Source organism: Arthrobacter sp. CC3, assembly GCF_039907775.1.
Classification (GTDB): Bacteria; Actinomycetota; Actinomycetes; order Actinomycetales; family Micrococcaceae; genus Arthrobacter.
The window spans coordinates 166,417-223,915 of the sequence record NZ_JARCCY010000004.1 but is presented as its reverse complement, the minus strand read 5'-3'; the positions used below and the strand labels follow the sequence as shown (position 1 = coordinate 223,915).

The window sequence follows — 57,499 nt, the reverse complement described above, 5'->3', positions numbered from 1 at the left end:
GGATCACCGACCCGGCCCTGCTGGCCGTGACGACCAAGGCCGGACTGATGGCCCATTTCGATGACTGGGTGACAGACCCTGCCGTGACATTGGAGGGAACGCAGTCGTTCGTCGCGGACCCGTCGCTGGTGGGTGAGAAATTCCTCAACCGCTATACGGTGGCGACGACGTCCGGGACGACCGGCACCCGGGGAGTGTTCCTGCTCGACACCAGATCCCTGGCCGCGGCCAAGGCCCTGACGTTCCGCATGCTCAGTTCCTGGCTCAGCCCGGCCGACATCTTAGGGATAATCCGCGGGCGCGGGCGGATAGCCATGGTCATCGCCACCGGCGGCCACTTTGCCTCAGCAACGGCCGCGGCCGCGCTCCGAAAGGGACGAGGCCGGCGGAACGTGGGCGTGTTCCCGGTCCAGACGCCGATGCCGGACCTCGTCGCCGGGCTGAACAGCTTCCGCCCGGCCCTTCTTGCCCCCTACGCCTCCACCGGCCGGTTGCTGGCATCCGAGCAGGAAGCAGGACGACTGAACATCCAGCCGACCGCCGTCATTCTCTCCGCCGAGGGACTGACTGCGGGAGAGTACGCCAGGATCAGCGCAGCGTTCGGAGCCACGGTCCGCCAAGGCTACGCAGCAACCGAATGCCCCTTCCTGAGCTACAGCTGCCGGGAAGGCTGGCTCCACGTCAACAGCGACTGGGCCATCCTGGAACCGGTGGATGCAAACCATGAACCCGTCCCTCCCGGGCAGTCCTCGCACACCGTGCTGCTAAGCAACCTGGCCAACCGCGTACAACCCATCCTGCGCTACGACCTCGGCGACAGCATCACCGCAAGGGCCGATCCCTGCACGTGCGGGGACCCGACACCGGCCATCCACGTGCAGGGACGAACCGCCGAGCTGCTGACCCTCCAAGGCAATGACCGGCTCCCCGTCCCAGTGACACCCATTACGCTGAGTACCGCCCTCGACAGGGTGCAGGGCCTCAGTAAGGGCCAGATTGTCCAGACAGGACGCGAAAGCCTCAGCCTCCGACTGCAGCCCGCCGCTGGCGCGGACCCCGAGAGCGTCTGGGAAGCCGCCCGCTCGGAAATCGTCGCCGTGCTGACCAGCCAGGGACTGGGCAACGTAACCCTGAAAAGGGATCCCGGGCCGCCGCGCCTCACCCAGGGCGGCAAGCACCGCACAGTCGTCCCGCTGCCCCCGTAAAAGGGCAGACAGGGCCTGTCCTTTCCACGGATCTGCGGCCCTCCGGACCCGGCGGGATCCCTGATCAACGACGGCAACGTCACTATTGCCGGTTTGCCCGTACACGGTGCTGCTGTGCACGGTCTGTTCCAACGGCCACCGAATCTCGGGCGGCTACACCTTCACCATCCAGGACCCCGGTCAGGTGACCGCCGTCGCGGCGTCCTGATCTCCGGCGGCCAGCGGAGGCCGCTTCCTCTGCTGCAGACGTACCGGCCGAACGACGCAGATGATCGCTCCCCGGGGGCGGTGAACAGCAGAACTTCATTAGGCACGACCCCGGTTCGGTGGCTGCTCTAGGATGCCAGGGAAGTTTGAGCCCGTCCGGCAGCATAAAGTCCGCGCGTATCGGTGAACGTCCGGATAGCATCGAGCGTTCACCTCCCGGTTGCCAGCCGGTCACCGGGCAGTCCGGACCTGTGAAGGTCGCGCCCCTAGGGTTCAACCCGGGCCCCCGCCCTTTATTCACCCGCCCGCACTTTTCTTTGGGAGATCCCTGATGCGTCGCACCCTATCCATGCTTACTTCAACGGCGGCTGTTGCCGCAGTGCTGGCAGTTGTTGCTGTCAGCGGCCCGGCCACCGCCGCCCCGGAGGGGAACAATGGCCGGACCAAGAATGTCATTTACCTGCTTGGTGACGGCATGGGCCGCACCCAAGTCACTGCGGCCAGGGAGCGCTTCTACGGTGCCGAGGGCAAACTGGTGATGGAAACCCTCCCGGCCCAGGGCTCCGTCAGCACTTACGCCGTGGAGAAGAACTCCGGCCAGCCGGGGCAGGCTGACTTCAAGCCGAACCTGGTCACCGATTCCGCCTCCGCAGCCACGGCCTGGGCCTCCGGGGTGAAAACCTACAACGCTGCCCTCGGGGTGGACGCCAAGGGTGCTGTGGTGCCGACAATGATGGAGTTGGCCAAGCAGGCCGGCTACCGCACCGGCAATGTCTCCACTTCTGAAATTACCGACGCGTCGCCGGCCGGGCAGATGAGCCACGCCCTCGCCCGCGGCTGCCAGGGCCCGGCCTACTCCGCCGCCGCATGCCAGGACACCGCCATCACCGGCACCGCACTTCCCACCAGCGACGTCCGGGTCACCCCGATCGCGGACCAGATCGCCCGCAACGGCACCGCAGATGTCATCCTCGGCGGGGGAATGAGCCGTTTCGACGCCTCGGATGAAACCGCGCTGAAGGAGCAGGGCTACTCGGTCCTGGGTTCGGTCTCCAGCCAGATCCCCGCCACCCGCGCGGACCTGAACGGGGCCGCAGGGGAGAAGGTCTTTGGCCTATTCAACAAGGGCAACCTGACCATCGAGAAAGCCAAACAGGACAACCCCGCCGCTCCCCAGGCCCAGGAGCCCTCCCTGCCGGAGATGACCAAGAAAGCCATCGAACTGCTGGACCAGAAAAAGAAAGCCGGCGGCAACGGTTTCTACCTGCAGATCGAAGGCGCCTTGATCGACAAGCGCTCCCACGCCAACGACGCGGCCCAGACACTGGAGGAAACCAAGGCCTTCGACGACTCCGTCGCCGCAGCCCTGGACTTCGCCAAAAAGGACGGCAACACCCTGGTCATCGTCACCGCAGACCACGAAACCGGCGGGTTCAACGTCATCGAAAAGGGCTCCTTCACCAACGCCGAAGCAGCCTCACCCCCGGGTAACGTCGATTCCGGCAACACCGCCAATAACTCCACCCCCACACGGCCCGGCGGAAATGTCAAGGACCCGGCACGCTCTACCGGTATTATCAACGGCGCTGGCGCCACGGACCCGAAGAACTTCGGCCCGGCCACCTTCCGGACCCCGAACGACCCGGCCGAAGTCAAGGACGGTTCGAAGGAGGCCAGTCTCTGGCTGACCTACGCCTCCGGCAATCACACCGGCGCCGACGTGCCCGTTTACGCCTACGGCTCAGGCTCGGAACAGTTGCAGGGCAGCGTGGACAACACCGATCTGTTTGACATCGTGGGTAACGCATTGCGCGTCCTGCGCTGACCTTCGCGGAGAACCGATACTGTAAGACCGGCCGTGGCCAGGGGGACGAGAACGCCCCCCGAGCCACGGCACCTCCAAAGGAACACCATGAAGCGCAAATCCCGGATTCTGATGATGGCAGCCCTCGTTGCTGCATCCCTTGCAGTACTTGCCTTCGTCGTACTGGGCGGACAGGCTTCTACCTCTCCGGCCGGCGACAACGTCCCGCTGGTCGCGGCCGCCAAAACTTCCTTCCCTGGCCTGGCCGCTGCCGAGGGTGAACCGGACCTGTCCGGACTCCAGGCAGCCCGGCCGTCCCCGGGCCAGATCCTCCAGGTCCAGGGCCCCTTTGATGACAGGCTGGCGATCGAAAGCCTGGCCTTCGACGGGCAGGCGGCCACCGGGGCAGTCAGGATCACCAGTGATGTCAGCGACCTGCTCGAACTCCAGGTACTCGCAGGTTTCTACGATGGCCACGGCAACTTCCTTGGCACTGCCCGCTTCGTGCACCATCTCGGCAGCGAAGGCCATAAGCACCCGGGACCGTCTGAAGAACGTGAAGAGTTCAGCATCCCGGTACCGGCCGAGCTAAAAGCCAAAGCCGTCTCAGCGGCAGTAGGCATACCCGTCCTCGTCAACGAATAGCACGCTGCACCGATAGGCGAGCGGTTGCGCGATCAGTCCGGAAGACCGGAAAGCTTTTAGGCGCTGAGCGTACATGGGCCGGCCTCGCCTCATTCAGCCGCTGCCCTGATCGGCCAGGGCCCTTCGGGGAGGATTCGCGAGGCTGACCCCGGAAAAGGGCGTCCGCCAAGTGCAGTCGGAGCTGGTTGCGCCATACGGTGTAGCCCATCCCAACCTCGTCGCGGAACAGCCGGGAGAGCGTGCGCTCGTCCCGACCCGGCGGCCGAGCTCGGCCAGGCCGGGGGAGACGGTGCGAGGATCCATTCCAGGTCGACCAGATTCAGCGCGACATTGCGGAGCTGGCGACTCCGTCGCAGTACCGGAGATCGCCCGACACATGAGCATGTGGTGGCGAGGGCGATATTGGTGTGCCACCTCTGGACTCCCTGATGATCGAGATTCCGGTACGTCTCTGGCCGCGCATCGACGGTGTTTGCTTTAGAAGGGAACCAGGACCGTGCTGGGAAGCGGCCACGAACCTAAACACTTGGAGAACTCGGCGGTGCCGGCCAATCCCAAGTCTCGCCGCACCAGCAGCGGCCATTCTCGTGCTCCTGGATGACGAGAACCCGTTCCTCTCCGAGCAGGATGATGTCTTCATAGCTGAGCATGCCTTCACTGCAGCATCGGCGAACGGTTGCCGGTAGAAGCGCTTGGTCTATGTGGAAAACCGCAGGTAACCGCATCGGAGCGCTCTGCCCGTAAGCCTCCTGTGACCACAACCGAAATCCGAGCGGCGGCGAACTAAGGACGAGCCTCCAGTTCCGGGAACCTACGCGGATGCACCACCAACTCTTTCGTTCACCCTCGACGGCGAGTTTGGCCAGCGTGTGCTGTCGGAACTCGACAGTTAGTGAACATGTGGTGATCGCAGTGGGAGGGGGCCGTTTGTGCTGATTTAGCAGGGATCTTTTCCCCTAGTTTATGAGCACACCAACACACCGCTGCGCGGACCCCCGGGGGTATGGCCCTAAGTGATAATGTGTGCGTGCGGTGCTGACCTGCTGTCTGTTAGGCGCTGATGCGTCCGGAATCGGCTGTCGGCACCTCATTCACGAGCGTCGCTCATATCCCTGACCTGCGTAACCTGCTGCTCCGACATCGAAAATGTCAGTGGCTGCCGATAGTCTCACTGTGAGTTCCGATGCGACTGATAATGTTGCAGCTCGAACATTTGGGGAGGCCGCAGTTGGCTGAGAAGAAGACTGTTTTCGTGGCGTTTGCTATCGAGGACCAGCGTCAGCGGGACCTGTTGAAGGGGCAGACGCTGCACTCCCGGGCACCGTACGAGTTCATCGACATGTCGGTGAAGGAGCCCTATGACTCCGGCTGGAAGGAAAAGGTCCGCACGCGTATCCGCCGCTCCCACGGGGTGATTGCGCTGGTGAGCAAGAACTCGCTGACGTCCTCCGGGCAGAATTGGGAGATCCAATGCGCCAAGGAGGAAGGCAAGCCTCTCCTCGGCGTCTGGGCGTACTCCACCGACCGCACGGCGTTGAATGGGTTCCGCACGGTCACCTGGAGCGACGTGAACATTGCCAGCTTCATTGACTCGCTCTGAGGCGCGGCATCATGCGTAAGGCTCTTGTTGTCGGCATCGACCATTACGATCGGATCGGATCGCTCAGCGGTGCTGTGAACGATGCCTACAGCGTCAAGACCGCGCTTGAGCGGCATGCGGATGGCACTCTGAACTTCACACAGCCGAAGCTGATGACGGGTACCGGGCCAACCTCGACCGTCACGCGTTCGGAACTGCGGGAAGCCGTCGAGGAGCTCTTCCGGGACGACGCGGAGATCTCGCTGTTCTACTTCTCCGGACACGGTTACATCGACGGGGCCGGCGGTTTCCTGTGCGCAAGCGACTGCGAAGCCGGGCATGACGGGCTCTCGCTGTATGACGTGATGACCTTCGCGAGCAAGTCGCCCGCGAAAAACAAGGTGATCATTCTGGACAGCTGTCACAGCGGTGTTGTCGGCAGCAACCCTGTTGCCGCGCAGGTCGCTGAGATCAAGGAGGGCGTCACGATCCTCACAGCGTCGACCGCGGACCAGTATGCGATGGAAACCGGCGGCTCGGGTGTTTTTACGAGCCTTCTGGTCGACGCGCTGAACGGTGCTGCTGCCAACCTGGTGGGGGACGTAACGCCTGGCAGTGTCTATGCGCACATCGACCAGTCGCTTGGGCCGTGGGCGCAGCGGCCCGTGTTCAAGACGAACATCAAGAAGTTCGTCTCGCTCAGGAAGGCGGACGCCGCGGTCGAGCTGGCTGATTTGCAGAAGCTCACGGTCCTCTTCGACGAGCCGACAATGCTATTGCAGCTCGACCCGAGCTACGAGCCGGAGCGCTTTGGAACAGAGGATAAGTCTGTTCCGTTGCCGGACCCAGCCAAGAACGCTGACTTTGCCGTGCTACAGGCGCTGGTGAAGGTGAACCTGGTCCGGCCCGTCGGAGCGCCTCACATGTGGCACGCTGCCATGGAGTCGAAGGCGTGCGAGCTGACCGTCCTTGGCCAGCACTACTGGAAGCTCGTGAACCAGGACCTGATCTGATGCCCTCGCCTGACCGGATCCGCGAAGTCCTTGAAAACGTGCAGACCGTCGAACGGCTTGCGGCCATCGAGCACGAGCGCTGGGCGCACTGGCAACAGTACGTCCACGACCGGTGTCAGCGCCGGGACGATGGCTCCTTGGTGGTACCTGCGGAGCTGGCGGCGCGCTGGCAGGCTCAGATCGAGACCCCGTACGCGGAGCTCACCGAGGAGGAACGGGAAAGCGATCGGGAGCAGGTGCGCAGGTACCTGCCTACGGTTATCGACGCGCTGAACAGCTGACGCCCCTCCATCGTCGGTGGACGACTTACGTTCATAGCGAGAAGGAGAGCCGAACGCGGACCTCGACGCTGCAGTGAAGGTCAGCACGCTCAGCCACCTCACCGCGGTCTCTGGCGAAAGTTGTGAGATGGGTGTCGCAGCCCTGCCGAGCCGCGTGCCTAAGCAAAGCGGTCGTTCTGAGGGAAGTTTCGCCACCCACCCCTGAGTTAAGAGTTGGTGCGGACTCTGACGATCTTCAGCCGTGCCTATGCATCACGGGCGAGATGGGTTCACGACTCCAGGCCCGGCCGGGTCACGAGGTCGAGGCTATGCAAGATGTCCGTCTACGACGTCGCGCTTGCCGTTGGCCCCTCATGATCTGTTGCAGCGGGTTGCCGTGGCAGGTCGGCGGCAGCTTTGCTGCGGTCGGTGCCAGGCCCGCTGCGTCGGAGAGTTCATGCAGCAGATTGCGAAGACTCTCCGGAGCCTGGGCCGGCCGCGCTGGCAGGCCGGGGCGGGTTGGTGCGTCGGTAGTGCCGGTTCCTGGGCAGCAGGACTGCAGCGGCCAGCAGTGAGGCGATGAGGGACGCCGCCAGGATCCCTGTCGTCGCCTGGTCACTGTAGTTGTTGCCGTGGCCGAAGCTGAGTTCCGAGACCAGTAGGGAAACCGTGAAGCCGATCCCGCCGAGGAGCGAAACCCCGAAAATATCGATCCATTTGATGGAGCGGTCCAGTCTTGCCCTGGTGGCCTTGGTAAGGAGCCAGACCGTTCCGAGAATTCCGACTGGCTTGCCCACCACCAGGGCGATGATGATCCCGAGGGTTACCGGGTTCGCGAACAGGGATCCGATCCCGTCCCGGCCGCCCACCTGGACACCGGCGGCAAAGAAGGCAAACACCGGCACGGCGATACCAGCTGAAACGGGGCGGAGCCGGTGCTCCAGGATCTCGGCTAACCCGCCACCGGGCTGCGGTCCGCACTGGGAGCTCGCGAGCGGGACGGCGAAGCCCAGGATGACTCCTGCAACAGTTGCGTGAATGCCTGAATTGTGGACCAGCACCCAGGCTGCAGCGCCCAGGGGAAGCAGGATCAGCCAGGCCGCTGCCCGTGTAGTAAAGAACCGCCGGTACCTGTGCGCAAGAAGGGTGTAGGAGCCCAAGGCGAGAAGCACCAGCAGCAGCGGTGCCGGACGAATGTCCTGCGAGTAGAAGAGCGCGATGATGCCAATGGCGATCAGGTCATCAACCACGGCGAGTGTCAGGAGGAAAATCCGCAACGCGCCCGGCAGGTGCGACCCGATCAGGGCCAGAACTGCGACGGCGAAGGCGATGTCCGTCGCTGTTGGGATTGCCCATCCCCTCAGCGTTTCGGGACTGGTCAGGTTGACCATGGAATAGATGATGGCGGGAACAGTGACCCCACCGGCGGCAGCGGCAACGGGCACGACCGACTTGCTGGGCTCGCGCAGATCCCCGATCAGGAACTCCCGCTTAAGTTCAAGGCCGACGAGGAAAAAGAAGATGGCCAGCAGACCGTCCGACGCCCACTCGCCCAGGCTGAGCTCCAGATGCCACGGTTCGTATCCGACCCGGAAGTCCCTCAGCTGGAAGTAGCCGGCAGACAGCGAGGAGTTTGCCCAGATCAGCGCGATGATCGCAGCTGCCACGAGCAGCGCGCCACCGACAGTCTCTTTGCGCAGGATAGAACCGATGCGCAGCAACTCAGAAGAACTTCCCCCTCCGAGCAGGAAGAAGCGGGGGCGGGCATCCGGGGAGTTCTGGTCCATTCGGTGCGTCCTCGAGTAGTCCCGACAAGACAATGTCCATCGCCGACGTAGCGGTCAGCGCAGCCGGGTGAATGTCAGGTTAGTTCCTCCATGAGCCGGGCGAGGATGTCATTCATGGCGAGCAGCCCGACGAGCTGGTTGCCCTCCACCACCACCAACCGGCTGAGGCGGTAGCGGCTCATCAGGGCCGCCGCCTGACGCACCGACAGCTGCTGGTTTACGGTGATCGCGGGGATGGTGGCGGCGTCATAGACGTTCAGGAGGTCCACATCCCCTTCCTGGGCAACGACGGTGTCCAGGAGTTCTCTGTAGCTCAGCATGCCGTAGGCGTCGTGGGCGTGCTGCCGTTCCACCACCAGGCTCTTCACCTGGCGCTCCTTCATCGTCGACAGTGCCTCCCGCAGTGTGCTGTAAGGGGAGATCGTGACGACCTCGGGGACCATGACATCTTTGACAGTGAGCATTTCTTTCCTCCTCGTAACGAGCCCGGTCCGGCTTCAGGCGCCGTCGCGGCGCAGATGCTCCTCGAACCTGACCACCTGGCGCATGTCGATCCCGGTCAGGTGCTCGATCGGGATCGCGAAGGCCAGGCCGCGTGACTCGGTTCCCTTGACTAAAACCTGGTGCAGTTCCTTGAGGATCGGCGCGGTCAGGTGTTTTCCCACCACCATCAGCAGTACAGACTGCGTGCCTTCAAAGGTCAATCCGAAGAACGTCTTCCTGGATTCGCCCCCGATGCCCTTGCCCGGCAAAATGGTCACACCCGTGGCCCCGGCCTGCTGGGCGTGTTCAATCACCTTGTCTTCAAGCTCGTCGGGGGCTATAACGACGATGGCGGTGAATTTCACGGCGCTTCCTTCCGAAGCCGGGGAAATCTTTCCATCACCATGGCATACGCCATGACGGATATCACGGGGAAGATGGACGCGTAGGCAATAAGTCCGAAGCCGTCAATCAGCGGGTCGCGTCCTTCGACCGCTGTTGCCAGGCCGATGCCAAGTGCGGTGACCAGTGGCACGGTGACCTCCGACGTCGTCACCCCACCGAGGTCAAAGGCCAAGGCAATGATGTACTTCGGGGCGAAAAACACCAGCACAATAGCGACCGCGTAGGCGGCCATGATGAAGTAGTGGAACGGCCCTCCCACCAGAATCCGGTAAACGCCGAAACCGATCCCGAGCGCGACGCCCACGGCGACAATGACCCTGACCGCGAACGCGCTGATCTTCCCCGGCGACGCCTCCTGCGCCTGCTCTCCGATGGCCACGAGGGCTGGCTCGGCCATGGTGACCGCAAAGCCAATCAGCAGCGCGAAGAGCAGGATCAGGGCCGGGGCTCCCTGCTCGATCAGTTGCTCCGCCATCAGGGTCCCGAGCGGGAACAGCCCGAGTTTGAGTCCCACGACAAAGGCATACAGTCCCACCAGGACCATGATGAACCCGACCACGACCCGCAACGGGTGGGGCAGCCTGCGCCGCAGGGCGACCCATTGGAAGAAGAGGACAACGGCCACAATAGGCAGGACCTCCCGGACCATCTCAGCCAGGCCCAGGATCATGCCAACCACCCAGTCACCTGGGTCCTCTCCCGGTAAAGGGCCCGGAATCGCCCCGGCGTCGCCGAAGGTGTAAACCCAGATCCCATACAGCTGGACCCCGATCATGGGAACCATCACGCACAGCGCCACCAGACCAAAGCCGTCTGCCAGCAGGCTACGTCCCCGGATGGAGTTGGCCAGGCCAAGGCCTATCGCGGCAATCAGCGGGACGCTCACGATGTTCGTCGTAACGCCGCCGGAATCGTAGGCAAGGCCGATGATCTCGGCCGGGGCCACGAAGCTGAGGCCCAGCGCCACGGCGTAACCGGCGATCAGCAGCTTGTACACCGCCCAGCCCCGCAAAACCCGCAGGACACCCAGGACCAGGACAAGCCCCACCGACACAGCGATAACAAAGCGCAGCACCAGCGCATTAATCCTGCCCTCGCTGACCAGCTGGGCCTGCTGCGCGACAGCGATCACCGCCGGCTCCGCAATAGAGGCGGCAAAGCCAATGGCAAACCCAAACGGCAGCAGCAGCCCCAACGCCCCGCGCCGGACAAACTGGTTAGCCAGGTTTTTACCCACCGGGAAGATACTCAGGTCCAGGCCAAACAGGAACAAGGCGATACCCACCGCCACAATCAGGAGCCCCGCCACCAGCTCCAAGGGATCATCGGGCATGGAACGGAACACCAGCAGTTGGAACAGAACAACCACGATAACGATGGGGAGAAGGTTCCTGAGCGCCTTAAGAAATTCGCGGGCAAATCGGCTGAGGTGCTCCATCGGGTCCTCTCCCGGAATGATCCTGCGAGTACCTGGCTTTTCAGTCTGCCGGGCCAGCCCATTCGCATCTACCAACCGAGGCTCCGGTGTGAGTCAACGACACGCGCGGGTCCACAATCGTCATCGCCCGCTCCCCGCGATCTGGGCGACCCGGCGTTCGAGTTCGGCTAATCGATCGGTGATCGGCTGGCTGTGCAGGAGCTCGGCGACCTGATCGGCCTCGTCCTCCTCGAGCACGATCCTTGCCACGACCCGATCAGGGTCCGCCGGGTCGTAAACGAAGATTTCGCGTCCGCCGGGACGCGCGACGAGGATCCGGAATTGCTGGCCGTCGCGGGTCTGGCAGTCGTGCAGCACGCCGGAGCCGGGCACGGTGGAGTGGGTGATCTCCATTGGGCCCTCCGTTCCGTCGGTTCTAGGGATAAATCCAGTCTCCCCTCGCGGGTAAAGAGGTGCCATTGGGGCTGACACCCATTTTCGGTGCGCCGTGGGCCCGGGACTCCGCCGCCCGTGGGTGCCAGCCCTCATGGACAAAGGACGCGGGCCGCGCAAGGCTAGTACGCATGCGGACTCCGCTCGAAACCAGGGCCGCCGGAACGGCACTCGGCGTGCCTCCGAAAGGACCGGCACAGTTGCTGTTCTGGCGACTGTTCATCATCAACGGACTGCTCTTCGCGATCGGCACGCTCGTATTGGCACTCTCGCCGGCGACGGTGTCCTCGCCCGTCCTGCTCACCGAGGTACCGGTCCTCCTCATTGGTCTGGCTCTCATCCTCGCCGCGAACGCAGCCCTGGTGCGGGCCAGCCTCGCGCCGCTCGACGCGCTGACGACCGTGATGCGCCGGGTGGGCCTGCTGCGACGCGGTGGCGACCGGGCGATCGAAGCCGGCAACGGCGACCTTGGGCATCTCATCCGCACCTTCAATGAGATGCTTGACCGGCTGGAGGCGGAGAACAGTGCGAGCAGCGCCCTCGCGCTGGCCGCGCAGGAGGGCGAACGTCAGCGGATCTCGCGGGAACTGCACGACCAGATCGGCCAGAGCCTGACCGTCGCCCTCCTTAGTCTCAAGCGGGTCGTCGACCGGTCTCCCGACGATCTGCGCGAGGAGAGCCTCGTCGCGCAGGAGGCGGTCCGCGCGAGCCTGGAGGAGGTCCGCCAGGTGGCGCAGCGTCTGCGCCCGGGCGTGCTCGCGGACCTCGGCCTGCGGAGCGCGCTGAGTTCGCTGGGCTCGGAGTTCTCGCGCTCGAGCGGGATCCCCGTGAGTTGGGAGCTCGATGACGACCTCCCCGAGCTCAGCGGGGACGTCGAGCTCGTGCTTTACCGCGTCGCGCAGGAGGCGCTCACCAATGTCGCCCGGCACGCGCACGCAACACGAGTCGATTTCGCGCTCACCTCGACGACGAAGGGGCTGACCCTGCGGATTCGCGACGACGGGCAGGGCGGTGACCTCCGCGAGGGCGCGGGCATCCGCGGGATGCGCGAACGTGCCCTGCTCATTGGTGCCGAGCTGACGGTCGCCGCTCGGCAGAGCGGGGGGACCGATGTTTGCCTCGTCGTTCCCGGCGTCGCGGCGGGGAGCTGATCCGATGGGCGGACCCACGCGCATCCTGCTCGCAGACGACCACGCCCTGGTCCGCCGCGGCCTTCGCCTGATCCTCGACGCGGAACCCGACCTCACCGTCGTGGCCGAGGCCGCCAACGGCACAGAGGCCGTCACCGCCGCGACAGCGGGCGGGGTGGACCTCGCTGTCCTCGACATCGCCATGCCCCAGATGACCGGCATCCAGGCGGCGCGGCAGATATCGCGAAGCGCACCCGACGTCCGGATCCTCATCCTCTCGATGTACGACAACGAGCAGTATTTTTTCGAGGCGCTACGCGCCGGGGCCTCGGGTTATGTGCTCAAGTCGGTCGCCGACCGCGACCTCATCGAGGCGTGCCGCGCAGCGATGCGCGGGGAGTCGTTCCTCTACCCCGGCGCGGTCACCGCGCTCATCCGCGACTATCTGGAGCGCGACCGCCGTGGCGACCGGATGCCGGACAGCATCCTCACGTCCCGCGAGGAGCAGATCACGAAGCTCATCGCAGAGGGGAACTCCTCAAAGGAGATCGCCGAGATCCTCAGGATCAGCGTGAAGACCGTCGACCGCCACCGGGCCAACGTCCTGCAGAAGCTGGGGTTACGCGACCGGCTGGATCTCACAAGGTTCGCCATCCGGACCGGGCTCATCGAGCCGTAAGCGGTCCGACCTGAGGAGCGGACGGCTCATGACTGCACCACCACAACCTGTCGTTGAAACTCTCGGCCTTGTCGAAGATTTCGGCAGGAGACGTGCTCCGTGCAGCCCTTACCCGAGAGTCGCCGGAGGTGAATTCCACGATTTTCTGGGCCCCTACAGTGCAGGCAAATCCACCACGCTGAGGATTCTCCTGGGCCTCATCGGCCCCGCCCCCGGTACAGCCAGGTTGTTTGGCCTGGGCTCCTGGACCGATCCTGTCGGACCGCGCCGGGACGTTGCAGTCCTCCGGCTCACGGTTGGACGCAGGAGGGCGGGAAGCGGTCATGGCTCTGTCAGATGAAGAGCGCAGACGCCTTGAAAAGCTCGAACAGGAACTGGCCCTATCCGACCCGGGTCTGGACAGGCAGCTGCAATCGGGCCGGAACCCGGCTTCCCCTCGTACTATCTACGGTGTCCTGGCCGTTCTGGCCGGCTTCGCCTTGGTCATCGCCGGCATCATCACACAGCTTGCGGTCATCGGCGTCGCTGGCTTCCTGCTGATGGTCGCAGGAGCCAGCTGGTTCCTTAGGGGCCTCCGCGTAGGGGACGTGCCCGGGCGGCAGCCAGAACGCCGGGCGGACGGCGGACCCTGGCCCCTTTGACCGTATCCTGTTTTGCAGCGATGGCCAGGTGGTACCTGACCGTGGTTTCAGCGACGCCGACAGTGAGGTCATGGTGACTGCGAGACTCAGGTTTGAAGTAGGCGACCCACGACCTGATCAGACACAATTAGGTGGTCCGGGCTGCCGCGGGGGGCCTCGTTGACTGTATCCGCACTGTCCCAAGGAGTTCTATGAACGAGGAGCGCCGCGACGAGCGCGATGCAAAGGCGATTGTCGAAAAGACTTTGGAGATCGAACTCGAGCACGCGGACAAGGAAGGTGGTGTCGATTACCGATCGACAGATGGACGTCATGCTGTCGAGGTAACTCGCATCACCGATGGACGTAAGCGAGCCGGTCGTGATGCGCTGAATGTTTCGCGGAGGACAGATACTCCCGAAGGGGAGCTTCAGACCTGCTGGATAGCGTTTGCACCTGATACGCAGCGGGGGCTCAAAACCTTCCAGAAGACCGTGCATCCGGCTTTGGTGGAGCTTGAACTGAACGGTGAATGGTTCTTCGAGCGCCAGGACGCCGCGGAGCATGTCATCCAGCAGGGACCGTTGTCTCTCATTTATCAACCGCTGCTCGCGGCCGGTGTCGAAAGGGCATCTGCGGTGCCGAACCACGCACATCGACGCCACACACATAAGGTAGTCACGGCACTCGGTAGCGGCGGGTCATCCAGCGGCAGCGACGAGGCACTGGGCCTGCTCACCGATGCACTCGACAAAAAGAACGACAACCCCAAGAAGTTGAAAGCCTCCGGAGCCGAACAGCGACATTTGTTCGTCTGGCTCGATGGCGATACTCGATTCGACATCGCACGTCCGCTTAGCCGCGAAGCGCCGGCGTGGGGCAACGAAGGATTTGGTACGCCGTCGAAGGCACCAGTGTTGGATGCCGCGATCACACATCTGTGGGTAGTCCATCAAGAATCACGATTCGGGTGGCTTTGGGATGGCGTAACCTGGCGGGAACTCCGCGACCTGTAGGAGCCGGGAGCCACATAGAACTGCATGGATGGTTGATCCATAGAAGACATGCATAGCGGCGGACAGTAGCAAATATGCGCACCGCTTACTTGAGCACCACTATTCGCCTTGCGTCCTCGTGTAGCGCCTCGGTGACCATTCGAGTCTGACGACTCGGACTCCCGGGGCAATAGTCTTGTCAGCACCAGATCTCTCCACACCAGCAGTGGCCATTCTCGTGCTCCTGGATGACCAGCAAGCGTTCCTCACCGAGCAGGATCATGTCTTCGTAGCTAAGCATGGAGCCAGTCCAACATCGGCGAACGGCTGCCGGTAGAAGCGTCTTGGTCTATGTGGAAAACCGCAGGTAACGGCATCGGAGCGCTCTGCCCGTGAGCCTCCTGTGACCACCACCGAAATCCAAGCGGCGGCGAACCAGGGACGAGCCTCCAGTTCCGGGAACCTACGCGGATGCACCACCAACTCTTTCCTTCACCCTCGACGGCGAGTTTGGCCGGCGTGTGCTGTCGGAACTCGAGAGTTAGTGACGATGTGGTGATCGCAGTGGGATGGGGCTGTTTGTGCTGATTTAGCAGGGATATTATCCCCTCGTCTAAGAGCGAAAAACATACCCCTCACATAGACCACCAGGGGTATGACCTTAACCATGTATGCGTGAAGACAGCGCCTGCCGAGCCTGGCCGAGCTGCTGCGCGGGCTCGCCGTAGTCCCAGGCGCGACTGGCACTCGGCGGCGTGCATCGCAGAAGTGGTTTCCCGCTTCGACGTCGTTGGTCTGCAGGTGGAAAAGGCGGTGCATGAGGGGCTCAGAGCGCTGTGCGAGTCGATTATCCAGGCACCGTCCGCCGAGATCGAGCAAATGCAGACCTGGCTGCGGGACTGGTACGGCATTTCCTATGAGCCACAGCTGAGTACCGGGCAGATGCAGCCCATGCAGCGCCTGGAGAAGTTCACCGGAGCGAAATTCGAGATCGAGTTCATGCGTTCGATGATCCACCATCACTGGAAGGCGCTACGTGAAGCTGAAACTGCCTGGACCGTGCCGAACACGACGAACTTCTGAATATGTGCCAGGACATCAAGGAAGCCCAGCTGCAGGAAATCAGCCAGATGCAATCCTGGCTTGAGGAGTGGTACGACCGGGCCGGCAGTCGCCCTGCCGGAAGAGCCTGACCTGACTGACACCTGTCCCGGAACCGGAACGCCTGGACCTCCGGTCCCGGCGGGCTCGTCATCGCGGCATACATTTCTCGACGGCCATGAGGGAGCCGCTGCCGACAGGTGGCGTGGCGGCAGAATGGTTGGGCGAGGATTGATTTTGGCTCGTCCACGGGGTTTCTTCGATCCGCCTGAAAACGACCCGCCGAATGCCTTCGCCGGGCGCTTCTGCCACATGGGGACGCCCGTTGTCGGATTCCGCAAAGCCCGGAGTTCCTGAGGGGCAGCGTCACAGCTGAATGTGAGACGATCGCATATGACTTCGTGGAGCACGGCTGCATCGTCCAGAACAGCGAAAGGACCTGCATCCGGTAGCCGCCTCACAGGCATTGACGCGGCCCGCGGGATCGCTTTGCTGGGCATGATGGCCACTCACATAATGGCAATCTTTGAGTCAAACGCCAGCATGACCCCGACGTGGGTCGGGCTGGCGTTTTCCGGGCGCGCGGCGGCCCTCTTCGCCGTCTTGGCGGGAGTGGGGCTGGCGCTCTCCACCGGCAAGCAACGACCCCTGGGAGGTGCAGCCCTTTCGGCTGCCCGGCGCGGGATAGCCCTGCGCGCCCTGGTGATCGCCGTGGTCGGCCTGTCCCTTGGCAGCTTCGAGGTCGACATCGCGGTGATCCTGGTGCACTACGCGGTGCTCTTCCTGTGCATCCTGCCGTTCCTGGGTCTGCGGCTGAAGGCCCTTTGCGCCTGGGCCGCTGGCTGGATCCTCGGCTCGCCGGTGCTGGCCTTCCTGCTGCGGCCGTGGCTGATGGCCGCCGATCCTCCCCTGCAGCTCAGTCACAACCCGGGGTGGGGGGATCTGTCCACGCCGGGCGAGTTGCTCGGCGAGCTGTTCCTGACGGGCTATTACCCGGTCTTCCAGTGGCTGTCGTATCTGCTGGTTGGGCTCGTTATCGGCAGGCTGGCACTGACGACGGCGGTCCTCCCGGTGCTGCTGATGGCTGGCGGTACCGCTGTGGCCATCTTCGCCAAGGTCCTGGGCACCGCGGCAATGGAGGAATGGGGCGGCCGCGCCGCCTTGCAGGGGATCCTCTCGGATCCCAGCTATCCGCTGGATAGCCTTCTACAGGTCAATCTCGCCGGGGTCCGGCAGGAAGGGTCGTGGTGGTGGCTGGCGTCCAGCGCTCCGCATTCAGGGACCGCCCTGGACCTGCTGCACACCAGCGGGGTGGCTGCAGCGGTCATCGGGCTGTGCCTGCTGATAGGGAGGCTGGGGGGCCGGTTGGGTCTGGATCTGCTGCTGCCGCTTCGCGGAGCCGGAGCGATGACCCTGACGCTGTATACGGTGCACGTGGCCGTGGTGGCGTCGTTTCATCCCCAGCCGCTGCCGCCGGGATGGACCGAGGAGGCCATGTATTACACCCAGGCTGTGGTGGCCGTGCTGATCGGGATGGCCTTCGCGCTCCTGAGGCAGCGCGGTCCGCTCGAATGGCTGGGCCATGCAGCCAACCAAGTGGGACGCAACGAGCCGGACAGGCTCCGCTAGAAATGACCAGGAGATTCGTTGCGGGAGGAGACCCGGCAACCTGAGAGAACCCCGGCCTGGGTCTGCGCCCGTGCAGTTCGGCGCGAGCCGGCAGGGGAATCCCAGGCCAACCGCAGTAAACGCTTTTTGACCAGCACGTGCAGCAATTCGCGAATTACAAATTATGAGGAATCAAAGAAACATGACAGACCAGAATCACACTCTCCCGGGCCCGCAGCCTTCTTCTGCACTGCCTTCAGCGGCACGCATGCCGCTTGCTGCCCGGAGACTGGTGCTGATCGCTGCCGTTTGCATCTTTGTCGGGATTCTGGCGGGCCGGTTCCTGTTTGCCGGCCTGGTTCTGACCGCAGCAGGAATAACCGTTCTCGCGGTGGCCCTTTCGTACAGGACCGGCGGTAGATGGTTCTCACCTCTGTTACTGCGAACAGTCAGTCGCAGGACATCATCTCCCTCCGCCCCTGAGTAAAACCACAGCGGATACTTGATATCCGCCCTTGTCTTTTACATCGGCCTGGTTCACTTGGATTTCCCGTCTCGTCCTCGCCGGGCTCGCCGGACCGGGATGCCTCTTGCTGTGTGTGGGGCCCGCTTCAAGGCCGACCCAGCCAGGTAGCCCCAGGCGATATGACCTGACAGGACAGGGAAGATCATCTCGATCCAAACTCTGGTGCTGCGCGCGGCTCGGCACTCATCCGCCAGATAGGAGCGGGACGGCCTCTCAGTGGGGTTCCTGTTGTCGGCCGCCCTCGTTAGGCTCTTCCTGTTACCGCTCGTGCAAGGACGGCCGCGCACAGGAGGGGCTGATCCATCATGACCATCTACTTCCCAGAGAGCTCGGTCGCTTTTCTGCGTGAAGGCTACACGTTCATCTCCAGGCGGTGTGACAGATTCGACACTGATATTTTCCGGACCCGGCTGATGCTGCGCCCGGTTGTCTGCCTCCGGGGTGCTGAGGCTGCGGAGTTCTTCTATGACGGAGGGCGGTTCAGTCGTGCCTGGGCGATGCCCCGATCGGCTAAGCACCTTCTCCAGGACGCAGGCAGTGTGCAGTCCCTCGCGGGAGCAGCGCACCATCACCGCAAACAGCTTTCTCGCACTGATGGACAGGGACTCGGTGGAACGGCTTGGGCGGGCTTTCAACACTGAATGGCGTGCGGCCCTGTCGATACCTCAGGCTAAGCCTCAGCTGTGCTTGCAGCCGCCCATCTTTGCAAGACGCAGGGGCAGCTGAACGATTCCAGCCGTCCGTCGCGAACGTGGCGCGTCAGGCAGCACGTTCACCGCCAGGACGGTGAATGATCGTCCTGGGTGGCAGGAGGGTAGCTTGATTTAAACGCCGCCAGTCTAGGCCCCATCCTCGCCGCGGGAGCCTTATCATCCTCGCCGCGGGCCCTTATCATCTGACGTATGCGTAAACACCTGGTCGCCCTTGGGGTAGCGGCAATCTTCCTGGCCGGCTGCTCGGCCCCTTCACCTCAACCGGCAGAAACGACGCCGGCGCCGGCCGCCACATCAGCATCAGCCACGCCGACGCCTACTACGCCAACGCCAGGCTCGGCCGCGACAAATGCGGCGTCCGGTACTACTACACCGACGCCACCACCGCCTCCGTCATCCGGCGACTCGTTTGAGTTCGCTGCTGTCGGGGACATAAACCCGTCAGGCAACACATCCACATCATCGGCAAGCGGTAAGAACGCGGCCAGCATCATCGCCGGTCTCAACGACGGCTCGCTGGACAACTTCCTTGTGCTGGGCGATTTCCAGTTCGACCGCGGCACATGCTCCGCGCTAGGGGCTTACAACCAGTTGTGGGGCGCGGCCAAGGCAAAGACATACTGGGCGGCTGGTCCGACCCATGATATTGAACCCGGCGTGAATGACGACCTTGACAGGTATATGGACGGGCAGTGCGTGTCCACAACCAAGAGCGCAACGTCCACCACTCTCGGCCGGTTCCAAGACGCGCTGGAATGGTACTCATTCGACAAGGGTAACTGGCGCATCGTCTCCATCCCTACCGCCGCATGGCGTTACAGTCCAGCTAGGGCAAAGGCCATGACTGCGGAGATAGATGCAGACATGAAAGCTGCGAAAGCCGCTGGCAAGTATCTGGCTGTCATCTCACATGACCCTTACTTCACCAGCAACACGTCAGCCCATACCTCCCTTACACAGATGAAGCCATGGATTGATGTGTTCTGGGCGAACCGCGTTAAAATCATTCTGTCCGGTGCGCAACATAATTATGAGCGGACCTGCCCGGTTAACAACGCGGGCCAGTGCGTCGCGGACGGCATGCAGCAATTTCAGGCATCCACCGGCGGAATCGGCCTGCGGACGTTCACCAGTAATCCCGCATATTCGGAGCGGAAGTTCACTGACACATGGGGTCACCTACGGATGAGCCTCAAGGCTGACGGCTCTTATACGTGGGAATTCCGTCCCGTTTCTGGCGGAATGCAGACTGACAGCGGGTCTCGAAGCCAGGGCTAATTCCTCGGTTCCGATCACCGCCGGTTCGGGCACTACCAATGATACCGTCACCATGCCCGGCGGCGACCACAGGCAGGTTGTCGTGCTGGGCAATCACGGTGGGAATGAGGGACGTACCGCCACGGAATTTTTCAAGCTGAGCGACATGAGGCGCTACGCTCCCTTCCCAAGGAATGCCGGCGGACACCCGGACGGGAGCCGCTCAGCGGGCAGTTGGGATGCGCCGATCCGCCCGGAGTGCGGGCCTGTTCATTTTCCGGCCGTGCGGCAGTGTCCCGGACCCCGGGGATGTGTTGAATGAGTGCGGGGGGTGTTGCGTGCGTCACAGTTCATGCCTAGGCTTGCGTGGGCGGTCGCAGCGTCGCGGCCGTCCCCCATAGGGGCAGGAGCACCGTGACAGACAAGCTCAGCGTCCTGGTCCGTGTGGACATCGTTAAGGCCGGGATGCCGCAGGGCAGGCCTTCCCGCGGGTGCCGGAAGGCGTTGGATCTCCGGTCACCGTTGGGCAGGGCCTTGGGGCAGGGTCAGCCGAGCGAGCTGAGAAGCTCGTTGCATGCCTTTTCGCAACGGCGGCAGGCCTCGGCACAGAGCCGGCAGTGTTCATGCATGCCTGCGTGTTGTTCGCATTCCTCGGCGCAGGCCTTGCAGATGGCGGCGCAGGCCTGCAGCACCGCGCGGGTGACGTTGGCGTCATAGCCGGTGTGGCGGGAGAGTACGTTTGCCGTGGCCGCGCAGACGTCCGCACAGTCAAGATCGGTGCGGATGCATTTGGTCAACTCGGCGACCATGTCTTCGCCGAGGCAGGCATCAGCGCAGGCGGTACAGGCCTGTGAGCAGTCAAAGCACGCTGCGATGCATTCGGCGAGCTTGTGCTGATCGATGCCGCCCAGATCCTTCGGGTACGCATCGAGCATCTTGTGGGTGCTTCCGTGTGTCATTTCTGTCTCTCTTTCCAATACTGAATGGGAGGAACCTGGTGCGGAGACCGGCTGATGTTTTCTGATGCGCCGGCTGTTTGGCTGATGTTCTTTCTCGGGCCTCCTTCTGATCGCTGAAGGCAGGACCCAAAGGGCGGCCCGCACGCGGTGTTTACGCCCGCCTGGTCGAACGGTGCCACTTGCAGGCCTATGGCCTGGCGTTCGCGCGGCCGGACGGGGAGAACGTGCCCTTCTACGTCCGACTGACAGACAGCTGAGTTAGGGTTAGCGCCTGCCGGCTCAGCGGTGCTTGGGGCCTGTTGGCGATGTGGGACGCCGGGGGCAGGGCGCGCGGATCCGCGGAATCAGGGATGAGCGTTCCGGGCCTTGGCTGCGCCGCGTCGGTCACAGCAACGGGCCACGACCGTGGACTGAGTGCACGGGTGTCTCCGATCTCGTGGCACCCGTTGCGCGGGACCCCGTGGAGCACGTCGGCGGCGGATTGGGCTCCGACCGGCGTCACTCTGTTCGAATGTCCCCGAGGGTTCTCCTGTCCCCCGGGGATCGCAGTCTGGCGCTGTGCCGCGGCGTAAGGGTCGGACACCCCCACCACGTGGACCTGTCCATTACAGAAGGCAACTGGCCCGGCCGCCAGGAGGACGATCACGACGCAGGAAAGGACAGCCCGCAGCGCCGCAAGCCTGCGGACCAGCAGTGGAAGCGTCGAACGTTTAAGGGCCATCTCGTCTTCTCCTGAGGGCAAGTCCCGCCCAGCGTAACCTTCCGGTGCCCCGCCAGTCACCATCCCTGTCCTCTTAAGCGCTTTTGATAACGGATTTGTAACTTAAGCCGAGGCTTCGCTAAAGTTAGATAAACACATACCCCCCCAACGGGTATGGATGTGACCGCTTCGCCAAACCCCGCCGGCGGTCCGTGAACCTGATCTTCTCAGGCGGGGGCGGAGGACCCACTTTTGGTGCGTAATGATGCACCTTGGGGTGAAGCCGACCCTGTGACTGCGCGTCCTGATCGCGTCCTGCAGGGCAGCCGGACAGTCCACTCGTCCGAATCCGACAGCTAACTTCGCCGGCGCCGAGAGGACCACTATCTTGCCTGCCCAGCCACAACACGGCCGTCGCCGTGCCCTTCCGGCCGCTGCCTCACCACGCCGCCGTCCGTTTTTCCAGGAACCAACGTTCCGGCTACGCGGCCAGCAGTTCGGGGTGACGGCCGCCGTAACGGGAATGATCGCCCTCACAGCTCTGTCCGCGGCGCAGGCTGACTCCGGCAGCCGCGTTGCGGCCCAGGACCGGCCAGCGGCCGTGGCAGCCCCGGCTCCGGAAGCGGCGGTCACGGCCGCAGCTGACACTGTTCTCACCTTTGACCGCCCGGAGGTGACCTCCCAGCCTGCGCCCGCGCCGGTACAGCCTGCAGGGGCGGTCAAGGCGCTTGAGGCTGGCCCCGCGCCTGAGGCGGCATCCACGGGGTTGCGTGCCCCGCTCGCGTCGATGAGCGTCAGTTCCCCGTTCGGTTTCAGGGTCAGCCCGATCACCGGGGCGGCAGCTGAAATGCACACCGGGGTTGATCTGACGGGGGCGTGCTCGACGGCGGTCTTCGCCGCCGGTTCCGGCACCGTCACCGAGGCCGGCTGGAGCCCGTACGGCAGCGGCAACCGGATCGTCGTCGATCACGGCAACGGCCTGAAGACCACCTACAACCACCTGGCCAGCATCGGTGTCTCCGCCGGACAGTCCGTGGCTCAGGGCCAGCAGATTGCAGGGGTAGGCACAACCGGTGCCTCCACCGGCTGCCACCTTCACTTCGAGGTCATGGTCAACGGCCAGACCGTCGACCCGGCTGCCTTCATCTGACGCCCGGCCCCCGGCCGCTTAGCCTTGATCCACCGATGAGGTTTGGGTCGTCTTCGGCGTTTTAAGAACGAGATGCTCGCCTTTTCAGGGAAAATTGGACTTGCGACAGAACAATTTTGCTGAAGAAGAGGAGCATCTCGCAGATGCAAGTTTTCTATAAGCCGGCCGCGGTGTCAGCTTCCTTCGACGAGGCGAATCTCGTGTCCTCGGCCGGGCTGCTCCCGGTGATGACATTGGCGCGGGACGCCGGACTGCAGGAACTGGCCCATGAACGGCTGACGGTGCCCACGGACAAGGGCGCGAACGCCGGACTGAAGGTCGCTTCCCTGGTCGCGGGGATGGTCGCCGGCGCGGACAGCATCGATGACATGGCCCTGCTGCGCCACGGCGGAATGAAGCGACTCTTCACCACCTGCTACGCGCCCTCAACACTGGGCTCGTTCCTGCGGGCCTTCACGTTCGGTCACGTGCGCCAGCTCGATGCAGTCGCGGCCCGCTTCCTGGGAAACCTCGCCTGTCGGGCACGTTTGCTGGGATCACCCGCGGCCGGTGACTTTGTGTTCGTGGACGTGGACGACACGATCATCGAGGTCCACGGCTACGCCAAGCAGGGCTCCGGCTACGGATACTCCGGGGTCCGCGGGCTGAACGCCCTGCTGGCCGCGGTCTCCACCAAGGACACCGCCCCGGTCATCGCCGCCCAACGGCTGCGCAAGGGCGCGGCGAACTCGGCCCGGGGAGCCAAGCGTCTGATTATTGATGCCCTGTCCACGCTCAAGCGTCCGCAGACCGACGGGCAGGTGCTGTGCCGTTTCGATTCGGCCTTCTACGGCCATGCCGCGGTGGCCGCCGCCCTGGCCGGCGGGGCGGACGTGTCGGTGACCGTGCGCATGGACCCGGCCGTCAAACGCGCCATCGCCGGGATCCCTGAAACGGCGTGGGAAACCATCGAATACACCGACGCGGTCTTCGACGAGACCACCAACACCTGGGTCTCGAAGGCTGAGGTCGCCGAGACCGTGTTCACCGCGTTCAGCTCCCGCAAAAAGGCCGAGCAGATCACCGGCCGGCTGGTGGTGCGCCGCATCCCGGAACTGAACCCGAAAGCCAGCGACGGACAACCCACCCTGTTTGAAACCCACCGGCACCACGCATTCTTCACCACCGTGGACGCCGAACTCCTGGACGCCGTCAGGGCCGACAAAACCCACCGGAAACACGCCATCATCGAGCAGGTCAATGCCGACCTGAAGGACAGCGCCCTGGCCCATATGCCCTCGGTGCTTTCGCCGCGAACTCGGCATGGCTGGTCGCCGCGGTCATGGCATACAACCTCACCCGCGCCGCCGGGCTCCTCGCCGCCGGGCCCTTCGGCAAAGCCCGGACCGGCACGATCCGCCGCAAACTCATCCACGTCCCGGCCCGCATCGCCACCAGCGCCCGACGCATCCGACTTCACCTGCCCGAAGCCTGGCCCTGGAAAGCCGCCTGGCAGGCCTTGTTCGAGGTTCTTTACCCGCCGCCGCAACCTGCCTGAACCCCGTCAACCCAGCCACATGGCGCAAACAGGACCACCAGTGGAACACCAAGGGCAGCGAGGCCCAGCGCCCGGGCATGCCCTCAGCCCGCAAACCGTCAAAACCCCGGACTCAGATCATCAGCCCAGGCGGATCGGTGGATCAAGGCTTAGGCGGCTGCGCTGACTGCTTGCGCGTCAAAAGCGGCAGCCGCCCGATGAAGCGGTACAGTTGCGGGTGCGTCCTGCCCTGTTTCTCTGCGGTCCTGACGGACCGCGCTCAGTGCCAGTCATGGTTCCGGGCTCGGGCGGATTAGGCACGAGGGCCATCTGCGGGCGCCCGCAACGAGCCGGACAAAGGACTATACGGTGCAAATCCCAATGGCTGCAGCGGGTCTTTACGCCCTCGCCACGTCGCCGGCACCGGGTCCAGGCAACGAAGGTCTGAGGCCAGGGCTGGACGCGGATCAGGTAACTCCCGGATTCCTGGGTTTCGCGATGACGGCGTTCATGGTCACCGCAGTTGTCCTGCTCATGGTTTCCATGACCAGACGAATCCGACGCGTGCGTTACCGGGCGCAGTTCGAGCAAGGAAGCGAACCCGTTTCGGAAGAAACGGATGATGCCCGCAGCCAGCCTGGGGTCAACAAAACCGAGGCGACCAACGGAAGCGGACCGGGGGACGAGGGCCCCGGACGGGCATGAGCCCGCGGCGCCTGCGGCAGGCCGTGCCGTCCAGGTCCACCGTTGGGTGGTTCCCGCCCAGCACCTGGCCGAGAAGGCCACGGCGGACATAGCCCCGGCCGTGGGACAATAAGGGGCGATTTCTGTCGGCCGTCATTGTGCACGGGAGCCACCGGGTGGCGTTCGTTAGTAAGCCGTGCGTCCAGTACCCGCCCCACTCGCCCGGATCCTGAAGGACTACCTGGCAAACCGCCCCAACCAAACCACCGCAACCAACCCCGGATCCGAGTGGCTATTCCCCGGTCAACGCGCCGGACAGCCCATGCACCCAGTGACCCTCCGCGGTTTCCTGCGCAAACTCGGCATACCGCCCCAAAGGGCATGAAGCTCCGCAATGCGACAGCTGGTACTCCAAGCCCCGGCGCCCGTCCTCGCCCAGGCACTCGGCTACCACCACACCAGCACCACCAAAATCGCCACCGAAGCCGGATCACCCTGGGCAAGCTACGCGCCAGGCCACCACGACCAACCAACCACTGGAGGGAATCAAAAGCCGCACGAATACAGACCACTTGAATAACGGCCGCTACCAGTAAGTCCCCCATAAGGGATGACAGACCCGTTCGCAGTCATGGTGGCAACGGCCCGTCAGCTTTTTTAGCGCACGATGCAGGCGTCTGTTTTTTGGCCTTACCCGGGTTGGACGACGGTGAACTGGCCCATCATGCCTTGGTCGGCGTGCCTTACGAGGTGGCAGTGGTACATATAGGCCGTCTCCGGGTCGGCGTGGCGGCCGAACTTCAAGGCGATCCGCGCCGAGGTCCGCACCGGCAGGAACACGGTGTCCTTCCACCCGGAGAATTCGGGGCCGGGATCGGCACCGTTGAGGTCCAGGATCCGGAACTGTGCCCCGTGGACGTGGAAGCTGTGCGGCTGGTTATCGGTGTTGCTGACCATCCATATTTCCACCGTCCCGGCGCCGACGGTTGCGTCGATCCGGGACATGTCCATCATGCGCCCGTTGATGTACATGCCTTTGAGAATAAAGCTGCGCCTTGCCGCCGACGTTTCCGGATCAACGGGCTCCAGCTCGGCCAGGCGTTCGGGCAGTTGCGGTGAGCCGGCCAGCTTTGCGGCGGCCCTGAACTGCAGTAGGTCCAGCACGTCGTTGCCGCCGGCGCCGTCGTTGAATTCCCTGCTCATCCCCAGTTCCTGGGGAAAGGACCGGAGCACGGGCTGTTCCCCGGGCTTGAACCGGACCACGATTTCGGCCCGTTCCCCCGGTGAGAGCAGCAGCCTCCCAACGCCAACGGGTGCCGGCAGAAGGCCGCCGTCGCTGCCCACCACCTGAAACTGCCGGTTATCAGCGAAACCGACGTTGAAGATGCGGGCGGTCGCAGCGTTGAGGAGCCGCAGCCGCACAGCCTCCGTAGTGACGGCCAGGTGCGGGTTGAAGGTCCCGTTGACCAGGACCGTGTCGCCCAGCAGCCCGGTCTGGGCGGGCGGGACCGGCCGGAAGGATCCGTCATCGCCAAAGGTGCGGTCCTGGACGATGACGGGAACATCATCCACCCCGTACTCGAACGGCAGGCCCTGAACCGGCTCTTCGCCGTCGAGGATGAACATGCCGGCCAAGCCGCGGGTCATCTGCGCTTCGGTCTGCCCATGGGGGTGCGGGTGGTACCACAAGGTGGCCGCTGGCTGGTCCACGGTCCACTCAGGGGCCCAGACAGCGCCGGGATCGATGACCTGGTGGGGACCGCCGTCGAAGACGGCGGGCAGGTGCATGCCGTGCCAGTGCACGGTCGTTGACTCCTCCAGGGCGTTCGCCACGGTGACGCGGACCTTCTCGCCGCGGCGTGCCCTGAGGGTGGGGCCCAGAAACCCTCCGTTATACCCCCAGGTAGGGGTGGTCCTGTCCGGCAGGAAACGGCTGCTTCCGGCCTTCGCGGTTAACTGGAAGACCCGGGTTCCGTCTTCTGCCGTCATCGAGGCAGCCAGCGGCGGAATGCCGAGAGGATTGGCGAAGTCCAGGGTCCCGACGGTGGAAAATGCCCCGCGTGTGTCGCCGTTCCTGCAACCGGTCACGGTCAGGGTTGCGGCGCCTGCCGTTCCGAGCAGGAACGTGCGCCGCGAAATAGGAGGATTCACAGCTTCAGCCCAACGTGCAAGCAGGGTAGGCCGGGGCGCGGCAAGCGGAGGGACCGTTCATCGAACCCAAGCTCGCGAGGCAGCATCGGCATCCTGGGCGTCCGGGTTCTTCGCCGACTTTAGCGCCTCCAGCGAATCATTCTGCGATTCCTTGACGTCTGTGCGGAGCTCGTCGTAATCAGTTGCCACTAGGTACTACTCTTTCTTGCTAACGGATATGTCGGACATGCAACGTACACCGTGGCGCCGTTGTTCCTTGGCAACGCATGCCGTCGGATCTCTGACCTGCACATCCGCTGCCTGTACTGCGGCGAGCTAACGAAAACCGGCGAGAGAATAGGACGTTTCGCCCGATGGTCCGCATCGCATCGTGCCGAGCAGCCTGTCAACAGTACCCTGGGCCGAATACGTTTCCCGGCTGAGGCCTGTCGGGGACCGACTTGCCTGGCGGACTACGGGACGGGTACGGGGACCCTTCGAGCCCCCAGATCCGTTCGTCGGGCAACCCAAAAGCCGCCCGTCGGCAGCACCGAATCAACGAGAACAACCGCCAGCGCCCGGCCGGTCCACTGGTTTTTCCGCCACAGGAACAGGGCCAGAAGTACGTAGGCGACGAACAAGGCGCCGTGCACCGGGCCCAAAAGTTGAACTCCGCCCGCCTGCCCTGTCCCGTATTTCACGATCGTTGCCGGAATGAGCAGCAGCCATGACACGGATTCAGCCATGGCCAGCACCCGGAATACACGCAGAAAGTCCATGGGACCAAAAGTTAGCAGCCTTGGCTGGGAGAATGCCGGGGGAGCGTTCTCACCCGATCCGGGAAGCTCATCTCCGTCCAGCTTGCCGACGGCGTGCTGGCCTTCACCGGAACAGCCCTCTCAACCTGAGGCGGTACGCTTAACATCGCAAAGAAGGAGGAAGACCATGACCAACCATTTACGCGGCCGTGCCTTGGCCTTCCTTCGCCATGTCGGTGTATTGGCGGGGGTTCTGGCAGTCATTGCCGGGATCCTCGGCATGCACGTCATGACCGGAACCCACGACATGCCCCAGGCCTCTGCTGCGCCAGGAACGGACATCCCCGGTGTCCTTCGACCGGCGGCGCCGCCGCAGGAACCTGCCACTGCCGACACCGGCCCTGCCACAGCAGCCAGTGCCCTTTCCCGGATGGTTTCGACACCAGCCACGGCATGCGTCACCCCGGATCCATGCACGGAAATGTCGGCCATGGACGCAGTCTGCGTCCCCTCCGCGGCCAGCACCGCACTGGCGGCGCCGCTGCCGGGCAGCGTCCCCTTCGCACCACGGGCATCAGCAGATGCGGCCGCCCCGGCCACCGAGTGTTCATATGTCCCGGGAAGTCCTTCCCCGGGCGAACTCTGCATCAGCCGCACGTAAAGCGGCTTCGCCGCACCCGGCTACGCCCGCGGTGCACACGACTTCCACCCTGACGCGCCGTTGCCGCCCCTGTGTGGCGCCTTAACGTGTGCGCGTCCCCCTTACAGCCGTGCCCTGCGCCGGTTGATGTTTTGAAGGACCCCGAATTCCATGAAGAAAATTCTGACTATTTCCGTTACCGTCCTCGCCGCGACCGTCGCCCTCGCCGGCTGTTCCGGCGGCGGCAGCATGCCCGGCATGGACATGGGCAGCTCCACCAAGTCGTCCAGCTCCGCTCCGGTTACCGCCGGGGACCACAACGCGGCCGACACGATGTTTGCCCAGATGATGATTCCCCACCACGCCCAGGCGGTGGAAATGAGCGACATGCTGCTCAAGAAGCAGAACATCCCCGCCGCCGTGACCGCCCTGGCCACCAAAATCAAGGCAGCGCAGGCTCCGGAGATCGAGACGATGACCGGTTGGCTCAAGGACTGGAACGAATCAGCAACGATGTCCGGCAGCATGTCCGGAATGACGGGCGACGAGGACATGAAGAAGCTCGAAGCCGCACAAGGCGCGGAAGCAGCCAAGCTGTTCCTGACCCAGATGATCGCCCACCACGAAGGTGCCGTCATGATGGCCAAAACCGAAGGGAAGGACGGCAAGAACCCGGACGCCGTCGCACTCAGCAAGGACATCGTGAAGACCCAGGAAGCGGAAATCAAGGAAATGAAGGACCTGCTGGGCACCCTCTAAAACCACTCACGGTGCCGGTCCGCCCTGGTATCACCCATGCCGGACCGGCACAGCACCCCCGGCGATTCCGATGACACCGCGGAGGGCACGGCATGCCGGGCCGGGATCCGCGGTGGTGAGCTCTCCTCATTCACCCATGACCGGATTCACGGTGAACGTGTCGAGGTGAAGCTCTTCAACGACCACCGCCGTGTGGTACCAGATGCAAGTCCGAGGCAACACTCTTCCAGTTCGGCGCCGATGGTGCCCCTCAGGACACCGTGATCATACGCCCGAAACGGGGCACCCCGTGCTCCTCGACGCCGACAACCCCGGGCACCGCCTCGCCCGCTGGAAGTAGTGCTGGATCCGAGCGGTCAGGGACTCGCGGCGGGCCGACGTGGCCGATTGCGGACGTGTGGCCCAGTGATAGAAACCGGAAGTCGAGACGGCCAGCCAGCGGCACATTTTCACCACCGAATTCAGATTGGCAGGCTCGGCTTTTTGGGAATCGATGAATTCATACTTGCGCACTACCGCTGCTCCCGCGCGAAGTAAGCGCTGGCTTTTTTCAAGAACGCAGTCTCCGCCCGCAGCTCTTGAACTTCACGCTCAAGCTCCATCAGCCGGGCCCGTTCTGTCACCGTCAGATCTGCCTCCGTGCCGCTGTTGGCCTCGCGGTACTTGATCAGCCAGTTGCGGAGCGTCTCGGGCCGACACCATACGCGGTGGCCACGTCCTTGATCGGCTTGGAAGTGTTGATCACCTCGCGGCACAGCTCGTCCTTGAACTCTTGGGTAAATCGTCTGCGTGATGCGGTCATGCTGATATCTACTTCCCGTAGGCCCTCATTTTAAGGGGGCCCACTCTCCGAGATCTCCACGGCAGCTCAAGTACTGGTCGGAGACAGTACCGAGCGCTGGGTCAATTACCGAGTCCGACGACCCTCCCAAAGAGGCTGAAGCCGACGAACGCCACGATATTCAAGAGTGCGTGGGCGATGACAAGTGGCATCACGCGACGGCGCCGGGTATAAATCCACGCAAAGACCACACCCATCACCGCATTGCCAATAAACGGCCCGAAACCCTGATACAGGTGGTAGCTGCCCCTCAGCATGGAACTGGCAAAAATGGACAGCGGCACCGACCAGCCGAACTTCCCAAAACGGTCCAGCAGATAACCCACCACGATGACTTCCTCGACGATCGCGTGCCGCACCGCAGACAGAACCAACACGGGAACAGTCCACCAGTAAGGGTCCAGAGCGCTGGGGATGATCGCTGTCGTAATGCCAAGAGACCGCCCCACTGCATAGAGGCCGAGTGAGGGGACCCCGATCACGACGGCAAGTCCGAACCCCTGAAGCATGTCCCTTCCCGGACGGGCAAAATTAAAACCGAGCTTTCCGAACGCCGAAACACTGCCGTAGCCGGTACCGGTGTTCGTTCTGCGCTGCTCAGTCAGGAAATAGAACACGAGAATGACAGGCACCAGCGCGAAGAAGACCTCCAGTAGCTGATATGCCAGGTTAAAATATTCGCGCGTGCTTTGCGAGCGGTTGAGAGTGGAAGTGCCCTGCGCCAGGGGCGCACGGGTCATCTTGTCCAGGAGCTGCACCACGGAGTACACGGCTGACTGCCCTAACGACAGTCCCAGAACTATCAAGACTTCGATCCGCAGGCGACTGCGGGAAGGAACCAACATGTTCCTATCTTGCCTGCAGTAGCTGGTTCTCATCTTGGTTGTGACAGGAAACGCCGGTGGCCCGTGCAGGGATTCTCGCCGCCGCAAGGCCCCAGCCAGACTGTCCCTGTGCACCTTCACCCCAATGCCGGAGCAGCTGAGCCTCAGCCCGGGGTCCCTGTGTTGGCACCTTGGTGTACCCTCCCGCAGGGCTGAAGGTTCCGCCGCCGTCGTTGGACACTCCAGTTTACTTCTGTGGTGGCAGCCCGGATCCGGGGTGTCCCGTCCGGGCCCTCCTTGGCGCTACAGCACCCGAAGATGCTTCCCTGAATGGGGACGCGTGACGGAGGTCATGATCTGACCGGCTCCCATCTGCCGTCCCAATCGGTTAGGTGCCTTTCCTTTTGGACATAACTGCAGCGGCGGCGCCGATGAGGCCGGTAAGGAAGAACAGAATTCCGACAGCCCGATCTGTGTCGTCGGTCGCTGTCGCTGCTGCGATGAATACCACCCCAACCAGACCCAACAGTGCCATGGCGATGAAGAAGAAAAGTCTCATTCATTTCCTTCGGGGGGCAGGGAATTCTTATGGCCGGTGTCCCAGCGGACGCTGGAATTATTCAATATACTGCCTGCGGGCAGGAATCACAGCGTAGGATGGCCTGCCGCACACGCGGCTGCTCACCTTCGGACCTGGACTTGCTTCCTGCACCAGTTGGACTGCATTGACCCGTCGCGGTAAAGCGAAGTCCGCAGTAAAGCGAAGTCGGTCTGTTTGATCCGGCAGGGCCGGTGGCCCTCTCAGGCCTGCTCTCCGCTGCCAAGGCCGCGGGGAGTCCCGGCCGAGTTCGTCACTCCGCTCGAGGAGATTGCTAGGCCGGCGACCAGGTTCCGGCAGCCTCGGGCAGGGCCCTGCTCAAGGCGTGCGGCCTCACACACCGAGCCCGACACCCCGCAGCAAACATCAGACCGCGTGCCGGTTGCTCCACACGCATCGGCCGCGAGCAAGTTCCGATGCGGCCGCATGCGGATGCCGGGCCGGCCGTGATCGGTCCCGATGAACTCATAAGACGTTCAGCAAGAACCTTGCGGGGGTCACCCAGCTCTGGTATTGCTTTCGCTTGGACCTTCGGCCTACTGCCGCCTTTCCCGGTAAACCGTAAGGTTCAGGCAGGCATAATAGACTCGAAGCTCCGTATGTCCCCGTCATGTTTGCCGAACCTCCACCGGGCGATAAGGACCGAGCCAACGTGGCACATGGGCCCCCGATTCACAGGACAGTCTCTCGTGTTACGGCTGCGTGCTACCTGGGGCGGCTTGTGAAATAGCCAATGCTGAGGTCGTACTGAGCGGCGAGGGGGCGACATCTGCCAATCCGAGCCGTCGCGCGGTTTGGGTCAACTAAAGTGAGACAAGTTTCCCTGATTTATCTCACTTTAGTTGACCCAAACCGTCGAATCCCGCCGTTGGCTTCGCACCAGCCCCAGTTGCCTATCATCCGCATGGTCACCGGCGGCGCCAGGCACCAAAGCACCGTCCCGTATGTGCTGGGCAGCGACAATGCAACCCCGGACAGTCCGTGTGGCCCGTTGAGTACAGTGGAAAAGCCGTCCGATGACTAAGCACTTAACGATACTTTTTGACGATATGGCCGGCTCGATCATCAAGGCATCCGCTGTCCGGCAGTTCTCCAGATTGTTGACACTGTGCAGGCTTTTCCGGTCAGTCCGGCTTCCGGTGACAGTTGGCGAGTGTGCCGGATGCACCAACGAGCGTCATCCGTGCTTCGGAGATCGGGACACGCGCACTCTTTCACCTCTGCGCCTGACTGGGACTTCCTCGCGTGCGCCAATGATCGCCGCTAAGAACGCCAAGCGCCGGGGACATGATTCATGTCGATGTGAAGAAACTCGGCCAGATTCCCGGGAGGCGTCGGGGGCGGGCTGGGCTGACCCCGGCCAGAATGTAACCCAACCACCCCTCCTCCGGCCAGAACCTCGCCTTTGCGTCCACGTGGCCGTCGACCCGGACCTCCTGCGGTTCCTCTCAGCGCTGGTAGGGAACACATCAACCTCATCGGCGACTACACCTGGCCCCGCGCCAACCACATCAAACCCGGCAAGAACTGGCCATACGACGCCCCGCAAACCCTTAGCGTCGGATATTTCACTTTTTCACATTGTGCCGCCAATTGCATTGGATGCGATTTGGCGATGGTTGGGGATGCTGCGCTGTTGCGCGGGGCAGATCCCGCGGGATTCCGGGGATCTTAGGGGATTCCGAGGTGATTGTAGACGGGCTGGGGAGCTAGGCGAGCCTAGGCTCGCCGGTCGTGGAATCGCCTCTGACGTGGGGTTTCTCCAGCGAGTCGCATATGATGCGACTATCTCGCATCCGATGCGAGTCGAAGGAGGGGTGGTCTCGTGGGGTCGAGCGGTCGTGAAGCGCCCGGTGCGGCGCGGCTTCATCTGGTCGAGGGTGTGTCGCTGCTTCGGCCGGAGGAGCAGGTGTTCGCTGCGATGCTGGAGGGGTTCGGGAACCAGCAGCTTGCACGTAATCTTGCCCGGACGACGGTCGAGGGGCGGGAGAGCACCGTCAAGGCCTTCGCCGGCTACGTCAATGCCTATCCGTGGCAGTGGACGGCGGCGATGGTCGATGAATGGCTCGGCGATCTGCGGTCGCTGCGGGACCTGAGGCGGTCGACGCTGCGTTCCTATTCGGAGGCGGTGCGGGTGTTCTGCCATTTCGCCACGGACCCGGCCTATGGGTGGCCTGCCCGGTGCGAGGAGCTGTTCGGCACTCATCCGGTGCAGGTGGTGCACGATTGGAACACGGCGGTGCATGTGCAGGAGAACGAGTCTGATCCGAAGAAGCGGGCGTTCACGAAGGCCGAACTGCACGCGTTCTTCGAGCATGCCGACGGGCAGGTGGCCCGGATACGCGGGTTCGGCCGCAAGGGGTGGCTGCCGGCGTTTCGGGACGCGACGCTGTTCAAGACCGCGTACGCTTTCGGGCTGCGGCGCAACGAGGCGCGGATGCTCGAGACTGTGGATTTCGGCCCGAACCCGCATGCACCCGAGTTCGGGCAGTTCGGCCGGTGCCAGGTGCGTTTCGGGAAGGCGAAGAAGGGATCTCCGCCGAAGCGGAGGGGCGTGCTGACGGTCTGGGACTGGGCCCCGGATGTGCTCGAGGAGTGGTTCGCCGAGATCCGTCCGCTGTTCGGCGTCGAGGGCAACCCGGCCGCCTGGCCGTCAGAGCGAGGGCTGCGGATCGGCTGCCAGCGCCTGAACTCCCGCTTCGCCGTCTACCGGCAGGCTCTGGGCCTTGACCCTGGCCTGGACTTCCATAGCCTACGTAGGTCGTACGTGACCCATCTCATCGAGGACGGCTGGGACCCCAGGTTTGTGCAGGTCGGGCACGAGCACGCGAGCACGACTTCGCTCTACACCTGCGTGTCGTCCGACTACCGGACCCGCATGCTGCGCCGGCAGCTCGACACTACTGTCGCTGCCGCCCTGGAGGCCCGGAGGGGGAAGCAGGCATGAAACGCACAGTTGGCTACACGTGGGGGCTTCGGGAGCTCATGGCCGCCCGGGGCATCTATACGGCCACCGAGCTCGTCCCGCTGCTGCGCGATCGCGGCATCACCCTCTCCGCCTCCCAAGTCCACCGCCTGGTTTCCGGGACGCCGGAGAGGCTGTCCCTGCAGCTGCTCGCCGCGCTCTGCGACATCCTGGCCTGCACGCCGGCGGAGCTGATCCCGACCACCGCGGAGAACACCGCGGCTCTCCGCGCTGCTGGGGACGGCCCAGGAAGGCCGGGGCCTGCTGGCCCCGAGAGGCTGCGTCCGCGGCCGGCGAGAATCCTGCCGGATGCATGAGCCCGCCGTCTTACCGGACCGCTGAGCAGTATGAGCGCTGGCACAAGCGGACCTGCGCCAGGTGCGGGCGGTTCGGCCACTTCGCCGCGAAGTGGCCCGACGGGCACGTCTGCCGGACCTGCCACGACAGGGCGCTGCGGAACCGCGGGACCTGCCCCGGCTGCGGCACCGACCGGCCATTGCCCGGCCTCCGGCCCGAAGACCGGGCCACCCCGGTGTGCGCCGACTGCGCGGGGTTCACCGTCTCCTACCGGTGCTCACGCTGCGGGACCGAGGACAAGCTCCACGGCCGGCGCCTGTGCACACGCTGCACGCTCACCGACCGGATCACCGACCTGCTCAGCGCCGGGACGGGGCGCATCCGTCCCGAGCTCGTCCCGCTCGCCGAACGGATCATCACGATGAAGAACCCGCTCTCCGGCCTGACCTCGCTCTCCCCAGGCAGCCACGGCAGGGCCAGGACCTCTGTCGACCTGCTCCGGGAGCTCGGCTGCGGGGAGATCGCCCTCACCCACGAGGCCTTCCACGCCCTGGAGCCTTGGCGGGCCGCCGCCCACCTGGAAGAACTGCTGATGGCATGCGGTGTCCTGCCCACGGCCGACAAGCAGATCTGCTCCCTCGAACGATGGCTGCCCAGACACCTCAACGACATCACTGACCCTGCCCATGCCCAGCTGATCCGCCGCTACGCGACCTGGGAAGTGCTGCCGCGGATGCGGCAGAAAGCCGCGCACAGGCCCCTCACCACGGGCAGCCAATACGGCTTCAGAGACCGGATCAGCTACGCCACGCGCTTCCTCCGCTGGCTCGCCGAACGTGGCCGCACGCTCAGCACCTGCGGGAAGGCCGAGATCGACCTCTGGTGCCTCGAGCACTCCAAAGGCGACCGTGCGTGCCTGCGCCCGTTCCTGCGCTGGTGCGCCGCCAACCGCCTCACTCCCCGGTTCGAGATGGCCCCGGCTGTGGTCCAGCCGGCAACCGCGATGCCCGAGAACGAGCGCCTCGATCTCATTGGGCGCGTACTCACCGAGACGGACAACCCTTTGCAGGCCAGAGCCGCGGCGGCGATTCTGCTGCTCTACGCCCAGCCCGTCACCCGCATCGTCCGCCTCCGCATCGACGACATCATCCACCACGGCACGCAGACCCTGCTGCGCCTGGGCGAACCGCCATCACCGGTCCCCGAACCCGTCGCCGGCCTGCTACTGGACTGGGCCAGCCAACGCGCAAACATGAACACCGCTACCAACCAAGATTCACGATGGCTGTTCCCCGGCCGCCGCGCCGACCAGCCCCTCCACCCCACCACGCTCAGAGACCAGATCCGGGCACTCGGGATCCCCGTCAACCCAGGACGCGTCAGCGCAATACAACGCTACGTGTTCGATACGCCGGCACCCGTCGTGGCGACCGCCCTCGGCTACCACCACACCACCACGACACGAGCCGCAGCCCAGACCGGTGCCCCGTGGGCCCCCTACGCAGCATCCCCAAGACCACGATTACGCGACAGTTGAATACGCGAGCCCGCCAGTAAGCCACCCCCATGACATCTCGTCCCCTCGTCGTTGTCCCGCCGCGTCGGTGATCGGGCGGGGACTGTGGAAATGACGGTGTAGCCGGCTCGACACGCCGGGCGGTAAGCCTGGCGGAGAGGAGCCCGATATGGCCGCAACACTTGAGGCTGTGCCGAGTACGAAAACCGCTGAGACGAAGACAGAAATATCCGAGGCCGATGCTGCCCGCGAACTGGTCAGGATGGCGAAGGAACAGGGCCTGTCCCTGACCGGTCCTGACGGCCTGCTCAAGCAGCTGACCAAGACCGTGATCGAGACCGCGCTCGACGAGGAAATGACCGAGCATCTCGGATATGAAAAGCACGACGCGTCCAGCAAGCAGACGGCGAACTCCCGCAACGGAGTGCGCCCGAAAACGGTATTGACGGCGACCACCGGCCCCGTGGAGGTGGACGTGCCGCGGGACCGGGAAGGCACGTTCGAGCCGGTCATCGTCAAGAAGCGCCAGCGCCGCCTGACGGGGGTCGATGAGATGGTCCTCTCGCTCTACGCCAAGGGCCTGACCACGGGAGAAATCAGCGCGCACTTGTTTCGACGGGTCTGAGCCATCCTCAGTATCCAGGCGGTCAGAGTGCCGGCGATCATAACCACGAGCGCGCCAACGCCCACGAGGTGAGGCCGTTCACGGCCGATAAGCAGTTTTCGCGCACCGGCGCTTCCGAGAAAAGAATCTACGCCTCGACGAGAATCACCAAGGTCTCGGGCAGCACGCCGTCATACGCCATCGCCTCGGCCCCTGCCTCGGATTGCATCAGGGCCATGACGGCATCCATGTCGGGAACGTCCATCAGCACCGCCACTTGCGTCGGGTTCTGTGGGTTGATGAACGTCCGGATGTTGGTGACGCCGAGGGGTCCGAAGACCTCTTCGCGTTTCGGTGAGGCAAGCCAATGATCCTTGTCCTTCACATCGTGGTGGCCGATCACGGTTGGCATAGCGCGTCCTCTCAAGGGGGGCCAGCGGTCCGCAGGCCCACTGCGCAGAACGCTACTGGTCATTCCGCACCCAGGCAAGGCTTTTCGTGGCCGCATCCCGCTCGGTCTGCGGGCTGCCCGCAAGGGGTTCCCCTTTCGGGACGCGCAAAACGACCACATGATGCCTAGCGTGGATTTTCGTACCGATCCTCATCGGACCCTGATCTCGCGGACAGCCGGCGAGACAAGATGGATCCGGCCAGGATATTGAGGAAACAACGCAGGCCGGGACCGGGCGGACGGCTATTTCCGGGGAATCATCCGGCGGACCTGCCGTCCCCTGATTACGACCCCCGTGGCATGGAGGATGAGGCCCACGCCGATGACCGGCAGGGAAGCGAGCATCAGGCCCTGATTCTGCGAGCCGCTTCCCAGGAGGCTGAGTACAATACCGGCGGCTATCAGGCCCATGGCGCTGAAAACCAGCGCCTTGTAGGACGTTGATGAGGCAGCCCAGAATTCACGCAACACACCCCCAGTGTACCGGGCGCCGCCCTGGGCCCGATGTCGAGGACCACCGCAAACGCCTTCCGCGCCGCAGTGCCGGCAAGCGGACAGCTGTTGTCGCAGGGTGCCGGCAGCAAGCCCCGCGCCCTTCCAGCAGCACGGGATGGTGCCGGAAAGAAACTTTGGCGCGGTGTCAGCCGCCGACTCGATCTGGGTCATAACCCCCTGAGAGCACACTGGAGGCTTCAGCGGAATCGACGGCTGAGCATCCGCCCGGGCCCGGGGCCCCTGCGGATCCCACGGGACCGGGGGCTTCCCGCCGGTTCTGCCTCTCAGGGGCCGGCCCGGTGTGCCGGGGGATGCAGGCGACGGTCCAGGATCCGCGGATCCGCCGGCCAACTGTGACTTTGTCTTCACAGCCAGAACCACGGCGATGACGATGAGCAGGAGCCCAATCAGGGCGGTTGCGGCCGCGTCCCACAACCCGCTGCCGGTCAGCAGCGTCAGGCAAACCCCGGACAGCGCGAAGACCAGGCCCAGCAGGGCCCCGGCTTTCCTGAGCAGGATCCCCCGAGTTCAGGTTGCCCGGTGCCGGGGGAGGATCCGGTCCGGGCCGGGCCTCCGCGCAGCCGGCGGGAGATGCCTAACGTGGTGATGAAGGAAAGGGATTCAAGGACCATGGCCCCAAGAATGAACGCTAGTGGAGCCCACCACCAGCGTCCCTTGAAGCCGTGCGGAGCCTGGAACTTCGCCCAGGCCAGGAAGAGCGCGGCAAGCCCGCACAGGCTGAAGAGCACGGTCGAGACGATGAATGCAGCGATGGAGCGTCCAGGCCTGACGGGGCGCCCCTCCCCAAGCCCGCCTCCGGCCATTTGCAGCAGCGCCTGCGTCCCGGAACCGGCAAGGGAGTGTGCCGCTTCGGCCAGCATTGAGGACGAGCCGGTGAGGAAGAAGCCGAAGAACTTGACCAACCCGATGGACAGGTTGCCCAGCAGGCCGGTGAGTATGGTCTTTGTTCGTCCCTCAGCAACCAGAAGCTCCAGCTTCCTTCCAGGCTCACCCGGCCCGGCCGCGCCCCGGACACGCCGGCGCCCGAAGACACCGTACCGCTGGGCTTGTCGGATGCGGCAGTGGGCACCGTATCCGGCAGCCCTGTCCTGGTGCCACCCATCGGAGTGCCCGGCTCCACGGCGTGCGGTGCGGGAAAGGCCTCAGCTTCCGCGAGGGCGCTGTTTGGAAGGGACGTCCGGGTGCGGGGCCGAGGACGTCTACAGCCCCATGGAGTCCAGAAGCGCGTCCTCTTCTTCATCAGGATTGCGCCGCCGGTTCCGGGGAGCCCGGCGCGCGTGCGCGCGCTTTGTTCCCGCGTAGTCGGAGGTGTGTTGTTCCTCGCGGTTGATTCGTGCCTGTTGCCTTGCCATGTAGCCGAAGCCAACAAACGCCAGCACCCCAAAGGCGATCCATTGCATGGCGTAGGAAAGATTGGATCCTTCCTGCACGGCGGGCATCGCAAGCTGCTCCGGTGCGGTGGCCGGCGGCGGGGACTCGCTGGCCATCAATCCGTAGCTTCCGGTCATCAGAGGGTACTCCAGCTGCTGCCCGTAGGCTGCCAGGTCAATGCCGGCCAACTGGCCCTCCGGTGCGTCACGTTTGGCCAGTTCCGGCTCCGTCGGCTTGATCCTCACGATAGCTGCGACGGTGCCCGACGGCGGTGCCGGGATGGCGTCAGGATACCCGGGGCGGTCGTTTCCGATCGGCAGCCATCCCCTGTTGATCACAATGGTCTCCCCGGAGACCAGGCGGAACGGGACCAGAACCTCGTACCCGGGCGCTGATCTGTTGGGCCGGTTTCTGACGATTTTCTGATCCGGGGCGAGATACTCGCCCCGTACCGAGACCGTGGTCCACTTCGCTTCAGGTGCCGGTGAGGCGAAGTATCCCCTGACCCTCTCGAAGGGAACGGGGCCTTGTCGTAGTTCTGCTGGACACGTGTGATTTCGGCTACGGCCTGATTCCTGCGGTCCATTTGCCAATTGCCCAGACCGACGCGAACAGCCCGGCCAACAGGAAGGCACCCAACCAGCGCCGGCTCAGGAGGAACCGGTAGCTCACTGGCCACAGCCAAGGGCCGCCGCAGCGGGGCTCGCTTCAGGCGCCGCCGGTCTGCTGCCCTCGGGCGGGCCAAGGCGGAAGATGGCAGGAACAACCCGGCCCGCATTCCCCAGGATCTCTCCGTGCCTTCGGATCATTGGACGCGGAATTTGCACACCCCAGCCTAACCCCGGGTATCGTGCGGGCAAATTTTCGCAGTCACCTTCCTGGGCACGGGCTCCCGGAATCAGGGCCTTGTACTTCATACGGCAGGGGTCGTGATCAGGGGAGGCAGGCCGGTCGGATGATCCCTCGGAAATAGGTGCAGGGAGATGCCGTGGGGCGGATTGCGTTCGCGAGCAAGCCGAAATCATTCCGGTCTTGCTCATGCTGCCCGGGCGGCCCCAAAAAACCACCCTGACTCGATCGCAGGTCTGGGTGGGTGGTCAGTTTGGGTGCGCCGCAGGATGCCAAGCCAGGTTCTCTGGGACAGCTTCAGCCCGACGGCGTCCGCGCTCGGCTGCTGACAGCCGTGCGAGCTGCCCGGTCCGGCCGCGCTAAGCACGGGGGCGCGGGATGCCGGGTTCGAGGTAGATCGCGGTGGCGGCCGGGACCTGGGCGCGGATGCGTGCTTCGGCTGCGTTGATAGCCCGGGCGATGTCGGGGCCGCTGGAACCGTCGGCCACCCCGGTTTTCGCGGCCACAAGTACTTCACCGGGCCCGAGGTGCATCGTGCCCAGGTGGATGATGGGCGTTCCACCCGCGGTCAGGGCCGCTTCGATACGGGCGGTGTCGGTGTCGGTTGCGGATTCGCCGATCAGCAGCGACTTCGTTTCGATGGCAAGGACAATGGCGATGACGACGAGCAGGAGCCTGATCAGGGCGGTTGCGGCCGCGTCCCACATCCCGTCGCCTGTCAGCAGGGTCAGGGAAACCCCGAACAGCGCGAAGACCAGGCCCAGCAGGGCGCCAAGGTCCTCCAGCAGGATCACGGGCAGTTCCGGCTGCCTGGCGTTGCGTACGAATTCGACCCAGCCCTGGCCGCCGCGTACCTGGTTGGATTCTCGTATCGCGGTGCGGAAAGAAAAGGATTCGGCGATGATGGCGCCTATCAGGACCGCCAGAGGGACCCACCACCACCATTCTCCCTCGATGCCGTGCGGGGCCTGGAACTTCTCCCAAGCCTGGAACAGGGCGGCGAGTCCACCGACGGTGAACAGCACGTCACCACCGTTTAGATCCGGAAAATTTCACTTCCCAAAGCCGAGATCCGCACGGATCACGCCCTAAACGTGAATTTCCGTACCGACCAGTCTCACACCCCGAAACGGTGCGCTGCCGCCTTTCTGGGGTGGTGCGGTCGGCAGAAGTCGGGGTCAGCGTCCGGCCGGATGCGGAGTGTGGTCTCGGCCGTGCGCCAGGGTCTCGGCCAGCTCGGCCAGGCGGTGTGCCCTGGCCGATTCCGCAGGCGTGAACGGCTCCCCGGGACGGGAGAACATGAGCGGTCCATGCCAAGCGGTTGGAATCTTGAGGATCGATCCGGCGTGGACGACGGCGGAGGCTGGCTCCGGTGTCGGCTGTTCGGGCACCGGCGTCTCGTGGGCTGGCGTGACGATCTTGGCGGAGAGCAGTTCTGCGACGGCGAGTGAGAGCTCCTGTGGATTGACTGCGATCCGGGCAGCCAGGCTGAGGGCCTTGGTCTGTCCGTCCGCCATGGCGAGTGCCGTGGTGGGCCACACATGCGAGTCGCGGCCGCCTCCGCCGTCGAGCGCGTTGAGCAGTTCCTGTTCGCCGATGTGCCCCGGCGCGGAGAGGACAAACTCGTCCAGGACGCCCCCGTCGACGGGGTGGACGTGGATGCTGAGTATGTTGGTGCCCAGCCGTGCCAGGGACCGGGTGATCTTTTGGAGGGAACCGGGCTGGTCGCGCAGCACGGTGCGTGCCCGCCAGAGTGCGGGGGCAGTGTTGAGCTTCCGGCGGTGCCGGAGGGCGGGTGCATGAAGCCAGCTGTGGAGGATCCTGGCGGCCGAGGGTTCGGCCACCCAGATCGCCAGGACCGTGGCCGTGACGGTCAGCAGCAGGACCTTGGCCAGGTACGGCAGGGGGGTTTCGACGACGAGCGCGTGCACCAGCAGTTCGATGGGCAGCATGACAGCGATGTTGGCCAGCGTCAGCCTGGCTTTGGGAGGTTCCGGCAGGAGGCCACACACTTCGCAGGAGAGCTCAGCGGTGCCGGGAGTTCTCACGTTGGGCTTCATGGCACCATCATGCCCGTGGCCTGTTTCCGCTGGATTGCCTGCCGGTCACGATTCAGCTCGGCCTCCGAAGATCGAGCCTAGAAGATCGAGTACGTTTGGATGATTGAGTCCGTTTGGGTTCAGTGGTCGGTAGGCGACGGGCTTGTGAAAACCTGAAATTTCCGACTCACGGGCTGGGGCGTCTCCAAGACGATCGTTACCCGACGCCGGACGGGCTTAGCGTCGAATCATTCACGATCCGGACACGTGCCCGGCAACGCCAAGCCTCGTAGAAAACCACGGCCGTGACATCCTCAGCCAGGTGAGACACGCCAGCACCTTTAGCGCTTGCTCCCACACACGGCCATGATGCCGGTCGTAAACCGCACCGAAGGCGTCACCATCACCGCTTGTTTGGCGTCGGGTAACGTTCGTTCGCCTTATAATTGTGCCGTCAGAGCTGTAAAGCATGCCATGTCCGGGCCAATGCAACGCCTACGGACTGGCTGACTGCTCATGCTGAACAAGGCGAACTTCCTATCGCGGTAAGGGAAAGCCGCTCCAACCTGGTCATTTTGATGCTTGGCGCTACTTTTCCGCGCAGTGGTCCTCGACCCCAATTTCCTCATAGAAGAGGCCCGACGCGGTGCCACCGTCGTCGTGGCAACACACGATGAGGACCTCACGGCAGCCGGCGACGACCTCATTCGACTGGGTGAACAACGAGTATCCGAGTCTTCACGGCCCTCAGTTACCGTCGGTAGTAAAGCCTCAGAATCCGCCCCCTAACAGAAACCGTTCCGTAGCAAAGGTCAGTTCCAGTTTCTATTCGCTGGCGAACATGCCGCCTGCCATCAGGCGGCCCCTATGGCAGCCATCGTCTATCTACGGCTACCCGTCAACCCCTCTCGCGCTACCAGTCAAAAAGCCAGCCCCGAATTCACATAGCGCTGGACCATACTTGATCCCTCACTGCAAAGGCCGCTGCCCGCTCAAGGTGCCTGCAACGTGAACGGCAGGCGGTCCTGAATCAGGCCGTCTCGGTAGTCCTGAATAAGGTTGACATACTCACCTACCGGACAATCCCTACGCAGCCATATCCGCCCGATTTTACCCGAGTACTACGGCGACCCCAAAAGCATGAATGCGCAGCGGCGATCCGGCAGTATCAGTCCCAGTATCTGGCGACACTGTGCGGTAGTGGTCCTGGCCGCTGTGCTGGTTGTCGCCTTTTGGCTAAGCCGTATGGATTGGTCGCCTGATATGAGGCTTTGGCGGGCAGTCGGTGACGCCGCGGCCTTGCTCCTCTTTACGGCGCTTGCCATCGGGCCCGCTGTGAAGCTTTGGTCGTCAGCGGGTTGGCTTCTGCGGTGGCGGCGGGCAATTGGTGTCTGGGCCGGCCTGGTGGCAACAGTGCACGCCCTGCTGGTCATCGACGGATGGGCGCAGTGGAGCCTACGCCGGTTCCTGGGCTATGAGTTCGTGCCGCAGTTAGCGCGGGAGGCGCGGATGGAGCCTGGTTTCGGGTTGGCTAATCTCATCGGGCTTGTGGCCCTCGTGTGGATGCTCGTGCTCGTCGCGACTTCCTCCGATCGGGCCTTGCGCTTTCTGGGCCCGCCGGGGTGGAAGTGGATCCACAACGGCGCGTACGTGGTTCTGTATCTCGTTGTGCTGCACGCATCCTACTACCTCTTTTTGCACTACACCGTCTCTTTCCACAGGCTTCCTGCACCGGAGAACTGGTTCCGCATCCCGTTCCTGATACTGGGAGGATCGGTGATAGCTCTCCAATGGGCCGCCTTCACGCGGGCAGTACGGAGGCGCCGCGCTCACGGTCACGGCCGGGATGGTGCGCTCACCGGATAGTGTCACGTGTAGTGATGTGTCTGCGTTTGATCTTGCTGTGTAGATAGTCCGCCAGTGACGCGCTGGCCCTCGTGGTGAGCTTATTGCGGGGGATTGGACAGCAGGGGACGGCCGGAAGCGGCCCAGGCATCCATGCCGCCGTCAAGTTCTACGATGTTGGTATAGCCACGTGCGGCGAGGGCGCGCACGGCAGTGCTGCTCATGCTGCCGCTACGGCAGTAAACAGCCAGCGGTGTCTGCACATCGGCGGGGAGCTTTGTGGCTTCGGCCCCGATCTGGTCATATGGAATCATTTGGTCGGTGCCCGCGATCTGCCCAGCGAACGGAACATGGACGTTGATGGTGACTCGCTCCGGTTCTGCCATTGCTGAAGCGAAGGCAGCAGGATCCAACAGGCGTCCAGCCGAGATTGACGCGGACGGTGCCGCGCCGGCGGGCTGGGCGGGGCCGCTGGCGGCGGCACCGCACCCGGAAAGCAGCAGGGCGGAGGCTAGAATAGCGACGAGCGTAGAAGTAACTTGTTGAGGTGCCATTTCTGCATAGTACATGCCCTGATGCTGTCGCCTTCGATCATATGTAACGTCCCGGTCCCGCTAACAGGCGACCGGCTCAGAGACTACAGAATGCCGTCAGCGCAAGGAAGCCCCGTCGCCTCTTCATCCATAGTCCTCGACGCGGAGCGGTGTGCCGCGGAAGGCGCTCTTGCGTGCCGTAGGCTGGGCTTCAACAGCCTTATCCCTTTGGATTTTCCTCGCGCCCTTTTGGAGACAAAGATTAATGCAACAGCCTCCTCGCAACACGAAACGAGAGTTTGAGTCGGACTTCGGTTTCCGGGAAGACGGTGCCAGGAAAACGGCCGAGCTCGTCGACGACGAGACACTCGAGGACACGGACGTCGACGTTGTGATTGGTGAGATCGTCAAGATGTGGGCAGCCTTACCCATTGAAATCCATGTCGATAGGATGCACGCAACCCCATCCTGGCCTAAGACCACGATGGCTGAGATCCCGCCGCCAGGGGAAAGGGTCGTGCAGATGCAGCTCACCATTCCATGTACGGGCGCGGCAGATCTTTTGATCCGTGTCTCCGATCCGGGGGTGATCGGCAGCTGCGGAAACACTGGTTTGCGGGGCGAACGATATGAAATCCATCTGACGCTGACCAGCAAAGGGCTGGACCAAGTCACCCAGCAGCAATTCGATGAAACCATAGCCAACTTGAAGCGGCAGTGGGTGGAGAAGGTCAACGAGGCTGTTGGGAAGGCCAACAATGTGATCATGGAGCACCAGGAACGAATGCGAGCCCAGCTCTCCTCCATCCTGGAGCACAAGCAACGCGCCTCGCGAATGGTTCGACAATCGATGCGGAGGGCCGGAATTAACTTGGTCCCTGTCGAAGGTGGAATCGAGATAGCTCTTCGACCGGCATCGCTGACCCTTAGCCACGTGGACCGATCGGCAGCCCGCGGCGTACCCGAATATGAGCTCCAGGAGAAGATAGCGGCGCAATTACTGGGAACCATTCGCTCGTTCGCAACAGCGCTGGAACGGCTCCCTGAATCAGCCGACGCGCTGCTGACAAGCGACGAGCAGACACTCCGTGATTTTCTGCTGTTCATTCTCAATGCCAACTGGGACGGTACCGCCACGGGCGAGACCTTCATCGGCATCGGGAAGAGCGACATCCTCCTGAGATGGAAAGATAGGGACGCTTTCATCGCCGAGTGCAAGCTCTGGGAAGGGGAAAAAGGGCTACAGGCAGCGATCGACCAGCTCATGGGCCGTTACGTGGTCTGGCGGAACACCAGAGCAGCCCTGATCATCTTCATCCGTGACAGGAAGAACATGTCCGAGGCTATGGCGAAGGCGCAGACAGCGATTCGTGAGCACAAACTCTTCCTTAACCTGCGAGAGAATCTGGAGCATCCGGACGAACCAGACTATGTGCTTCGCTCGACCAGTGACCCGGACCGCTCAGTCCGCTTAAGCCTTATTACGGTACCCATCACTTACATGCGAACCGGAGCCTAATGCCGCTCCCAACTCGGGCTGCCGGCCCAGAGCAGGTCTCCACGGGTCGACATGCTCTGCGCTCCTCGCTCCGGCGGTGAAGGCCTGGTTCCTCTTGTCGAGCCATGGCTTGATGGAAGTCTTCATGTGCTGTATCCCGCTTGGCTCCAGAAGTGAGTCGGGATACGCAGACGCAAGCAGTGTCCACGTCGTCTGCTTTTAGTGGGTACGTGTCAGCGGTACCAGCCGCGGCGAGTGGGGACTTCAATCCGCGGGATTTCGTGAGGTTTCAGTGGACGTTGGGGAACCGGGCGGATGGTATAAGGGGTGATGCGGTCCTCCTCGTGCTCCCTCTCGATCAATTCTGCGGCGCTCTTGTCAGTCCTGCGGATGTGGTCCACTGCCCAGGCCAGGAGGACGTCGAGGCGATTGACTTCCGCTTCTGCAGCCAAGAGCCGTTCATGGGCCGTCACCGAGCGATAACCGCACCATTGGCGGAGGATCTCATGAATGGGTTTTTGGCGGCGCAGGTAAAAGTCGTATTCAAACTCGGCTGAAGTGGCTACCGGTTCCCGGGTTTCCCAGTTTTCAATTGTTCCGCCCCGCTTGGATTTTTCTCGAGCCACTGCTTCCTCGGCCATGACGAGATCCAGGACCGGGGCCGGGTTCCTGCGACAGGCCAGCTCCACTACAGCCAGCGCCGCACGCGGCGACAGGAACACTTCGCCGTCGTGAACCAGCCAGGAAAATCGGGCTTGGAAGGCGGCCACGGTCTGTCCGGTTAGCGTTTCGAAGGCGACGTGATCGTGGACCGTCAACGAATCGTCGCTTGACGCGACAGACAGCTCGGCGACCTCGGAAGGTACAAGCAGCTCAAGGGCCGCCCACAGGGCCGACGCCTCATGGTCGTCGATGGACTCGGCCTTGAGCCGCCTCCAGCCATCCATGGAGGCGTTGTACGGGACTACGTCTTCCCACGGCACTTTGAGCCGGGAACGAGGGACGTTCTCTTCCCTGCCTGGTGGATGGCCGTGCAAGTGACGGATGTCGACCCGGAATCTTCGACCCTCTTGGTGCACCGCCACGATGTGCACCCGCTCGGACGGCGCATCGTCCCGCAGCCTGTAGGCCCACTCTTCCCCTGGGCTGGGACTACGTGAAACATCAGCTTTTGGTTCCATAGCCGCTCATTATCCGTCCACCCCCGGCTGCTGTCTCCTAGCAGATCGGTGCCAACCAGTTAGCCGAACGAGAAACCATCAGCTGGAACTGCGCAGGACCTGGCTTTTGTTCAAAGCTACGTTTTCGGGATGATGTCCGGCTTGTTCCTAGACTTGGGTGACGCTGTGGACGAGCATTGAATAATGAGCGCCGCCGAGACTGCCCCGGTCGATGACCAGACACGTGAATCCGGAAGACTGCTGAAGCGAGTACCTGGACGGGCGCGGCCTCAGAAGCAGGCGCTCCGGGAGTTCGAGAAGGCTGTGGCCGAGTTACGGCAGCGGTACCAGCCGGTGTTCTGGCCTCTCTTCGTCCCAGAACCCAAGGACATGTTTCGCTGGCGCGTCGAGTTGGAGTGCGGATGTACGCACGAGGTACACACGCACGGAGAGGACAAGTATCCGGACGATCGCCGCTACCTCGACCTCATCAGTCAGTGCAGGCTTCCCTCCGGGGAGTTCTGGTGCACGACTGACCATGGGCCCGCCGCCAAGCCGTATCGCGACATCGTCGAGTGGGTTGACAGGAAAATCACGGAATTCCCAGCTGATGCTGAGGAACCTGACTACGACTGGATGGACGCCGAGACCTGGGCGAAGATCCGAAAACCCCGGCCACACTCGTCGGCTTTCTGGAAGGTCAAGCTCGACTGCGGGCACCATGAGCAAGTCTGCACTGACGTGGACTGGAAGCCTGAAGACGGGCCCAAGATCGTGTCCGAGGAGCGCGTCGCAGAGATCCGCCGTGATTTCGAGGAGAGTTGGGCGACCGAGGGGAACATTGGCTGGCCTCACGATGGCCCCGAGCGAGACCACATCCGGAAAATGATCGACCTGCGCTGGCCGCGCCCCGAGCCAGAGAGGGATTGCTTTGCGTGCACGAACGTGCGGCGGATCACCGGCTACCAGCGGATCGGCTGGCTGGTTTCGAAAACGCCTCCGGCTCCGGCCTCGTCGCCGAACCTCGATCGGAAGAAGATCGCGGCTCGACTCGCCGCGGCGGAGGCTGAGGTCCAGCGGCTGCGCAAGCAACTCGACAACCCAGACAACGCTTGAATCCACACCGGGACCTTGACTTCGTATTTGGGAAGGGTCTCAAGAACTACACGATCGGAACGGGAAGCAGACCAAGGACGCCTATGACGAGTTCAGCGTTCGGCGGTTCATTGCGTTGGCATCAGGGGATGTTCTACGAGTATTCGTAGGGCTATCCTCGGCAGATGAACCAACATGCAGTACCGACCGAACCAGGCCAATACATATTTGCGTTCAGTCTCAGCCGAGGGTGGCTTCGGATAGCTGGTACGTGTGCAGTTGCTGCGGTGGTTATTGCTGTCGTGGCAAACGCAACAGAGCCGTTCCGAGCCCCCTTGGGAATCGCGCTAGGCGTCCTCGCGATAACCCTACTCATCGCATTTGCCATCAAAGGTTCATCACGACGGCAGACACGGGAACCATCGGCAGCCCAAGCCCGTACGGACGGGCATCGGATGTTACTTGGCAAAATGCGGGGCAGAAGGTCCCTGGCGGCAGAACTGGCTCTCCTTGCAGAACTCCACGCGAAGGGTGCACTCTCTGACGAGGAATTCAGCGCCGCCAAGCTCCGTACCCTTGCGGACTGATATCCAGCGGCTGCTTCGTCAGTCTCTTAGCGACTTCAGGGGCAACTTCGGCCAAGAATTTGCCCATCGTCCCCCGCAGCGAGGGAAAAAGAAGGCCCACCGATGGGGGACCGGCAGGCCTTCAGCACTCCACGCTACAGCGGCGCGCATTGAATATCGACTGGACTAAGGGGTCAAACGAAGGAGTGACAAGTTGTTGTTCTTCTCGTTTCCTGGGGCATGGATAGGGGTTGTTTCCGGCGTTGGAAACGCCGCCCGCCGCACGGGAATAACGCGACTGTTCGGCTGCTGCTGTCCGCTTGGCCATGGGGCTGGGCGCTCGGTCGTGGTGTCCCGGACGCATTGAGAGGACATTGATACTCTGGGCAGAGGGGAAAGGGGGAACAGAAATGGGTCTTAGAAGTCTTTTTCGGCGAAGAGGCGCAACCGCGGCACCCATAAGTCCAGTCGTGGCGGCGGAACGAGTCCCAGGCGCGCCCATGTCACCTGAGCTCCAAGCGGAACTGCGGGAAGCGTGGGCAGAACTAACTGAGGCCGCCAAGGCATCGAAAGTGACAAACTTCCACGCCTGTACACGTACGGCCCGGCACTGGACCGAGGACCCGGCGGCAGTCAGGGCCATAGCGGCCACACTCCGTGAATTCCCGGATACAGACAGATAGCAGACGACATAGTGACCTACGGGCGTTCGATCGTAGGTCACTACAGCTCACCGGAAGGCCGGCGGTCGACATTTTCACTCAGCTCCTGGGACGGTTGCAGGGAATTGACATGCGGTGGGCGAGGATTGAGCCATGGTAAACGTATCCGCGGTTTAGCCGCCGTGATCTACAAGCAGATTGGGTCCGTGTCGATGCTCCACCCTGCGTCCTCATGAAGAAGATGAGGCTCCGGTACGCCGGAGCGTGTCGGCTGTGCGGTGCATCTCTTCCGGCCGGGACGGAAGCGATCTACGAGAGCGAGACGAAGACCGTCCGATGCTTGGAGTGTGCCACCGAGACCCCGGAAACAACCCCCGACCTGGAACGACTTGGTGATAAGTCGTTGTCGGCTGTATCCGGAGTAGCTGGCTCGTCAGCCCGACGCGAGTATGAGCGTCGCAAAGCGAAAGACGAGGAAAAGCTCCGCGAGAAGTGGGGTCCATTCGGCCGCATCGCAGTCACCCTCTCTGACGAACGCCAAAGCACCAAGTCCTGGGATCGAGGCGCGATTGGCGAGGAACGCCTCGGCGCTCGGCTGGATGCCCTGGCCGCTGATGGCCTGGCCGTCCTTCACGACCGACGCATCCCCGGATCGAAGGCCAACATCGACCACATAGCCATCACTCCCAGTGGAATTTGGGTCATTGACGCCAAACGGTACAAGGGACGGCCTGAACTGAAGATGGAGGGTGGCATCTTTCGCCCTCGCGTCGAGAAACTCCTCGTCGGCCGACGGGATTGCACGAAACTGGTCGATGGGGTGCTCAAACAGGTCGACGTCGTGCGAGACCTTATCGGGGATGTTCCGGTCACCGGGGCGCTGTGCTTTGTTGAAGCCGACTGGCCCTTGATCGGAGGCGCATTCTCGACCCATGGCATTCATATACTCTGGCCGAAACGGCTGGCCAAAGTGCTTGTAGAAGAGCCCGCCGGCGACGTTGACGTGGCGAGGATGCGTGAGACGGTTGCCTCCCGGTTCAAGCCTGCTTGAGTCAGGTGCCCACGTTCCAGGCCGCTCGGAACCACACCGAGGGGACAGCTTACGGAAAGGAAGCCAGACATCGATGGGTAGTGAACTTGCAGTCCGGCCGCCTGCCCAGGCTCCCATGATGAAGCATCGGCCCCCTCGACGTCGCGACAGTTCGGGAAGCCCGTGCCAACCGCCGTTTCGAAGCTTTTCTCGAAGTTCGTCAGATTCTGGACCGCGGGCAGGATGCCCGCTAGGTCGGGTACATGTGCAGCCATTTATCCATGCCCTCCACGAAGCCATCTGACTTCGGATACGGCAGAGCTAAGCCGCTAGTTGCGCTTTTCGGCCGGCCGGTACCTGTCACCAAAGGCGACCAAGGAGCTCTGGAGCAGCGTCATGCTGCCCAGTATGTCCACTGGCCGGGAACGGGTTTCTGCCGGCAGTGGGCTGACCATCCAGGCGGCGAACACGTTATGAGGAATCTTCAGGCTCATCGCACGGTCAAAGAGGCGCAGCACAGGTTCGTGGAAGAGTCCATCTTTGAGCTGGAAGCCCGGGCAGAAGGTTCCCTCGCCGATGAATACCCGAACTGCCCGGCGCATGGCCTCCGGGTCGCCGAGGGATTGGAAATGCGTCTCCAGGTCTGCCGCTGTCGGCAGGGTGAATTCTTCGCGGATGCTGTTCCAGATATGCTCCGGGACAGCCGGCCAAAACCGCTCAGCCTTCGCATTCGACGCAGTAGGCATGGCCGTCCTTCTCGCGGGCCTTCTGCGAACGGTGGCGGACCAGGAAGCAGGACCAGCAGGTGAACTCATCGTCAGCCTGCGGGATGACCTGGACGACCAGCTCTTCGGCAATGAACTCCCCGCCAGGGGTCAGGCCGTCCAGGGCGTCAGCCTCGTCGAGCTCCTGAACCACGGATTTCGCATCCGGGGCTTTGGCGGACTTCAGGGCCTCCAGGGAGTTTTCCTGGGATTCCTTGACGTCGGTACGCAGTTCATCGTAATCGGTTGCCACGGAGGTGCATCTCTTCTCTGTTGAGGGGGTATTACCGGTCCTGCAACGTACGGGACATGGGAGAAATTCCCTAAAAGAGCGGCTGCATGGGCACACAGTCAGAACCCCAGGGAACATGGCATTGGCCAGGGTCAGTGGGGCACCTGGGGTTTCAATATCAGGAAGTGACACCTAGTCTGGGACAGAGCCGATGGCCGCGACATTTGCGGAACCAACCACCGGTTCATTCGTCTTATAACTCTGGTCTTTGGGGGAACCTTGAGCTATCCGGAATACCCGCAGCAGCAACAGCCGCGCTTCTTCGATACTTCGTTCGACTACATGACCGACACCCCTCCAGGGACTGACCCGGACAGTGGCAGTCCGAATCTCCCGGCGGACCACGAGCTGCTGTGGACCAAGGAGCTGAACTCCGGCGTCCTGTTCGAACCGACCGCGCCGCCGAAGCGTACGGACGGCTACCTCATCTTCACCGACCCCTCCAGAGCGATGCATTGGTACGGCAGTGACGCCATCACCCACTCCTACACCGGCCGGGCACGTACGGCGTCTCTGGCGAACGCCATCGCCTCGCTGAACGAGGAGCAGCGGGCCCGCTACCTGAATCCGCCGTACACCATCGGCAGCGCGATGATCTGGCCGGTCAGGAAGAAGGACCGACCCACGATGAACCAGGCGAGGGGGCTCAGGTCGCTCATCGCCGACCGGATGGATCTGACCCTGGAGTGCATCCGGCGTCATTACGCAGGAGAACCGGAGAGCCCACTGGCCAATGTCATCAACGCGTACGCGGACTTCTTTGCGTTCTTCGACGGATTCAAGGAGTTCGTGGACTTCTTCCACTTTCAAGACCTCGTGACGCCCGACTACGAAGAGGTTCGGTTCTACCTTCCCTTCGACAACTTCAAGCGTTCCGGGATGCCGGCCACAAAAGACGAGTACGTAACGTACCGGGAGGCCACGCTGGAGTTCATCGCGGCACGGAACCTTCGGATGGCTGAGTGGGTCACAGAGAACCACCCCGAGATTGAGGTTCGCCATTCAGACTGACTACGCACGTCGCAGGGTCAGTCAGGGACATAGTCCGCGCATTGAAGCCATAGGGGGATTCATGGAACTACCAGCCATCCTGAAAGAAGAGAACGTCGAAGCCGCAGCCGAACTGCTCCGGCGCTACTACCTTGAACCGTCCACAAAGACGGGGCTGCTCAGTACCGGCAGCTACTTTGATGAATGGGCGAACCGCGGCGACAACCCGGAGGTGAGGGACAGGATCACCGACAGCGACGCTGTCGCCGTGTCCATGCTCAGCGTCAAAGTGCCGGCCCAGGCCATCATCGGGCTGCAGGAGAAGCCATTGGCGGCGAATATACGGGATCTCCTGGCTGATATACCCACCGACGTGAAGATGAGCGACCTCACGGTCGGGGAAGCAGAAGCCACTCTCGGGGAGGGCAGGCCCTCATGGCTGCTCTGGCAGGAGCTGAGACGCACACCCAAAACGCGCTGGGATGTCGGGGCCACCACAGCCAGCAAGATCATGGCGAGGAAGCGACCGCATCTCATCCCCATCTGGGACAAAGTAATTGGGGCAGTCGTGGGCAAGGACACCTCTGAAGGCCAATGGCTGAATTGGCACAACCTCTTCATGGAAGACTCCGACCTTGCTGGACGATTGGCGCGCATTCACCAGCTCTCCACGGTCCCGACACCAATTTCCGAACTGCGCATCATGGACGCCATCCTGTGGCGCTACGGCAAGGACCGTGGCATCAAGGGCGGCCGAGCCGGCAAACTCGGAATCACCGGCTGAAGCCCGCGATGCCACGAGGAACCTGGTCGCATAGCACGCCAGCGCCCGCGCCAAGTTCGTAGCCGGCCGAAGTCTGCTGACTATGCTGACTATAGAGCTCCATTGCCTTTCATCATTTGCTGCGCCAAACGAATCGGATCGTTGGGGTCCTGGGCCGACACAATTTCATTAAGCTTCGCTGTTAGGTATGCGAGAAGCTCGCGGTTCCACTCCAGTGGCGACCCGTCAAAGGAAGTCGGTCGTTCTCTGCCCGCATTCTGAATGGCACAGACGACCAGACCGTACATCTCCTGTGTGGAGTCGAGGATGAAGTCCTTTAGGGCCGCGTGTTCGGATGCGCCCAGATCACCCTGCTGCTGGTGGTGATTACTGTGTTGAAGCAGGCACAGGCTTTGTCCCGCGTATGAAATGTACTTCTCAGTGAGCCATTGACCATCCACTTCGTCATTGGTCATGTAGGTCCTCAAGGAGTACCTGTAGAGCATGGGTTGAAGGTACTGCTCCATAAGCGGCCACAGCATCCGGGGGTTGTTGCCGTTCTCAAAGTACCTATACGACAGCTCTTCCATGGCGGCGTCAAAGGCTGGCAGAGACCGCGCATCCGCAAGGTCAGGTATTCGGACGGCAGGCCTTGGATCCCGGATATATTTGGGCTCCGGGCGCAGCGGTATGTGGTCCGTTGACGTCTTATGCAGGCTAGGAGTCAGGGCTTTATCAATAATCCGAAGTAGCTCGGATATACCCTCCATCGCCTCGCCGTAAAGGGCTGGCGGGAGCCCTTCCAGCCAGACCGCGATGCGCATTCGATTGCCGTCACGGAACCGGAGTGAGGCAATGAAATTGTTCGACGGCCCTTGATAGTCGATTCGGCTGAGAGCCGGAGCGGACGAGGCGGGCAACAATATGGAGCAGGCATTGAGGTCTCCAAGCTGAGCAAGTATGGGGCTCCCTTCGGCAGGGTCATCCGCCAAGAGGTCGCTTTCCTCGAAGAATCCGATTGCACCGTCCTTGGTAATGATCCAGCCATCCCATCGCCGCTCTTCTGCCCCTTCCCCAGATACGTAGGTAGCAGGGAGCATTACTCGATCCCCGAGGAAGGATAGGTCGACTGTCTCGAAGTAGGTGTCCGCTCCTTCCGCCATCGCTTTTACTTCGCGCTCCGCTGTTCCTGCCGGATACCCAGCGTCGAATACAGCCCCGCCGGCCGCGCCGAATATCCGATCACACATCTCCTGGACGAGAGCTGCCCTGGCGAAGGGATCCAGGTCGTTCTTGAGTTGCTCCTCGTTCTTGCTGATCAACCAGGCCGCTTCTGCTCTTCCAACTATCGGTTGGGGAATACCGGGGATCCTGCTGTTACGAGGCAAGTAGGCTACCTGTCCCATAGCGATAGCAATCGCAGGAGGCACACCCATAGCCTCAAGTCGACGTCGGACATCATCAGCTGCGCCGTCCAGGATTCTCCCCATGGTCATATGATCTGACCCCAACGGTTCAACGACAACCCCAAGCCGAGAAACTCTCCGCGTTGACAGCGGCCGAAACCATGTCTGGTGGAGACGGGCCCGGCGGGAGGAGACCTGGTACGAAGGATTGCGCCCCGTCCCGCTCGGAAAAGCACGCCCTATGACAGAGCCCGAGCCACGTCGTAGCCGGCCAACTTTGCGAGCTTGTGCCGCGACCTGTCCTCTTCGCAGTTGGGGTTGCAGTCGCTGCACGGCGAACGATCACGCGCGGATATGTTCATGCCAAGTCAAGAACGTAGCGAAGGAGTACTACGAGTTCGGAGCATCGTATGAGTCCGGAAACGAGCCCCCGACGCGACCGGACAATGCACTCAGCTCTGCCTCTGTTTCCCTGAATCGGATCACGTGTGGGCCCAATGTGTTGACCCCCTCCGGTCCCTTCACCACGAGGGTTCGCGCTATGGTCCTGCCCAGTTGGTCCAATTCCTGATTGAGTCGCCGCCACTCTGCCTGCTCGGATTTGGAGCCCTTCATCACTTCAGAGTCCCTGTCGCATTGCGTGCAGCGTCCCCTCGGGCCCACATCAGCCATCATGGTCACGTAGATGCCTCTTTGGCCCGCCCGCCACTGACCATCCATGATCGAGCACCACTGAGTGTGGAACAGTTTCCCGGTTCGCGTGACATACACCTGCCCGTCACCTGCCACAGGTGAACCGTCGTCACGGAGATTAGTAGTCTCAACTTTGATGAGAGGGCGTTGCAGGCTGCCGGATTCCGTGTCGTGCTGACATTGTGGGCAGAGTCCGCGGTCACCAAGGTCTGCCAGTGCGGACACGAAGACCGTCCCTGGCTTGTCCTGCCACTTGGACGTCATACTCCCGCACCACTTGGTGTGATACAGCTTGCCCGATCGGGTCACGTACGCCTGACCTTCACGGGCAATGGGCGAGCCGTCTTCGCGGAGATTGGTGGTCTCAACTTTGATGAGCGGGCGTTGCGAGGTGCTGGATTCCGGGTGGTACTTACACTGCGGGCAGAGTTCGCGGCCACCAACGTCGGCGAGCGTGGACAAGAAGACTGTCTTTGGGTAGTCCCGCCACTGGGCCGCCATGATTCCGCACCACATGGTGTGATGCCGCTTGCCGGACCGGGTCACGTACACCTGACCTTCACCTGCGATAGGCGAGCCGTCTTCGCGGTGGTTTTGCGGCTCGACGTGGACGAGCGGACGTTTCTTTTGCGCCCCGTGGTCGGCTTTCACTTCTTCGTGTGTGGTGCTCACAACCCGTTCCTTCTCCCAAGACCTCTGCCATATCCTTCCATGTTGGGGAGGTCCACCTCCACCATGTCATCGAAGGGTTGACGGGCAAGCTCGCCGAGTCCGGTAACCCGCACACGGTAATGGGCAGCGCCGGCCGTTACACCCGGTTCCGTGACCGTCGTTAGGATACGAGGGTGACCGAGACCAAGAGCACCAAGTGCTACATCGAAGAGTACAAAAACGAGCAGGGCCAGCTGAGTGCCCGCCTCCGTGAAAAGGAGACGGGACGAAAAGTCGATCTGGGAATGACCCTGGACGGTAAGCAGCACTTTCTTCGGTTCCTGAGCGCTGCCGGGGCGCAGAAGGCCCTAATACCTGACGTGTTCAGCAAGGACGGCGAGGAAGACTGCGTCGTCGTCTCGGGTGACCTTGATTTCGATGCACCCGATGAGATCAGGTTCATTTACAACGAAAAGCTTTCCTACACATTCGCCTGACAGCACGGCTCCGTTCAGGCTATCGGGCTCGCCATCCTTAAACACGGGCCAGTCGCTTCCGGCCAGCTGGCTGGGAAAGGCTAAGCCGGCTGATGACGTGTCGAAGGAGTCGGCGGTACATCTCATCAAGCACAGCCCGCTCCAGCACGTCGGTTTGGTCGTGTTACCGGTAGGCTGCGGATCAGCACGAACCCGGTGAACGCACCCGACGACACGCAATTCCGCGCTGATACCGTGGAAAGAGGGCAAATGGCCGGTTATTGAACATGTTCAGGGGGAGCATGACGGAATGGAAGCCAGGCTGGTGGGCGCGAGCGTTTAGGGGCGCGGGGTCATGGGGGCTGTCGATAGGCGAGGGCCGTCTGGTGGTCCGCGGGATCCCCCGAGAGGTCGATGCCGATGTACTGGATGTTCACCGGCTCGCTGTCGATGAGGGCTCAAGGCAGCTCATCGTCACCCACGTCCAAAGAACAGAAACGGTGCTCAACGGGCTTTCTCGACGCGTATTGCGGGAGGTCGCGGCTGCGTACCACTCCGAGCTCGACGAGCGACGGCATCTCGCCGCCCTGCTCTCAAACGCTGAGGAACAGGGCGAGGCAGCCCGCCTGTGGTGGTCCCGGGTCCGGGAAGTGATGGACCGACCCAGGTGGGCGGACCAGGACACGATCGCCGCGCTCGAGGGCTCCCGTCCAGATGTCGCTGTGTGGTTGGCTGCCGACAGCGATCCGAGGCTCGCCGGGCTTCCCGAGGGCAAACGCGAGGACCAGCGTGCCGCGGTCGACGCTTGCCGTACCACTGACTTACCAGGGTGGGCTGTCCAGCGGAACGAGGCGTTCCTGGAGTGGGAGAAGGGTGAACTCGCGGACTTCTTCCGCACGGTCGAGAAGTCGCCGTTGACGGAAGAGCAGACGAGGGCGACGGTCTGCTTCGACAACCGGGTCCGCGTTATCGCGGCCGCGGGCTCGGGGAAGACCTCGACGATGGTGGCGCGCGCTGGCTA

51 protein-coding genes, 5 pseudogenes and 1 riboswitch (2 of these 57 running past the window's edge) are annotated in these 57,499 nt (G+C 63.1%); of the genes and pseudogenes, 32 read left to right on the top strand and 24 right to left on the bottom strand.

The genetic code is table 11. The features are described from left to right. The 6 genes from PV761_RS04230 to PV761_RS04205 form a co-directional block, all read left to right on the top strand. Positions 1-1,205 carry the 3' portion of a phenylacetate--CoA ligase family protein gene (locus PV761_RS04230; RefSeq protein ID WP_347894658.1) on the top strand. It extends 163 nt beyond the left edge of the window, so only the last 1,205 of its 1,368 coding nucleotides appear in the window; its start codon lies off the left edge, out of view; the stop codon is at positions 1,203-1,205. A gap of 556 nt (positions 1,206-1,761) precedes the next feature. Further along, positions 1,762-3,237, top strand: coding sequence for an alkaline phosphatase (locus PV761_RS04225; protein ID WP_347894656.1), 1,476 nt, complete (start codon positions 1,762-1,764; stop codon positions 3,235-3,237). A gap of 87 nt (positions 3,238-3,324) precedes the next feature. Then, positions 3,325-3,861, top strand: a complete 537-nt coding sequence (locus PV761_RS04220; protein ID WP_347894654.1) for a hypothetical protein — start codon at positions 3,325-3,327, stop codon at positions 3,859-3,861. Positions 3,862-5,056: 1,195 nt separating this feature from the next. Next, entirely contained in the window at positions 5,057-5,461 is a 405-nt protein-coding gene (locus PV761_RS04215; RefSeq protein ID WP_347894699.1) for a TIR domain-containing protein, read from the top strand. An 11-nt stretch (positions 5,462-5,472) separates the two neighbouring features. After that, on the top strand, positions 5,473-6,453 hold the full coding sequence (locus tag PV761_RS04210) for a caspase family protein (RefSeq protein ID WP_347894652.1): 981 nt from the start codon (positions 5,473-5,475) through the stop codon (positions 6,451-6,453). Next, on the top strand, positions 6,453-6,734 hold the full coding sequence (locus tag PV761_RS04205) for a hypothetical protein (protein WP_347894650.1): 282 nt from the start codon (positions 6,453-6,455) through the stop codon (positions 6,732-6,734). The genes PV761_RS04210 and PV761_RS04205 overlap by 1 nt, the downstream gene beginning before the upstream one ends. A 434-nt stretch (positions 6,735-7,168) precedes the next feature. Here the strand turns inward: PV761_RS04205 and nhaA are convergent, their stop codons facing one another. From nhaA to PV761_RS04180, 5 genes are all read right to left on the bottom strand, one after another. Beyond that, complete coding sequence (gene nhaA / locus PV761_RS04200) at positions 7,169-8,500, bottom strand: Na+/H+ antiporter NhaA (RefSeq protein ID WP_347894648.1); 1,332 nt, start codon at positions 8,498-8,500, stop codon at positions 7,169-7,171. A 74-nt stretch (positions 8,501-8,574) separates the two neighbouring features. Beyond that, positions 8,575-8,964 (bottom strand): CBS domain-containing protein, encoded by a 390-nt coding sequence (locus PV761_RS04195; RefSeq protein ID WP_347894646.1) that lies wholly within the window; start codon positions 8,962-8,964, stop codon positions 8,575-8,577. A 33-nt stretch (positions 8,965-8,997) separates the two neighbouring features. Further along, complete coding sequence (locus tag PV761_RS04190) at positions 8,998-9,348, bottom strand: transcriptional regulator (RefSeq protein ID WP_347894644.1); 351 nt, start codon at positions 9,346-9,348, stop codon at positions 8,998-9,000. Next, positions 9,345-10,826, bottom strand: a complete 1,482-nt coding sequence (locus PV761_RS04185) for a DUF1538 domain-containing protein (RefSeq protein ID WP_347894642.1) — start codon at positions 10,824-10,826, stop codon at positions 9,345-9,347. Before PV761_RS04185 ends, PV761_RS04190 begins: the two co-directional genes overlap by 4 nt. Before the next feature lie 120 nt (positions 10,827-10,946). Then, positions 10,947-11,219, bottom strand: a complete 273-nt coding sequence (locus PV761_RS04180) for a hypothetical protein (RefSeq protein ID WP_347894640.1) — start codon at positions 11,217-11,219, stop codon at positions 10,947-10,949. A 170-nt stretch (positions 11,220-11,389) separates the two neighbouring features. Here PV761_RS04180 and PV761_RS04175 point away from each other — a divergent pair, with 170 nt between their 5' ends. The 7 genes from PV761_RS04175 to PV761_RS04145 all read left to right on the top strand — a co-directional run bounded on the left by PV761_RS04175 (position 11,390) and on the right by PV761_RS04145 (position 19,908). Then, entirely contained in the window at positions 11,390-12,409 is a 1,020-nt protein-coding gene (locus tag PV761_RS04175; RefSeq protein ID WP_347894638.1) for a histidine kinase, read from the top strand. 4 nt (positions 12,410-12,413) lie between these two features. Then, the gene (locus tag PV761_RS04170) at positions 12,414-13,067 is read left to right on the top strand and encodes a response regulator transcription factor (protein ID WP_347894636.1); all 654 of its coding nucleotides are present in this window, start codon (positions 12,414-12,416) and stop codon (positions 13,065-13,067) included. Between the two features lie 323 nt (positions 13,068-13,390). Next, on the top strand, positions 13,391-13,708 hold the full coding sequence (locus tag PV761_RS04165; RefSeq protein ID WP_347894634.1) for a DUF3040 domain-containing protein: 318 nt from the start codon (positions 13,391-13,393) through the stop codon (positions 13,706-13,708). A 191-nt stretch (positions 13,709-13,899) separates the two neighbouring features. Next, a complete protein-coding gene (locus tag PV761_RS04160) occupies positions 13,900-14,703 on the top strand; it encodes a hypothetical protein (protein WP_347894632.1) in 804 nt (267 codons plus the stop codon). Positions 14,704-15,357: 654 nt separating this feature from the next. Further along, positions 15,358-15,765 carry a DUF305 domain-containing protein gene (locus PV761_RS04155; RefSeq protein WP_347894630.1) on the top strand — a complete coding sequence of 136 codons (408 nt, stop codon included), beginning with the start codon at positions 15,358-15,360 and terminating at the stop codon, positions 15,763-15,765. 411 nt (positions 15,766-16,176) lie between these two features. Further along, the gene (locus PV761_RS04150; protein ID WP_347894628.1) at positions 16,177-17,412 is read left to right on the top strand and encodes a heparan-alpha-glucosaminide N-acetyltransferase domain-containing protein; all 1,236 of its coding nucleotides are present in this window, start codon (positions 16,177-16,179) and stop codon (positions 17,410-17,412) included. Between the two features lie 1,407 nt (positions 17,413-18,819). Continuing rightward, positions 18,820-19,908, top strand: coding sequence for a hypothetical protein (locus PV761_RS04145; RefSeq protein ID WP_347894626.1), 1,089 nt, complete (start codon positions 18,820-18,822; stop codon positions 19,906-19,908). A 524-nt stretch (positions 19,909-20,432) separates the two neighbouring features. On the opposite strand, the gene PV761_RS04140 is transcribed toward PV761_RS04145, so the two are convergent. After that, on the bottom strand, positions 20,433-20,846 hold the full coding sequence (locus PV761_RS04140; protein WP_347894624.1) for a four-helix bundle copper-binding protein: 414 nt from the start codon (positions 20,844-20,846) through the stop codon (positions 20,433-20,435). Positions 20,847-21,438: 592 nt separating this feature from the next. Here PV761_RS04140 and PV761_RS04135 point away from each other — a divergent pair. The 4 genes and pseudogenes from PV761_RS04135 to PV761_RS04120 all read left to right on the top strand — a co-directional run bounded on the left by PV761_RS04135 (position 21,439) and on the right by PV761_RS04120 (position 24,917). After that, a complete protein-coding gene (locus PV761_RS04135) occupies positions 21,439-21,582 on the top strand; it encodes a hypothetical protein (RefSeq protein ID WP_347894622.1) in 144 nt (47 codons plus the stop codon). 144 nt (positions 21,583-21,726) lie between these two features. Beyond that, positions 21,727-21,929: riboswitch (cyclic di-AMP (ydaO/yuaA leader) on the top strand. Positions 21,930-21,934: 5 nt separating this feature from the next. Next, positions 21,935-22,696, top strand: a complete 762-nt coding sequence (locus PV761_RS04130) for a M23 family metallopeptidase (protein WP_347894620.1) — start codon at positions 21,935-21,937, stop codon at positions 22,694-22,696. Between the two features lie 143 nt (positions 22,697-22,839). Next, a pseudogene (locus PV761_RS04125) lies at positions 22,840-24,233 on the top strand (IS1380 family transposase). Positions 24,234-24,593: 360 nt separating this feature from the next. After that, positions 24,594-24,917, top strand: coding sequence for a hypothetical protein (locus PV761_RS04120; protein WP_347894618.1), 324 nt, complete (start codon positions 24,594-24,596; stop codon positions 24,915-24,917). A gap of 669 nt (positions 24,918-25,586) precedes the next feature. On the opposite strand, the gene PV761_RS04115 is transcribed toward PV761_RS04120, so the two are convergent. From PV761_RS04115 to PV761_RS04105, 3 genes and pseudogenes are all read right to left on the bottom strand, one after another. Continuing rightward, complete coding sequence (locus PV761_RS04115; protein ID WP_347894616.1) at positions 25,587-27,047, bottom strand: multicopper oxidase domain-containing protein; 1,461 nt, start codon at positions 27,045-27,047, stop codon at positions 25,587-25,589. A gap of 93 nt (positions 27,048-27,140) precedes the next feature. Next, positions 27,141-27,236: pseudogene (locus PV761_RS04110) on the bottom strand (DUF4193 family protein); the annotation flags it as partial. 263 nt (positions 27,237-27,499) lie between these two features. After that, positions 27,500-27,805, bottom strand: coding sequence for a DUF3817 domain-containing protein (locus tag PV761_RS04105; protein WP_347894614.1), 306 nt, complete (start codon positions 27,803-27,805; stop codon positions 27,500-27,502). 166 nt (positions 27,806-27,971) lie between these two features. Between PV761_RS04105 and PV761_RS04100 the strand changes: the two genes are divergently transcribed. Both PV761_RS04100 and PV761_RS04095 read left to right on the top strand, forming a co-directional pair. Beyond that, a complete protein-coding gene (locus tag PV761_RS04100; RefSeq protein WP_347894612.1) occupies positions 27,972-28,445 on the top strand; it encodes a hypothetical protein in 474 nt (157 codons plus the stop codon). Between the two features lie 150 nt (positions 28,446-28,595). Beyond that, positions 28,596-29,183 (top strand): DUF305 domain-containing protein, encoded by a 588-nt coding sequence (locus PV761_RS04095; RefSeq protein ID WP_347894610.1) that lies wholly within the window; start codon positions 28,596-28,598, stop codon positions 29,181-29,183. Positions 29,184-29,507: 324 nt separating this feature from the next. Here PV761_RS04095 and PV761_RS04090 read toward each other — a convergent pair. The 3 genes and pseudogenes from PV761_RS04090 to PV761_RS04080 all read right to left on the bottom strand — a co-directional run. Next, positions 29,508-29,985, bottom strand: a pseudogene (locus PV761_RS04090) (transposase); the annotation flags it as partial. Positions 29,986-30,086: 101 nt separating this feature from the next. Continuing rightward, complete coding sequence (locus tag PV761_RS04085; RefSeq protein WP_347894608.1) at positions 30,087-30,869, bottom strand: CPBP family intramembrane glutamic endopeptidase; 783 nt, start codon at positions 30,867-30,869, stop codon at positions 30,087-30,089. Positions 30,870-31,236: 367 nt separating this feature from the next. Continuing rightward, positions 31,237-31,407, bottom strand: a complete 171-nt coding sequence (locus PV761_RS04080; protein ID WP_347894606.1) for a hypothetical protein — start codon at positions 31,405-31,407, stop codon at positions 31,237-31,239. Positions 31,408-33,271: 1,864 nt separating this feature from the next. Between PV761_RS04080 and PV761_RS04075 the strand changes: the two genes are divergently transcribed. The 4 genes and pseudogenes from PV761_RS04075 to PV761_RS04060 form a co-directional block, all read left to right on the top strand. Next, positions 33,272-34,393: a site-specific integrase gene (locus PV761_RS04075; RefSeq protein WP_347894604.1), complete on the top strand. Its 1,122-nt coding sequence runs from the start codon at positions 33,272-33,274 to the stop codon at positions 34,391-34,393. Next, complete coding sequence (locus PV761_RS04070; protein WP_347894602.1) at positions 34,390-34,728, top strand: helix-turn-helix transcriptional regulator; 339 nt, start codon at positions 34,390-34,392, stop codon at positions 34,726-34,728. The genes PV761_RS04075 and PV761_RS04070 overlap by 4 nt, the downstream gene beginning before the upstream one ends. After that, on the top strand, positions 34,725-36,245 hold the full coding sequence (locus PV761_RS04065; RefSeq protein WP_347894600.1) for a hypothetical protein: 1,521 nt from the start codon (positions 34,725-34,727) through the stop codon (positions 36,243-36,245). Before PV761_RS04070 ends, PV761_RS04065 begins: the two co-directional genes overlap by 4 nt. Before the next feature lie 148 nt (positions 36,246-36,393). Then, positions 36,394-36,831, top strand: a pseudogene (locus PV761_RS04060) (transposase); the annotation flags it as partial. 145 nt (positions 36,832-36,976) lie between these two features. On the opposite strand, the gene PV761_RS04055 reads toward PV761_RS04060, so the two are convergent. The 6 genes and pseudogenes from PV761_RS04055 to PV761_RS04030 all read right to left on the bottom strand — a co-directional run bounded on the left by PV761_RS04055 (position 36,977) and on the right by PV761_RS04030 (position 42,075). Further along, complete coding sequence (locus PV761_RS04055) at positions 36,977-37,240, bottom strand: hypothetical protein (RefSeq protein ID WP_347894598.1); 264 nt, start codon at positions 37,238-37,240, stop codon at positions 36,977-36,979. Between the two features lie 282 nt (positions 37,241-37,522). Then, entirely contained in the window at positions 37,523-37,750 is a 228-nt protein-coding gene (locus PV761_RS04050) for a DUF3188 domain-containing protein (RefSeq protein WP_347894596.1), read from the bottom strand. Positions 37,751-38,229: 479 nt separating this feature from the next. Beyond that, positions 38,230-38,697 (bottom strand): hypothetical protein, encoded by a 468-nt coding sequence (locus PV761_RS04045; protein WP_347894594.1) that lies wholly within the window; start codon positions 38,695-38,697, stop codon positions 38,230-38,232. Positions 38,698-38,994: 297 nt separating this feature from the next. After that, a complete protein-coding gene (locus PV761_RS04040) occupies positions 38,995-39,801 on the bottom strand; it encodes an SURF1 family protein (protein ID WP_347894592.1) in 807 nt (268 codons plus the stop codon). A 573-nt stretch (positions 39,802-40,374) separates the two neighbouring features. Then, a pseudogene (locus tag PV761_RS04035) lies at positions 40,375-41,040 on the bottom strand (cation transporter); the annotation flags it as partial. A gap of 153 nt (positions 41,041-41,193) precedes the next feature. After that, complete coding sequence (locus PV761_RS04030) at positions 41,194-42,075, bottom strand: ACT domain-containing protein (RefSeq protein WP_347894590.1); 882 nt, start codon at positions 42,073-42,075, stop codon at positions 41,194-41,196. A gap of 1,119 nt (positions 42,076-43,194) precedes the next feature. On the opposite strand from PV761_RS04030, the gene PV761_RS04025 reads away from it, so the two are divergent. Further along, a complete protein-coding gene (locus PV761_RS04025) occupies positions 43,195-43,920 on the top strand; it encodes a ferric reductase-like transmembrane domain-containing protein (protein ID WP_347894588.1) in 726 nt (241 codons plus the stop codon). A gap of 80 nt (positions 43,921-44,000) precedes the next feature. On the opposite strand, the gene PV761_RS04020 is transcribed toward PV761_RS04025, so the two are convergent. Then, positions 44,001-44,453 (bottom strand): rhodanese-like domain-containing protein, encoded by a 453-nt coding sequence (locus tag PV761_RS04020; protein ID WP_347894586.1) that lies wholly within the window; start codon positions 44,451-44,453, stop codon positions 44,001-44,003. 244 nt (positions 44,454-44,697) lie between these two features. Between PV761_RS04020 and PV761_RS04015 the strand changes: the two genes are divergently transcribed. After that, complete coding sequence (locus tag PV761_RS04015) at positions 44,698-45,951, top strand: hypothetical protein (RefSeq protein WP_347894584.1); 1,254 nt, start codon at positions 44,698-44,700, stop codon at positions 45,949-45,951. A gap of 212 nt (positions 45,952-46,163) precedes the next feature. On the opposite strand, the gene PV761_RS04010 is transcribed toward PV761_RS04015, so the two are convergent. After that, positions 46,164-47,111 (bottom strand): hypothetical protein, encoded by a 948-nt coding sequence (locus tag PV761_RS04010; RefSeq protein WP_347894582.1) that lies wholly within the window; start codon positions 47,109-47,111, stop codon positions 46,164-46,166. Positions 47,112-47,294: 183 nt separating this feature from the next. Between PV761_RS04010 and PV761_RS04005 the strand changes: the two genes are divergently transcribed. The 3 genes from PV761_RS04005 to PV761_RS03995 all read left to right on the top strand — a co-directional run bounded on the left by PV761_RS04005 (position 47,295) and on the right by PV761_RS03995 (position 50,464). Further along, a complete protein-coding gene (locus tag PV761_RS04005; protein ID WP_347894580.1) occupies positions 47,295-48,206 on the top strand; it encodes a hypothetical protein in 912 nt (303 codons plus the stop codon). A 164-nt stretch (positions 48,207-48,370) separates the two neighbouring features. Then, positions 48,371-48,772 (top strand): SHOCT domain-containing protein, encoded by a 402-nt coding sequence (locus tag PV761_RS04000; RefSeq protein ID WP_347894578.1) that lies wholly within the window; start codon positions 48,371-48,373, stop codon positions 48,770-48,772. Between the two features lie 873 nt (positions 48,773-49,645). Beyond that, positions 49,646-50,464 (top strand): nuclease-related domain-containing protein, encoded by an 819-nt coding sequence (locus PV761_RS03995; protein WP_347894576.1) that lies wholly within the window; start codon positions 49,646-49,648, stop codon positions 50,462-50,464. A 308-nt stretch (positions 50,465-50,772) separates the two neighbouring features. Here PV761_RS03995 and PV761_RS03990 read toward each other — a convergent pair whose 3' ends face one another. Both PV761_RS03990 and PV761_RS03985 read right to left on the bottom strand, forming a co-directional pair. Next, entirely contained in the window at positions 50,773-51,189 is a 417-nt protein-coding gene (locus tag PV761_RS03990; protein WP_347894574.1) for a hypothetical protein, read from the bottom strand. Beyond that, entirely contained in the window at positions 51,161-51,460 is a 300-nt protein-coding gene (locus tag PV761_RS03985) for a DUF4193 domain-containing protein (protein ID WP_133830806.1), read from the bottom strand. The genes PV761_RS03990 and PV761_RS03985 overlap by 29 nt, the downstream gene beginning before the upstream one ends. Positions 51,461-51,718: 258 nt before the next feature. On the opposite strand from PV761_RS03985, the gene PV761_RS03980 reads away from it, so the two are divergent. Both PV761_RS03980 and PV761_RS03975 read left to right on the top strand, forming a co-directional pair. Continuing rightward, entirely contained in the window at positions 51,719-52,510 is a 792-nt protein-coding gene (locus PV761_RS03980; RefSeq protein ID WP_347894572.1) for a hypothetical protein, read from the top strand. 61 nt (positions 52,511-52,571) lie between these two features. Further along, a complete protein-coding gene (locus tag PV761_RS03975; RefSeq protein ID WP_347894570.1) occupies positions 52,572-53,273 on the top strand; it encodes a DUF6308 family protein in 702 nt (233 codons plus the stop codon). An 89-nt stretch (positions 53,274-53,362) separates the two neighbouring features. Here the strand turns inward: PV761_RS03975 and PV761_RS03970 are convergent, their stop codons facing one another. Then, positions 53,363-54,742, bottom strand: coding sequence for a hypothetical protein (locus tag PV761_RS03970; RefSeq protein WP_347894568.1), 1,380 nt, complete (start codon positions 54,740-54,742; stop codon positions 53,363-53,365). A gap of 306 nt (positions 54,743-55,048) precedes the next feature. Next, a complete protein-coding gene (locus PV761_RS03965) occupies positions 55,049-56,023 on the bottom strand; it encodes a hypothetical protein (protein ID WP_347894566.1) in 975 nt (324 codons plus the stop codon). Positions 56,024-56,196: 173 nt separating this feature from the next. Between PV761_RS03965 and PV761_RS03960 the strand changes: the two genes are divergently transcribed. Both PV761_RS03960 and PV761_RS03955 read left to right on the top strand, forming a co-directional pair. Continuing rightward, positions 56,197-56,499 (top strand): hypothetical protein, encoded by a 303-nt coding sequence (locus PV761_RS03960; protein ID WP_347894564.1) that lies wholly within the window; start codon positions 56,197-56,199, stop codon positions 56,497-56,499. Positions 56,500-56,780: 281 nt separating this feature from the next. Next, a protein-coding gene (locus PV761_RS03955; RefSeq protein WP_347894562.1) for a UvrD-helicase domain-containing protein crosses the window boundary here: on the top strand, positions 56,781-57,499 show its 5' portion. It continues 1,945 nt past the right edge of the window; only the first 719 of its 2,664 coding nucleotides appear in the window; it begins with the start codon at positions 56,781-56,783; the stop codon falls past the right edge of the window.

Excerpts from the sequence above, each read along its gene's own strand:
- PV761_RS04105 (WP_347894614.1), bottom strand. The coding sequence starts at position 27,805 with ATGGACTTTCTGCGTGTATTCCGGGTGCTGGCCATGGCTGAATCCGTG.
- PV761_RS04020 (WP_347894586.1), bottom strand. The coding sequence starts at position 44,453 with ATGGCACCTCAACAAGTTACTTCTACGCTCGTCGCTATTCTAGCCTCC.
- PV761_RS04205 (WP_347894650.1), top strand. The coding sequence starts at position 6,453 with ATGCCCTCGCCTGACCGGATCCGCGAAGTCCTTGAAAACGTGCAGACC.
- nhaA (WP_347894648.1), bottom strand. The coding sequence starts at position 8,500 with ATGGACCAGAACTCCCCGGATGCCCGCCCCCGCTTCTTCCTGCTCGGA.
- PV761_RS04150 (WP_347894628.1), top strand. The coding sequence starts at position 16,177 with ATGACTTCGTGGAGCACGGCTGCATCGTCCAGAACAGCGAAAGGACCT.
- PV761_RS04070 (WP_347894602.1), top strand. The coding sequence starts at position 34,390 with ATGAAACGCACAGTTGGCTACACGTGGGGGCTTCGGGAGCTCATGGCC.
- PV761_RS03970 (WP_347894568.1), bottom strand. The coding sequence starts at position 54,742 with ATGGGGAGAATCCTGGACGGCGCAGCTGATGATGTCCGACGTCGACTT.
- PV761_RS04165 (WP_347894634.1), top strand. The coding sequence starts at position 13,391 with ATGGCTCTGTCAGATGAAGAGCGCAGACGCCTTGAAAAGCTCGAACAG.
- PV761_RS04025 (WP_347894588.1), top strand. The coding sequence starts at position 43,195 with ATGAATGCGCAGCGGCGATCCGGCAGTATCAGTCCCAGTATCTGGCGA.
- PV761_RS04065 (WP_347894600.1), top strand. The coding sequence starts at position 34,725 with ATGAGCCCGCCGTCTTACCGGACCGCTGAGCAGTATGAGCGCTGGCAC.
- PV761_RS04175 (WP_347894638.1), top strand. The coding sequence starts at position 11,390 with ATGCGGACTCCGCTCGAAACCAGGGCCGCCGGAACGGCACTCGGCGTG.
- PV761_RS04055 (WP_347894598.1), bottom strand. The coding sequence starts at position 37,240 with ATGCCAACCGTGATCGGCCACCACGATGTGAAGGACAAGGATCATTGG.
- PV761_RS04015 (WP_347894584.1), top strand. The coding sequence starts at position 44,698 with ATGCAACAGCCTCCTCGCAACACGAAACGAGAGTTTGAGTCGGACTTC.
- PV761_RS04225 (WP_347894656.1), top strand. The coding sequence starts at position 1,762 with ATGCTTACTTCAACGGCGGCTGTTGCCGCAGTGCTGGCAGTTGTTGCT.
- PV761_RS04145 (WP_347894626.1), top strand. The coding sequence starts at position 18,820 with ATGCGTAAACACCTGGTCGCCCTTGGGGTAGCGGCAATCTTCCTGGCC.
- PV761_RS03975 (WP_347894570.1), top strand. The coding sequence starts at position 52,572 with ATGGAACTACCAGCCATCCTGAAAGAAGAGAACGTCGAAGCCGCAGCC.
- PV761_RS04215 (WP_347894699.1), top strand. The coding sequence starts at position 5,057 with ATGTTGCAGCTCGAACATTTGGGGAGGCCGCAGTTGGCTGAGAAGAAG.
- PV761_RS04005 (WP_347894580.1), top strand. The coding sequence starts at position 47,295 with ATGAGCGCCGCCGAGACTGCCCCGGTCGATGACCAGACACGTGAATCC.
- PV761_RS04185 (WP_347894642.1), bottom strand. The coding sequence starts at position 10,826 with ATGGAGCACCTCAGCCGATTTGCCCGCGAATTTCTTAAGGCGCTCAGG.
- PV761_RS03995 (WP_347894576.1), top strand. The coding sequence starts at position 49,646 with ATGAAGAAGATGAGGCTCCGGTACGCCGGAGCGTGTCGGCTGTGCGGT.
- PV761_RS04030 (WP_347894590.1), bottom strand. The coding sequence starts at position 42,075 with ATGAAGCCCAACGTGAGAACTCCCGGCACCGCTGAGCTCTCCTGCGAA.
- PV761_RS04100 (WP_347894612.1), top strand. The coding sequence starts at position 27,972 with ATGACCAACCATTTACGCGGCCGTGCCTTGGCCTTCCTTCGCCATGTC.
- PV761_RS04000 (WP_347894578.1), top strand. The coding sequence starts at position 48,371 with ATGAACCAACATGCAGTACCGACCGAACCAGGCCAATACATATTTGCG.
- PV761_RS04085 (WP_347894608.1), bottom strand. The coding sequence starts at position 30,869 with ATGTTGGTTCCTTCCCGCAGTCGCCTGCGGATCGAAGTCTTGATAGTT.
- PV761_RS04080 (WP_347894606.1), bottom strand. The coding sequence starts at position 31,407 with ATGAGACTTTTCTTCTTCATCGCCATGGCACTGTTGGGTCTGGTTGGG.
- PV761_RS04120 (WP_347894618.1), top strand. The coding sequence starts at position 24,594 with ATGGCTGCAGCGGGTCTTTACGCCCTCGCCACGTCGCCGGCACCGGGT.
- PV761_RS04010 (WP_347894582.1), bottom strand. The coding sequence starts at position 47,111 with ATGGAACCAAAAGCTGATGTTTCACGTAGTCCCAGCCCAGGGGAAGAG.
- PV761_RS04220 (WP_347894654.1), top strand. The coding sequence starts at position 3,325 with ATGAAGCGCAAATCCCGGATTCTGATGATGGCAGCCCTCGTTGCTGCA.
- PV761_RS04170 (WP_347894636.1), top strand. The coding sequence starts at position 12,414 with ATGGGCGGACCCACGCGCATCCTGCTCGCAGACGACCACGCCCTGGTC.
- PV761_RS04095 (WP_347894610.1), top strand. The coding sequence starts at position 28,596 with ATGAAGAAAATTCTGACTATTTCCGTTACCGTCCTCGCCGCGACCGTC.
- PV761_RS04160 (WP_347894632.1), top strand. The coding sequence starts at position 13,900 with ATGAACGAGGAGCGCCGCGACGAGCGCGATGCAAAGGCGATTGTCGAA.
- PV761_RS04140 (WP_347894624.1), bottom strand. The coding sequence starts at position 20,846 with ATGACACACGGAAGCACCCACAAGATGCTCGATGCGTACCCGAAGGAT.
- PV761_RS03990 (WP_347894574.1), bottom strand. The coding sequence starts at position 51,189 with ATGCCTACTGCGTCGAATGCGAAGGCTGAGCGGTTTTGGCCGGCTGTC.
- PV761_RS04210 (WP_347894652.1), top strand. The coding sequence starts at position 5,473 with ATGCGTAAGGCTCTTGTTGTCGGCATCGACCATTACGATCGGATCGGA.
- PV761_RS04180 (WP_347894640.1), bottom strand. The coding sequence starts at position 11,219 with ATGGAGATCACCCACTCCACCGTGCCCGGCTCCGGCGTGCTGCACGAC.
- PV761_RS04195 (WP_347894646.1), bottom strand. The coding sequence starts at position 8,964 with ATGCTCACTGTCAAAGATGTCATGGTCCCCGAGGTCGTCACGATCTCC.